At 59.2% G+C, this 55,131-nt stretch carries 60 protein-coding genes and 2 tRNA genes (1 of these 62 running past the window's edge); 33 read left to right on the top strand and 29 right to left on the bottom strand.

Annotated features, from left to right (window positions below; all coding sequences use genetic code 11):
- Positions 1-27 precede the first annotated feature (27 nt).
- On the bottom strand, positions 28-1,371 hold the full coding sequence (chrA, locus tag EDF70_RS07725; RefSeq protein WP_132272785.1) for a chromate efflux transporter: 1,344 nt from the start codon (positions 1,369-1,371) through the stop codon (positions 28-30).
- A gap of 189 nt (positions 1,372-1,560) precedes the next feature.
- On the opposite strand from chrA, the gene EDF70_RS07720 reads away from it, so the two are divergent.
- From EDF70_RS07720 to EDF70_RS07695, 5 genes are all read left to right on the top strand, one after another.
- The gene (locus tag EDF70_RS07720) at positions 1,561-2,085 is read left to right on the top strand and encodes a hypothetical protein (protein ID WP_132272784.1); all 525 of its coding nucleotides are present in this window, start codon (positions 1,561-1,563) and stop codon (positions 2,083-2,085) included.
- Between the two features lie 213 nt (positions 2,086-2,298).
- Positions 2,299-2,595 (top strand): co-chaperone GroES, encoded by a 297-nt coding sequence (gene groES / locus EDF70_RS07715; RefSeq protein WP_132272783.1) that lies wholly within the window; start codon positions 2,299-2,301, stop codon positions 2,593-2,595.
- Between the two features lie 70 nt (positions 2,596-2,665).
- Positions 2,666-4,309, top strand: coding sequence for a chaperonin GroEL (gene groL / locus EDF70_RS07710; protein ID WP_132272782.1), 1,644 nt, complete (start codon positions 2,666-2,668; stop codon positions 4,307-4,309).
- Positions 4,310-4,457: 148 nt separating this feature from the next.
- On the top strand, positions 4,458-5,783 hold the full coding sequence (locus tag EDF70_RS07705; protein ID WP_132272781.1) for a carbohydrate kinase family protein: 1,326 nt from the start codon (positions 4,458-4,460) through the stop codon (positions 5,781-5,783).
- A 725-nt stretch (positions 5,784-6,508) separates the two neighbouring features.
- Positions 6,509-8,047 carry a cation:proton antiporter gene (locus EDF70_RS07695; protein WP_132272780.1) on the top strand — a complete coding sequence of 513 codons (1,539 nt, stop codon included), beginning with the start codon at positions 6,509-6,511 and terminating at the stop codon, positions 8,045-8,047.
- A 60-nt stretch (positions 8,048-8,107) separates the two neighbouring features.
- Here EDF70_RS07695 and EDF70_RS07690 read toward each other — a convergent pair whose 3' ends face one another.
- A complete protein-coding gene (locus EDF70_RS07690; RefSeq protein ID WP_132272779.1) occupies positions 8,108-8,431 on the bottom strand; it encodes a hypothetical protein in 324 nt (107 codons plus the stop codon).
- Positions 8,432-8,690: 259 nt separating this feature from the next.
- Here EDF70_RS07690 and EDF70_RS07685 point away from each other — a divergent pair, with 259 nt between their 5' ends.
- On the top strand, positions 8,691-9,146 hold the full coding sequence (locus tag EDF70_RS07685; RefSeq protein WP_165931962.1) for a DoxX family protein: 456 nt from the start codon (positions 8,691-8,693) through the stop codon (positions 9,144-9,146).
- A gap of 82 nt (positions 9,147-9,228) precedes the next feature.
- On the opposite strand, the gene EDF70_RS07680 is transcribed toward EDF70_RS07685, so the two are convergent.
- The 4 genes from EDF70_RS07680 to hisS all read right to left on the bottom strand — a co-directional run bounded on the left by EDF70_RS07680 (position 9,229) and on the right by hisS (position 13,415).
- On the bottom strand, positions 9,229-9,837 hold the full coding sequence (locus EDF70_RS07680) for a class I SAM-dependent methyltransferase (protein ID WP_132272777.1): 609 nt from the start codon (positions 9,835-9,837) through the stop codon (positions 9,229-9,231).
- Positions 9,838-9,864: 27 nt separating this feature from the next.
- The gene (hisG, locus tag EDF70_RS07675; protein WP_132272776.1) at positions 9,865-10,563 is read right to left on the bottom strand and encodes an ATP phosphoribosyltransferase; all 699 of its coding nucleotides are present in this window, start codon (positions 10,561-10,563) and stop codon (positions 9,865-9,867) included.
- Positions 10,563-11,672: an ATP phosphoribosyltransferase regulatory subunit gene (locus tag EDF70_RS07670; protein ID WP_132272775.1), complete on the bottom strand. Its 1,110-nt coding sequence runs from the start codon at positions 11,670-11,672 to the stop codon at positions 10,563-10,565. Before EDF70_RS07670 ends, hisG begins: the two co-directional genes overlap by 1 nt.
- Before the next feature lie 222 nt (positions 11,673-11,894).
- Positions 11,895-13,415 (bottom strand): histidine--tRNA ligase, encoded by a 1,521-nt coding sequence (gene hisS, locus EDF70_RS07660; protein WP_132272774.1) that lies wholly within the window; start codon positions 13,413-13,415, stop codon positions 11,895-11,897.
- A gap of 387 nt (positions 13,416-13,802) precedes the next feature.
- On the opposite strand from hisS, the gene EDF70_RS29930 reads away from it, so the two are divergent.
- The 5 genes from EDF70_RS29930 (at position 13,803) to EDF70_RS07635 (ending at position 16,504) form a co-directional block, all read left to right on the top strand.
- On the top strand, positions 13,803-14,036 hold the full coding sequence (locus EDF70_RS29930) for a DUF6290 family protein (RefSeq protein ID WP_165931961.1): 234 nt from the start codon (positions 13,803-13,805) through the stop codon (positions 14,034-14,036).
- Positions 14,037-14,069: 33 nt separating this feature from the next.
- Positions 14,070-14,852 carry a hypothetical protein gene (locus tag EDF70_RS07650; protein ID WP_132272772.1) on the top strand — a complete coding sequence of 261 codons (783 nt, stop codon included), beginning with the start codon at positions 14,070-14,072 and terminating at the stop codon, positions 14,850-14,852.
- Between the two features lie 41 nt (positions 14,853-14,893).
- Positions 14,894-15,265, top strand: a complete 372-nt coding sequence (locus EDF70_RS07645) for a hypothetical protein (RefSeq protein WP_132272771.1) — start codon at positions 14,894-14,896, stop codon at positions 15,263-15,265.
- 55 nt (positions 15,266-15,320) lie between these two features.
- Positions 15,321-15,695: a DUF305 domain-containing protein gene (locus EDF70_RS07640; RefSeq protein WP_132272770.1), complete on the top strand. Its 375-nt coding sequence runs from the start codon at positions 15,321-15,323 to the stop codon at positions 15,693-15,695.
- A gap of 98 nt (positions 15,696-15,793) precedes the next feature.
- Complete coding sequence (locus tag EDF70_RS07635) at positions 15,794-16,504, top strand: HAD family hydrolase (RefSeq protein ID WP_132272769.1); 711 nt, start codon at positions 15,794-15,796, stop codon at positions 16,502-16,504.
- On the opposite strand, the gene EDF70_RS07630 is transcribed toward EDF70_RS07635, so the two are convergent.
- Positions 16,491-17,114: a DNA-3-methyladenine glycosylase I gene (locus EDF70_RS07630; RefSeq protein ID WP_132272768.1), complete on the bottom strand. Its 624-nt coding sequence runs from the start codon at positions 17,112-17,114 to the stop codon at positions 16,491-16,493. The genes EDF70_RS07635 and EDF70_RS07630 overlap by 14 nt on opposite strands.
- Before the next feature lie 244 nt (positions 17,115-17,358).
- Between EDF70_RS07630 and EDF70_RS07625 the strand changes: the two genes are divergently transcribed.
- From EDF70_RS07625 to EDF70_RS07595, 7 genes are all read left to right on the top strand, one after another.
- Positions 17,359-18,177 carry a L,D-transpeptidase gene (locus EDF70_RS07625; RefSeq protein ID WP_132273672.1) on the top strand — a complete coding sequence of 273 codons (819 nt, stop codon included), beginning with the start codon at positions 17,359-17,361 and terminating at the stop codon, positions 18,175-18,177.
- 165 nt (positions 18,178-18,342) lie between these two features.
- Positions 18,343-19,032 (top strand): L,D-transpeptidase, encoded by a 690-nt coding sequence (locus EDF70_RS07620; protein ID WP_132272767.1) that lies wholly within the window; start codon positions 18,343-18,345, stop codon positions 19,030-19,032.
- A 312-nt stretch (positions 19,033-19,344) separates the two neighbouring features.
- Positions 19,345-19,872, top strand: coding sequence for an NUDIX hydrolase (locus EDF70_RS07615; RefSeq protein ID WP_132272766.1), 528 nt, complete (start codon positions 19,345-19,347; stop codon positions 19,870-19,872).
- Positions 19,873-19,995: 123 nt separating this feature from the next.
- Positions 19,996-21,501 (top strand): inorganic phosphate transporter, encoded by a 1,506-nt coding sequence (locus tag EDF70_RS07610; protein WP_132272765.1) that lies wholly within the window; start codon positions 19,996-19,998, stop codon positions 21,499-21,501.
- 23 nt (positions 21,502-21,524) lie between these two features.
- A complete protein-coding gene (locus EDF70_RS07605) occupies positions 21,525-22,262 on the top strand; it encodes a 16S rRNA (uracil(1498)-N(3))-methyltransferase (protein ID WP_132272764.1) in 738 nt (245 codons plus the stop codon).
- Positions 22,263-22,399: 137 nt separating this feature from the next.
- A complete protein-coding gene (locus EDF70_RS07600) occupies positions 22,400-23,773 on the top strand; it encodes a glutamate--cysteine ligase (protein WP_132272763.1) in 1,374 nt (457 codons plus the stop codon).
- Between the two features lie 191 nt (positions 23,774-23,964).
- Positions 23,965-24,825 carry a DUF937 domain-containing protein gene (locus tag EDF70_RS07595; RefSeq protein WP_132272762.1) on the top strand — a complete coding sequence of 287 codons (861 nt, stop codon included), beginning with the start codon at positions 23,965-23,967 and terminating at the stop codon, positions 24,823-24,825.
- 78 nt (positions 24,826-24,903) lie between these two features.
- On the opposite strand, the gene EDF70_RS07590 is transcribed toward EDF70_RS07595, so the two are convergent.
- Complete coding sequence (locus EDF70_RS07590) at positions 24,904-25,197, bottom strand: DUF1127 domain-containing protein (protein WP_132272761.1); 294 nt, start codon at positions 25,195-25,197, stop codon at positions 24,904-24,906.
- Between the two features lie 189 nt (positions 25,198-25,386).
- Here EDF70_RS07590 and EDF70_RS07585 point away from each other — a divergent pair, with 189 nt between their 5' ends.
- The 4 genes from EDF70_RS07585 to EDF70_RS07570 all read left to right on the top strand — a co-directional run bounded on the left by EDF70_RS07585 (position 25,387) and on the right by EDF70_RS07570 (position 29,271).
- Positions 25,387-26,337 (top strand): LysR substrate-binding domain-containing protein, encoded by a 951-nt coding sequence (locus EDF70_RS07585; protein WP_132272760.1) that lies wholly within the window; start codon positions 25,387-25,389, stop codon positions 26,335-26,337.
- 65 nt (positions 26,338-26,402) lie between these two features.
- Complete coding sequence (locus EDF70_RS07580; protein WP_245519138.1) at positions 26,403-26,678, top strand: ribbon-helix-helix protein, CopG family; 276 nt, start codon at positions 26,403-26,405, stop codon at positions 26,676-26,678.
- Between the two features lie 100 nt (positions 26,679-26,778).
- A complete protein-coding gene (locus EDF70_RS07575; protein ID WP_132272758.1) occupies positions 26,779-27,669 on the top strand; it encodes a hydrogen peroxide-inducible genes activator in 891 nt (296 codons plus the stop codon).
- A gap of 366 nt (positions 27,670-28,035) precedes the next feature.
- Positions 28,036-29,271, top strand: coding sequence for an MFS transporter (locus EDF70_RS07570; RefSeq protein ID WP_132272757.1), 1,236 nt, complete (start codon positions 28,036-28,038; stop codon positions 29,269-29,271).
- A gap of 2 nt (positions 29,272-29,273) precedes the next feature.
- Here the strand turns inward: EDF70_RS07570 and EDF70_RS07565 are convergent, their stop codons facing one another.
- The 3 genes from EDF70_RS07565 to guaB all read right to left on the bottom strand — a co-directional run bounded on the left by EDF70_RS07565 (position 29,274) and on the right by guaB (position 32,314).
- Positions 29,274-30,152, bottom strand: a complete 879-nt coding sequence (locus EDF70_RS07565; protein WP_132272756.1) for a dienelactone hydrolase family protein — start codon at positions 30,150-30,152, stop codon at positions 29,274-29,276.
- A 120-nt stretch (positions 30,153-30,272) separates the two neighbouring features.
- Positions 30,273-30,710 carry an MAPEG family protein gene (locus EDF70_RS07560; RefSeq protein WP_245519092.1) on the bottom strand — a complete coding sequence of 146 codons (438 nt, stop codon included), beginning with the start codon at positions 30,708-30,710 and terminating at the stop codon, positions 30,273-30,275.
- Positions 30,711-30,820: 110 nt separating this feature from the next.
- Positions 30,821-32,314 (bottom strand): IMP dehydrogenase, encoded by a 1,494-nt coding sequence (gene guaB, locus EDF70_RS07555; RefSeq protein WP_132272755.1) that lies wholly within the window; start codon positions 32,312-32,314, stop codon positions 30,821-30,823.
- A gap of 266 nt (positions 32,315-32,580) precedes the next feature.
- Here guaB and EDF70_RS07550 point away from each other — a divergent pair, with 266 nt between their 5' ends.
- Positions 32,581-33,090, top strand: coding sequence for a type II toxin-antitoxin system PemK/MazF family toxin (locus tag EDF70_RS07550; protein WP_132272754.1), 510 nt, complete (start codon positions 32,581-32,583; stop codon positions 33,088-33,090).
- A gap of 170 nt (positions 33,091-33,260) precedes the next feature.
- On the opposite strand, the gene EDF70_RS07545 is transcribed toward EDF70_RS07550, so the two are convergent.
- Entirely contained in the window at positions 33,261-34,271 is a 1,011-nt protein-coding gene (locus tag EDF70_RS07545; RefSeq protein ID WP_132272753.1) for an MBL fold metallo-hydrolase, read from the bottom strand.
- A 270-nt stretch (positions 34,272-34,541) separates the two neighbouring features.
- Between EDF70_RS07545 and EDF70_RS07540 the strand changes: the two genes are divergently transcribed.
- Positions 34,542-35,948 (top strand): DHA2 family efflux MFS transporter permease subunit, encoded by a 1,407-nt coding sequence (locus EDF70_RS07540; RefSeq protein WP_132272752.1) that lies wholly within the window; start codon positions 34,542-34,544, stop codon positions 35,946-35,948.
- 206 nt (positions 35,949-36,154) lie between these two features.
- Here EDF70_RS07540 and EDF70_RS07535 read toward each other — a convergent pair whose 3' ends face one another.
- Positions 36,155-36,913 carry an RlmE family RNA methyltransferase gene (locus EDF70_RS07535; protein ID WP_132272751.1) on the bottom strand — a complete coding sequence of 253 codons (759 nt, stop codon included), beginning with the start codon at positions 36,911-36,913 and terminating at the stop codon, positions 36,155-36,157.
- Positions 36,910-38,751 carry a Ppx/GppA phosphatase family protein gene (locus EDF70_RS07530; RefSeq protein WP_132272750.1) on the bottom strand — a complete coding sequence of 614 codons (1,842 nt, stop codon included), beginning with the start codon at positions 38,749-38,751 and terminating at the stop codon, positions 36,910-36,912. Before EDF70_RS07530 ends, EDF70_RS07535 begins: the two co-directional genes overlap by 4 nt.
- Before the next feature lie 271 nt (positions 38,752-39,022).
- Here EDF70_RS07530 and EDF70_RS07525 point away from each other — a divergent pair.
- Together EDF70_RS07525 and EDF70_RS07520 are read left to right on the top strand one after the other, a co-directional pair.
- A tRNA-Gln gene (locus tag EDF70_RS07525) sits at positions 39,023-39,096 on the top strand.
- Positions 39,097-39,296: 200 nt separating this feature from the next.
- Positions 39,297-39,701: a hypothetical protein gene (locus tag EDF70_RS07520; protein WP_132272749.1), complete on the top strand. Its 405-nt coding sequence runs from the start codon at positions 39,297-39,299 to the stop codon at positions 39,699-39,701.
- A 123-nt stretch (positions 39,702-39,824) separates the two neighbouring features.
- On the opposite strand, the gene EDF70_RS07515 is transcribed toward EDF70_RS07520, so the two are convergent.
- Together EDF70_RS07515 and EDF70_RS07510 are read right to left on the bottom strand one after the other, a co-directional pair.
- Positions 39,825-39,898: transfer RNA gene (locus tag EDF70_RS07515), tRNA-Arg, on the bottom strand.
- Between the two features lie 72 nt (positions 39,899-39,970).
- Positions 39,971-40,303: a hypothetical protein gene (locus tag EDF70_RS07510; protein WP_132272748.1), complete on the bottom strand. Its 333-nt coding sequence runs from the start codon at positions 40,301-40,303 to the stop codon at positions 39,971-39,973.
- 419 nt (positions 40,304-40,722) lie between these two features.
- Here EDF70_RS07510 and EDF70_RS07505 point away from each other — a divergent pair, with 419 nt between their 5' ends.
- The 4 genes from EDF70_RS07505 to EDF70_RS07490 all read left to right on the top strand — a co-directional run bounded on the left by EDF70_RS07505 (position 40,723) and on the right by EDF70_RS07490 (position 42,830).
- Entirely contained in the window at positions 40,723-41,673 is a 951-nt protein-coding gene (locus EDF70_RS07505; RefSeq protein WP_132272747.1) for a hypothetical protein, read from the top strand.
- Between the two features lie 77 nt (positions 41,674-41,750).
- Positions 41,751-42,002 carry a hypothetical protein gene (locus EDF70_RS07500; RefSeq protein ID WP_132272746.1) on the top strand — a complete coding sequence of 84 codons (252 nt, stop codon included), beginning with the start codon at positions 41,751-41,753 and terminating at the stop codon, positions 42,000-42,002.
- Between the two features lie 101 nt (positions 42,003-42,103).
- Positions 42,104-42,340 (top strand): hypothetical protein, encoded by a 237-nt coding sequence (locus EDF70_RS07495; RefSeq protein WP_132272745.1) that lies wholly within the window; start codon positions 42,104-42,106, stop codon positions 42,338-42,340.
- Between the two features lie 13 nt (positions 42,341-42,353).
- Entirely contained in the window at positions 42,354-42,830 is a 477-nt protein-coding gene (locus tag EDF70_RS07490) for a hypothetical protein (protein WP_132272744.1), read from the top strand.
- A 242-nt stretch (positions 42,831-43,072) separates the two neighbouring features.
- On the opposite strand, the gene dgt is transcribed toward EDF70_RS07490, so the two are convergent.
- The 7 genes from dgt to EDF70_RS07455 form a co-directional block, all read right to left on the bottom strand.
- Positions 43,073-44,530 (bottom strand): dGTP triphosphohydrolase, encoded by a 1,458-nt coding sequence (dgt, locus tag EDF70_RS07485; protein WP_132273670.1) that lies wholly within the window; start codon positions 44,528-44,530, stop codon positions 43,073-43,075.
- Between the two features lie 472 nt (positions 44,531-45,002).
- Positions 45,003-45,299 (bottom strand): hypothetical protein, encoded by a 297-nt coding sequence (locus tag EDF70_RS07480; protein WP_132272743.1) that lies wholly within the window; start codon positions 45,297-45,299, stop codon positions 45,003-45,005.
- Positions 45,300-45,311: 12 nt separating this feature from the next.
- Positions 45,312-47,369 carry a phage tail tape measure protein gene (locus EDF70_RS07475; RefSeq protein WP_132272742.1) on the bottom strand — a complete coding sequence of 686 codons (2,058 nt, stop codon included), beginning with the start codon at positions 47,367-47,369 and terminating at the stop codon, positions 45,312-45,314.
- Positions 47,370-47,594: 225 nt separating this feature from the next.
- Positions 47,595-47,852: a phage tail assembly protein gene (locus EDF70_RS07470; RefSeq protein ID WP_132272741.1), complete on the bottom strand. Its 258-nt coding sequence runs from the start codon at positions 47,850-47,852 to the stop codon at positions 47,595-47,597.
- A gap of 92 nt (positions 47,853-47,944) precedes the next feature.
- The gene (locus EDF70_RS07465) at positions 47,945-49,828 is read right to left on the bottom strand and encodes a prohead protease/major capsid protein fusion protein (protein ID WP_245519091.1); all 1,884 of its coding nucleotides are present in this window, start codon (positions 49,826-49,828) and stop codon (positions 47,945-47,947) included.
- A gap of 9 nt (positions 49,829-49,837) precedes the next feature.
- The gene (locus EDF70_RS07460) at positions 49,838-50,383 is read right to left on the bottom strand and encodes a hypothetical protein (protein ID WP_132272740.1); all 546 of its coding nucleotides are present in this window, start codon (positions 50,381-50,383) and stop codon (positions 49,838-49,840) included.
- 302 nt (positions 50,384-50,685) lie between these two features.
- Positions 50,686-51,027, bottom strand: coding sequence for a hypothetical protein (locus EDF70_RS07455; protein ID WP_132272739.1), 342 nt, complete (start codon positions 51,025-51,027; stop codon positions 50,686-50,688).
- A 552-nt stretch (positions 51,028-51,579) separates the two neighbouring features.
- Between EDF70_RS07455 and EDF70_RS07450 the strand changes: the two genes are divergently transcribed.
- Complete coding sequence (locus tag EDF70_RS07450; protein ID WP_132272738.1) at positions 51,580-51,783, top strand: hypothetical protein; 204 nt, start codon at positions 51,580-51,582, stop codon at positions 51,781-51,783.
- A gap of 9 nt (positions 51,784-51,792) precedes the next feature.
- Here EDF70_RS07450 and EDF70_RS07445 read toward each other — a convergent pair whose 3' ends face one another.
- Positions 51,793-52,248, bottom strand: coding sequence for a hypothetical protein (locus EDF70_RS07445; protein WP_132272737.1), 456 nt, complete (start codon positions 52,246-52,248; stop codon positions 51,793-51,795).
- Between the two features lie 118 nt (positions 52,249-52,366).
- On the opposite strand from EDF70_RS07445, the gene EDF70_RS07440 reads away from it, so the two are divergent.
- Entirely contained in the window at positions 52,367-52,891 is a 525-nt protein-coding gene (locus EDF70_RS07440) for a hypothetical protein (protein ID WP_132272736.1), read from the top strand.
- On the opposite strand, the gene EDF70_RS07435 is transcribed toward EDF70_RS07440, so the two are convergent.
- Positions 52,866-53,153, bottom strand: coding sequence for a hypothetical protein (locus EDF70_RS07435; protein ID WP_132272735.1), 288 nt, complete (start codon positions 53,151-53,153; stop codon positions 52,866-52,868). The two genes, EDF70_RS07440 and EDF70_RS07435, sit on opposite strands and share 26 nt — an antisense overlap.
- A 110-nt stretch (positions 53,154-53,263) precedes the next feature.
- Between EDF70_RS07435 and EDF70_RS07430 the strand changes: the two genes are divergently transcribed.
- Complete coding sequence (locus tag EDF70_RS07430; protein WP_132272734.1) at positions 53,264-53,467, top strand: hypothetical protein; 204 nt, start codon at positions 53,264-53,266, stop codon at positions 53,465-53,467.
- A gap of 24 nt (positions 53,468-53,491) precedes the next feature.
- Here EDF70_RS07430 and EDF70_RS07425 read toward each other — a convergent pair whose 3' ends face one another.
- The 4 genes from EDF70_RS07425 to EDF70_RS07410 form a co-directional block, all read right to left on the bottom strand.
- Positions 53,492-54,304 (bottom strand): hypothetical protein, encoded by an 813-nt coding sequence (locus EDF70_RS07425; RefSeq protein WP_132272733.1) that lies wholly within the window; start codon positions 54,302-54,304, stop codon positions 53,492-53,494.
- Complete coding sequence (locus EDF70_RS07420) at positions 54,294-54,641, bottom strand: hypothetical protein (RefSeq protein ID WP_132272732.1); 348 nt, start codon at positions 54,639-54,641, stop codon at positions 54,294-54,296. The genes EDF70_RS07425 and EDF70_RS07420 overlap by 11 nt, the downstream gene beginning before the upstream one ends.
- Before the next feature lie 89 nt (positions 54,642-54,730).
- Entirely contained in the window at positions 54,731-54,952 is a 222-nt protein-coding gene (locus EDF70_RS07415) for a hypothetical protein (protein WP_132272731.1), read from the bottom strand.
- Positions 54,949-55,131: the 3' portion of a helix-turn-helix domain-containing protein gene (locus EDF70_RS07410; protein WP_132272730.1), read on the bottom strand. 30 nt of this gene lie beyond the right edge of the window; the window shows 183 of its 213 coding nt (coding positions 31-213); its start codon lies beyond the right edge, outside the window — the gene reads right to left on this strand; it ends in the stop codon at positions 54,949-54,951. The genes EDF70_RS07415 and EDF70_RS07410 overlap by 4 nt, the downstream gene beginning before the upstream one ends.

Below are 55,131 nucleotides of genomic sequence, written 5' to 3'. Positions count from 1 at the left end.
AAGCGGGGTCATATGCAGGGTTGCGGGTCAACCAAGCCCCGACAGCCGCAGCGCGAGGCCGGCGACGGCGCAGAAACAGAGCACCGGCACGACACCGAGTTTGAAGCGGAACAACAGCAGCGCCGACACGAGAAAAAGCGCGACAGCGGCGAGATCAATACTCGAAAGAACCGGCACGGACACGGTCAAACCGAGCGACGGCGCGACCGGCAGTTTTATCACCTCTGCAAAAAGGACATGCAGGCCGAACCACAAAGCAAGGTTCAGGATCACCCCGACAACTGCTGCGGTGATGGCCGAAAGTGCCGCCGACAGGACCGCATTGCCGCGCATCCGTTCGATGAAGGGCGCACCGGCAAAGATAAAAATGAAGCTCGGCACAAACGTGGCCCAGGCCACCAGCACGGCACCGAGTGCCCCACCGGCGATGGCGCCAAGTCCCGAGGTTTCGCGAAAGCCAACAAGGAAGCCGACAAAGGAAAGCACCAGAACCAGCGGACCGGGTGTGGTTTCGGCAAGCGCCAGACCATCCACCATTTCACCAGGCCTCAGCCAGCCGTAATCCTCCACCGCTACCTGCGCCACATAGGCCAGAACCGCATAAGCGCCGCCAAAGGTCACCAGCGCCATGCGCGAGAAGAACGAAAACATCGCCGAGAGACTTTCGGGCGCATGCAACGCCCAGAGCAGAAACAGCGGCGCCTGCCAGACGGCGACCCATAACAGCAGCGAGGCAATGGCGCGCAACGGCCGGGGTTTGGCCGTCGGTTCAGCGGATGAAGCGAGCGCACTTGCCGGCTGCAGGCCTGTTTTCACGGCAATGACACCGGCAATGCCCGCAACAAGAACAACGATCGGAAATGGCAGACCAAAGAAGAACAGCGCGATAAAGGCAAGCGCCGCGATGGTCCGCAGAAAACCCGTTTTCAACGTCTTGCGTCCGAGCCGGATCACCGCCTCGACGACGATGACAAGCACCGCCGCCTTCAAGCCAAAAAACAGGCCGTCCAGCCATGTCGTCTCCTGCCAGAGACAGTATGCCGCCGACAGGCCGATCATCACGAACAATCCCGGCAGAATGAACAGCAGGCCGGCAATGATGCCGCCTCTTATGCCGCCGACCAGCCAGCCGATATAGGTGGCCAGCTGCTGCGCTTCCGGCCCCGGCAGAAGCATGCAGTAATTCAGCGCGTGCAGAAAACGCTCTTCCGAGATCCAGCGTTTTTCCTCCACAAGACTACGGTGCATCATGCCGATCTGGCCGGCGGGGCCGCCAAAGCTCAAGCAGCCGATGCGGGCGAAAACGCCCGTCAGTTCGGAAAGCGTCGGCCCCGCGCCGCCCTGTTGTTCCACGCCATCGATTGCCGCCATGTGTCCCCCTCACCCTGCGACAATATGGCCGCAAGGAATTCCCTAAAAACGTCATGTAAAGAACGTATGACGCACATTGCGGGTTGTGATTTTCCTGCGACTACACTTCCTAGCCTCTGTTCAGACACGGGCGTTACGGTCATATAACCAGTATTGTCAGTTTCAAAACCCATTCGGATAAGAACAAATATGCGCAGATCTGTAAAAACAGCTTTGAGTTTTTCACTTTTTCTGGCGCTCGGAGCGTCGCAGGCAAATGCGCAATCCGGCTTCTGCATGGAGAAAATCCATGACCTCAAGCTTGATCCGGCCATTATGGGCGAAGGGTTCAAAGTCGATTACATGGACGACGGTTCGCTTCAGATCATCTGCCCCGACTGCCAGGACACCCGCTTCGTTGCCATCTTTCTGGGCATGAACGATGACAGGGAACAGGGCTTGAGAGACGGCACTATCACCGCCGCCACCCTGACCGCAAAATGCCTGAAAACCGGACCGAATTGCAGCGCCGCCACGTTTGTCGAAGGACCTTCCGTCGGTTACTGGCTGGAAAACAAGTTTCTCGACAAGGCCCAGCGCCGTTACGCTTTGTATAACGGCGGCAAGGTGTTGACTGTGAGAGGGACTGGTCCGCTGGCCGACCAGGAAAAGATTTCGGCAAACACCGAGGCTGTTTTCCGCGCCGTCCTGCCGCAAATGCATTGCGGTGCATAAGCACCGGGTGAGGCGTTAAATTCCTGCCACACAATGCCGTTAACGCTGTTTCGCAAGCCGCGGCACCATGTGCTGAAATTTTGCGAGCCTTCCTTGACTCAGGGTATGGCCGGTCTTATCTCGGTCACGCTGGCACTCACATATGGAGAGTGCTAACACCCATCACGCGGGCCTCACCGGCCCGTCCATGTCATTTGATCGAGGGATTAGACAATGGCAAGCACAACTTTCCGCCCCCTGCATGACCGCGTTGTCGTCAAGCGCGTCGAGTCCGAAGAAAAGACCAAGGGCGGCATCATCATTCCTGACACCGCCAAGGAAAAGCCGGCTGAAGGCGAAATCATCGCTGTTGGCCCGGGCGCACGCGACGACAAGGGCACGCTCGTTGCTCTGGATGTCAAGGTCGGCGACCGCGTTCTGTTCGGCAAGTGGTCGGGCACTGAAGTCAAGCTCGATGGCGTCGACCTTCTGATCATGAAGGAATCCGACATCATGGGCGTTATCGGCTGATTTTTCAGTCGAACCTTCTCCACCGATAATCAGAAATCACCATTGAGCTTAAGCTCTAGGAGTTCTCAAAATGGCAGCTAAAGAAGTAAAATTCGGCCGCTCTGCGCGCGAAAAGATGCTGCGCGGCGTCGACATCCTCGCTGACGCAGTGCAGGTTACCCTCGGCCCGAAGGGTCGTAACGTCGTTATCGACAAGTCCTTCGGCGCTCCGCGCATCACCAAGGACGGTGTATCGGTCGCCAAGGAAATCGAACTTGAAGACAAGTTCGAAAACATGGGCGCCCAGATGGTCCGCGAAGTTGCTTCGAAGACCAACGACATCGCCGGCGACGGCACCACGACTGCAACCGTTCTGGCCCGCGCGATCGTTCGCGAAGGTGCAAAGGCCGTTGCTGCCGGCATGAACCCGATGGACCTGAAGCGCGGCGTTGATCTCGCTGTTGCAGAAGTCGTCAAGGACCTGCAGGCGAAGGCCAAGAAGATCTCCACCTCGGCTGAAGTTGCCCAGGTCGGCACGATCTCGGCCAACGGCGACAAGCAGGTTGGTGCAGACATTGCCGAAGCCATGCAGAAGGTCGGCAACGAAGGTGTTATCACCGTCGAAGAAGCCAAGACCGCTGAAACCGAACTCGAAGTCGTCGAAGGCATGCAGTTCGACCGCGGCTACCTGTCGCCTTACTTCGTGACCAACCCGGAAAAGATGATCGCCGATCTCGACGACGCTTACATTCTCCTTCACGAGAAGAAGCTGTCGAACCTGCAGGCGATGCTTCCGGTTCTGGAAGCCGTCGTTCAGACCGGCAAGCCGCTCGTCATCATCGCTGAAGACGTCGAAGGCGAAGCGCTTGCTACGCTCGTCGTCAACAAGCTGCGTGGCGGCCTGAAGATTGCTGCCGTCAAGGCTCCGGGCTTCGGCGATCGCCGCAAGGCCATGCTGGAAGACATCGCCATCCTCACGGGCGGCACCGTCATTTCCGAAGACCTCGGCATCAAGCTCGAAAACGTCACCCTCGACATGCTCGGCCGTTCCAAGAAGGTTTCGATCTCCAAGGAAAACACCACCATCGTTGATGGTGCTGGCCAGAAGGCTGACATCGAAGGCCGCGTTGCCCAGATCAAGGCGCAGATCGAAGAAACCACTTCGGACTACGACCGCGAAAAGCTGCAGGAACGTCTTGCCAAGCTCGCTGGCGGCGTTGCCGTCATCCGCGTTGGCGGCTCGACCGAAATCGAAGTCAAGGAACGCAAGGACCGCATCGACGACGCTCTGAACGCGACGCGCGCTGCTGTTCAGGAAGGCATCGTACCGGGCGGCGGCGTAGCCCTGCTCCGTTCTGCTTCCAAGATCACCGTCAAGGGCGAGAACGACGACCAGGAAGCTGGCGTCAACATCGTTCGCCGCGCTCTGCAGTCGCTGGTTCGCCAGATCGCAGAAAACGCCGGTGACGAAGCTTCGATCGTGGTCGGCAAGATCCTCGAGAAGAACGAAGACAACTACGGCTACAACGCCCAGACGTCTGAATATGGCGACATGATCGCCATGGGCATCGTCGACCCGGTCAAGGTTGTTCGCACGGCTCTGCAGAACGCAGCTTCGGTTGCTTCGCTGCTGATCACCACCGAAGCCATGATCGCCGAAATCCCGAAGAAGGATTCGGCTGGCGGCGGCATGCCTGGCGGCATGGGCGGCATGGGCGGTATGGACATGATGTAAGACCGAAAGGTCTTATGTCTGAGCCAACCGGTTCAGGATTACGAAAAGGGCGGTCGCAAGGCCGCCCTTTTTTATTGCCTATCAACAAAATACATCTAAGGATTGCACCAACCAAACCGTAATTATTTATGTTTCCGTGAGGCTCGATATGTCGAGACTTAGAAAATTATATATAATTCTCATCTTGATTATTGGTTCGGCCTCTTCCGCCGCCATAATTTATTTTCTATCCAACCCAGCACCATCCCTTGGCGGACTCGGAATTGCAGTATCTGTTGCTATTGCAACACTTCTGCACAAAGAAATAACTGATACATTTAAGAAAAATCAGGACATTGAGTCCACGAACGACGAAATATTCAATATATACAATTCTTTTTACCCGAAAAAAGATAACGAGTTTCTGAACGACGTTCTAGTCATCACCGCCAATAACTATGACTATTTCTTCACCGTCTCACGCCAAATCAAGCCAAACCGTGAAATGGTCGCATTGACTAGAAGCCAGTCGCCAGGTGGTTCGGGAGCAAATACGGCCTATCTACTTGGACGCCTGGACCGGCGCGTATCCTTGTGCGGCGTGCTCGGTACAAAATCGCCAGGTGACGAATTACAAAAGGACCTCGACGAGGCTCGTATAGATACCTCCCTACTTGTCAGAATGGATGAGAAGCCCGGGGAAACCATCGTACTCGTAGACAATACAGGCAGTCGTTTTATCTGCGTATCTCCCGGCGCAAATCTTCGGGCTGCGGGGGAGTTATCAAAAGCGATGCCGCAGATTCTTGAACGTGCAAATAATAGCGCCTTTGTACATATATCTTCGTTCGTCCAAGAGGCCGATGCTCGGGAGGGCAGCAGGCCTGATCATGATATGTTACCCGTCATGAGACAATTAGTGGCGGGGCTTACACCAGATGTCATCTGCTCATTTGTTCCCGGGGACCTTCATTCCGTCGTTGGAGCGCAGAATGATTACAACGAGTTGATGATATCGCGCGCTGATATAATATTTTTATACGAGCACCAACTAATGTATTTGTTGGACGGTGTCGCGGAAGGGGACTGTACCACCGAGCGATTGCTGACGCTCGTGGATCGCTTCCTGACATTCCGTAGCAGACTGAGCCAGAGGCCACAGGTTCTGCTTTGCATCAAACGGCCAGAACGGCAGGAAACACGACCTACACACCCAATGCACCTCACCGTCGTGCTGGGTACGGACAAGATCGTCAAACACTGGGACAGATCGATACCTGCGCCGCAAGGATTGATATATCGTGACGGAACCGGCGCAGGTGATGCCGCAGCAGCCGGCATTATTGATGCCCTGCTTAGTGGCAAAGAGCTTTCCAAAGCAGTAGACCACGCAGCAGAGCTATCCTATTTCATAGCTAGTGAAATAGGCACGCGGACAGGCATTACTAGCTATCTTACCCGCGCGTCGATCTCCAATCGCCCATTCATAGACTGACAAAGATCGTGTAAGGCGTTGATCCGCAGCGCGCTTTCAGATTGGGAATCTAATGCCTTTTCGGCGGCACCGATAGCACTGCATCATTCTGTAGAGCCTTAATTGCGACCTACCGCTGATCAGATAGACTGATATCGCGAGTGATTGCGGCGCACATACAGGAACCTCGCCCGCCTGTTTCCACATTATCCCGAGAATGGGGTCGACGTGCTCGGCGATGCGATTTTCACGTCGGATAGTTCGGCAAGGCTGACCATAAGCACCATACTGCTAGAGCGTGTCGCAGCTAATCTGCGCCATTCTGTTGGCTTAGACGGAGTCGGATATTCGTTCGGCCGGCGCGCGTCGTAGCCACAGCATACGGCCAAGCCGGCCGAACGAATAGGCGGCCCGTATCAGCCAACCCCGAAGGGGCCGGGCATCTTTGCGTAAGGATCAGAGGCGATCGGCTCGAACGTACCTTCGGGTATGCCCTTCGCCAATCGCCTCTGCCCTGACGAAAACCTGCTCAGGCAGAATGACGCAGATTAGCTGCGACACGCTGTAGGTGTATGGAACATCCGATGTCATTTATGTTTTTGTAACTGCAGCCACCATCTACGAGAGGCCATAGTGCTGTTCGATTGAGCCCTTCCGCTGGCCAAGCGGCCGGTTCTGCCTATCTAACATCAAAACCACTGTGGCCCGCCCCGCCGCATTGCCCTCTCTGCCATCAGGATCCCCGCATGAGCTTCTTCGAAAGCCTGCTCGTCCTTCTGCTTGTCGCGGTTGTGCTCCTGCAATTCTCGCGGCGTTTGCGCGTGCCCTATCCTTCCATGCTGGCCATGGCGGGGGCCGCTGTCGCGCTGGTGCCGGGCATGCCGTATATTTCGCTCGATCCGCATGTGGCGCTCGCCCTCTTCATCGCCCCTGCGCTGATGGATGCGGCCTTCGATTTTCCGGTCGGCACCGCCAAACGCTTCTGGCTGCCGTTGCTGGTGTTTGCAATCGGTGGCGTCATCCTGACGGCCGCAAGCGTTGCCTGGCTCGGTTGGGCTTTTGCCGGCCTGCCCTTTGCCGCAGCCCTCGTGCTCGGCGCCATCGTGGCACCGCCGGATGCGGCAGCAGCCACCGCCGTGCTCTCTTCCATGACCATTCCGCGTGATACGGACACGATCCTGCGCGGCGAAAGCCTGTTCAACGATGCCGCCGCGCTGCTGATCTTCGATGCCGCGCTCGCCATTCAGTCGGCCGGTGGGGTCGATCGTGAGGTGGCGATGCATCTTGGCCTTGCCGTGCCCGGTGGCATTGCGCTCGGGCTCGCGGCGGCATGGACATCACAACGTCTGCGGCGGTTCGTGGCCGGCACGCTCGGCGGCATCGTACTGCAGTTCGTGCAGACCCTTCTGCTCTGGGTCATCGCCGAACGGCTGGAGCTTTCCGCGGTGCTCGCCATCGTCACTTTTGCGATGGCGATGGCGCGCAGCCCGACACAATCCTCCACTCGCATGCGGGTGCAATCCTACGCGGTGTGGACCGTCGTCGTGTTCGTGCTCAACGTCATGGCCTTCCTGCTGATGGGCATGCAGGTGCGTGATATCGTGCAGCAAATGGAGGCAGGCCATCTGGGGCAGGCAATCGCCTTTTCGCTGGCGGTGATTGCCGTCGTGGTGGTGGTGCGCCTTGCCATCTGCGTCGGCTTCAACCGCATCCATGCGTGGTTCGTGATGCGGCGCGGCGAGCCGGAACCGGCCACTGTGACACAATCGCTGCTGGCCGGCTGGTGCGGCATGCGCGGACTGGTGACGCTGGCCACCGCCTTCGCCCTGCCCGCCGATTTTCCGCAGCGCGACATCGTGGTGCTGACCGCCTTTGCGGTGGTACTGGCAACGCTTGTGGTCCAGGGGCTGACGCTGACGCCGATCATCCGCTGGCTGAAACTCGACCGGCGGGAAGCGGGACACGGCGAGATGATCCATCTGCGCGGAAAAATCGCTCAGGCGGGGCTTTCGCGTCTGGAAGATATTGCCGGACCGGAAGCCGAGCTTCTGCGCAGCAAATTTTCCATCGAACGCACCGCCGCATCCAACGAGGCGGCGGAACAGTCGCTCGACATCTATCGAAAACTGGCTTTGAAAGCGGTTGCCGCCCAGCGTGAAAAGCTCGAATACCTGCGCTCAAGGCAGTTGATCAATGTCGAGGAATACAATTTCCTGCTGGAGGAAATCGACTGGCGGGAGCTTTCGGTGCTGCCGGAACATGCACGACGGATCGAGGAAAGCTGACAACAAAAAACCGCCCGGCTCATTTCCAGAACCGGGCGGCGAACTGTGGCTGAACGTGGCTTAGTAATAGCCGCGGCCGTTATTGCTCTTGCGATAAATGTTTTTCGAAGCGCGGTTCTGCATGCGCTCGACCTGGCGGCGTTCGCGTGGCGATACGTAACCGTCGCGGGCGGCATGGCGCTTGGCGCGATCGATGCGGTGCTGCTGGCGCTGCAGCTGGCGATATTCGCGCGGGGTCAGTTCGCCACGGCGGGCATTGCGATGAATGCGGTATTCCTGGCGGGATTCACGCGCCTCGCTGCGGTGGCTCTGCGCCTGTGCCATCGGTGCTGCGGCAAAGGTGATGGTCAGCAGGGCGAGCGCGCTGATGATGATCTTTTTCATGGGTATCCTCCTTGTCGGCGCAGTTTTGCTTTGGGCAGTTTTGGTTTCGCCGATGTTTCTATTGGCGCAAACTGGCGCTTCAACCCTGAACCCCGGATGAAGGTTCCATTCAGGAAGCGCCTCCTCACGGCGACGTGATGTTCACCAAACGGCGACAATCCGTCAACGATCGTTCATCTATCGAAGACGCCCCAGATGGCGCACATAGGGTGCCAGAGAAACACACGCCGCCACGATGGCCGCGATCTGGAGACCAAAAATGTCCGCAAACACGCAGACCGGCAACATCATCATTCTGGTTGCCCGCATCCTTCTGTCCTTCATGTTCATCTATGCCGGCTTCGGCAAGCTGACTGACCCGTCCGGCACTGCCGGCATGATTTCCGGTGCCGGCCTGCCGGGCGCCACCGCCCTTGCCTATCTGGCCGGCCTGTTCGAATTCGTCACCGGCCTTGCCGTTCTCGTCGGCTTCCAGACGCGTATCATCGGCTGGGCGCTTGCCCTGTTCTGCATCTTCACCGGCGCGGTTTTCCACTCCGGCACGGTTGCCATTCCCGGCTGGCCTGATGGTGCACTCGGCTGGATCAACGCCCTCAACGGCATCATGCTGATGAAGAACTTTACGCTGGCCGGCGCCTATATCCTGCTCGCCACGTTTGGTCCGGGCCTCTATTCGATCGACGCCCGCCGCGGTTCTGTCGCAATCGCCGCGTAAGTTACAGGCATTCCCTGCCCGAACAGATAAGCCCGCCGGATCGTCATCCGGCGGGCATTTGTTTGTGAAGAAGCTTTGATTTTCAGGCGTCGCGACGACGTGCAAGCCAGATGGTGGCACCGCCGCATTGCGGATCCTGCGCTTTGTGGGCCACCAGATCGAACCGGTTTTTGCCGAGCAACTCGGCATATTCACGCGCCGACAGCGAGGCGTGGTAGAGCGGTTCGCCGCCAAACTCACCCATCGCCACGCCTTCGAAATGGCCTGACGTGAACATCAGCGCCGCGCCCGGCGCGGTCATCACCGCAAACCGCCGGAACATTTCCCGCTGGTCATCCGGGTTCAGGTGGAAAAAACTGTGCCAGGCGATGATGCCGTCGAACTTGGTCGGGATGTAAAACTGCCGCATATCGGCGTGATACCAGCCGACGCCGGGAAAACGTTCGCGCGCCAGACCGATCAGCGTCTGCGAGCTATCCACCCCCGTCAGACGGTAACCTTCGCGGATAAGGGTGCCGGCAATCGGCTCGGCCGCGCCGCAGCCGAGATCGAGCACATGGCCGCGTGGCGGCATCATGGCCCGGAACCGATCCAGCCATGGCTTTTCGAACAGCGTGCGGCCGCGCAGCGCGTCGAAGCCGAGCGCATGGCGCTCGTAGAGATCGATGATATCGGCGTCTTCGCCCGCCATCACAAAGGTACCATTACAAAGACACCATCAGAGAACGGAACGCACCGCGTCGACGATCTTTTTCACCCGCGCATCCGTCTCGTGCTCGGCCTTGCGGGCGCGCACCAGGCAGGCTTCCGATTTCAGGATCACGCCATCCGACAGGATTTTCAGGTGGTTGGCCTTCAGCGTCGAACCGGTGGAGGTGATATCGACAATGATATCCGCCTGCCCCGCTGCAGGGGCCCCTTCGGTAGCGCCAAGGCTTTCGACGATGCGGTAAAGCTGGATGCCGTGTTGCGCGGAAAAATGCTGCTGCGTCAGCCGCCAGTATTTTGTGGCGATCTGCAGACGGCGGCCGTGGCGCGACCGAAAATCAGCGGCGACATCCCCCAAATCTGCCATGGTCTCGACATCAAGCCAGATTTCCGGCACGGCGACGACGACATCCGCATGGCCGAAACCGAGGCGGGCGGCAATTTCCATTTTTCGGTCAGCATCGATCAGGCCTTCGCGGATCAGGTCTTCGCCGGTGACCCCGAAATCGACCGTACCAGCCCCGATCTCGCGGGCAATTTCGGAGGCCGACAGGAAGGCGATCTCGATATCGTCATGGCCTTCGACCTTGCCGCGATAGGATCGCTCATTGCCGACGGCAACGATGGGCAGGCCGGCGCGCTCGAAGATGGCGGATGCATCTTCCTTCATGCGGCCCTTGGAGGGCAGTGCGATTGTAATGATGGACATCAGCGCGCCCTCGCCTGTTCGATCCGGTCGAGCCAGAGCGAAAAGCCCACGGCCGGAATGTCTTCATTGGCGCCAAGCAGCGTCATCAGCCGGTCGAAACGGCCACCACCGGCAAGCACCGCATTGTCGCGGCTCACCTCGAACACGAGGCCGGTGTAATAATCGAGCGGACGCCCGAAGGCGGCGCGGTAGGTGACCTTGTCGAGATCGACGCCGAGATCCGCCAGGGCGGCGGCGCGCGCCTCGAAGGTGACGATTGCGGCACCAAGCGCAAGGCCTGCCGCATCGGCAAAACCGGCAAGTGCTGCCGGCGCCTGCGACAGCGGCAATTCCAGCGACAGGAATTCGGTCAGAAGCACCAGCGCCGAACCATCCAGCCGTGTTTCGGCCAGCGACTGCTTTTCCTTCAGCCGCGCGGCGATTTCTGCGGGCGAACGGCTGGCATTGGTGGAATAACCGGTTTCCTGCATGGTGCGATCGATATGGGCAATCAGCGCCGCATCATCCTGGCTCAGCAGATCGGTCAGCTGCGGCGAAAGGCCGGAGGGCGTTTGCGGGCTTGCCAGCGTCATCAGCAACTGGCGCAGATGCGCATTGTTGCCAAACGACTGGATCAGCCGCTTCTGCCAGCCGCCGGGCAGGCCCAGCGCCTTGACCACGGCCTCGAACACCGCCTGATCGCCCAGCGTGACCGTCAGCTTGCGGCCGGGAATGAGGCTTTCGAGGATCTGCACGGCATCATTGACGGCGCGGGCATCGGCGGAGGCGACATTGGTCTCGCCAAGGTCTTCGATGCCGGCTTGATAAAACTCGTTATCGCCTTCGCGGCGCTGACGAAACACCTCGCCAAGATACCCGTAACGGCGCGGCGTGCCGGTGGCGCTTTCGATATGGCGCAGGCAGACGGGAATGGTGAATTCCGGCCGCAGGCAGAGGCTCTCGCCGGTTTCGCTTTCGGTGAGAAAGATACGACGGCGCAGATCTTCGCCCGCCATGTCGAGAAACGGCGCGGCCGGCTGAATGACCGGCGTATCGATACGCGCCGTGCCGCGGGCGGCAAATTCATCGAGCAGACGACCGGAAAATTCGGGCATGTTGATCAGAGGCATGGGAGCGCTCCCGGAGTGCGAAGATACCCCCCTCTGCCCTGCCGGGCATCTCCCCCACATGGGGGGAGATCGAAGGAGGCGAACTGACCACCCCAATGGTAAGGCTGCGATACAGGCAGAGTTGGGTCCGAAGCGAGGTGTTGGCGCCCAGCCGATCTCCCCCCTTGTGGGGGAGATGTCCGGCAGGACAGAGGGGGGTAGCCCCCCGCTGAAACGGCCAAATCAAACATCCTTCGCCCGCCTGCGATCTTCCGCCTGGGCAGCCAGAATGTCCTTCACCTTGGCAACCAGATCGGCTTCGGCAACGGTTTCCTGCGCCACGCGGGCTTCACGCCACGAGGCATTGTCCTCGATCTCGCCGGACAGGCGCTTGCCTTCGATCAGGTCCTTGATCTGCACGACGCCGGTTTCGCGCTCGTCACCACCCTGAATGATGGCGATCGGGCAGCCGCGGCGGTCGGCATATTTCAGCTGGTTGCCAAACTTCTTCCAGTTGCCCTGGTACATTTCGGCGCGGATGCCCTCAGTCCGCAGCGCCTGCGTAAAGCGCTGGTAACGCCCCATGCTCTCGACATCGCCATCCATGACGGTGACGAGAACGGGAGCGACAACGTCATCCTGCCCCAGCTTGCCGAGGTTTTTCAGCGCCGTCATCAGACGCGACACGCCGATGGAGAAGCCCGTGGCCGGAACCGGCTGGCCCATAAAACGCGACACCAGACCATCATAACGGCCACCGCCGCCGACCGAGCCGAAGACGACCTTTTCGCCCTTCTCGTTGGTGACATCGAAGGTGAGTTCGGCTTCGAAAACCGGGCCGGTGTAATATTCGAGGCCGCGCACGACGGAAGGATCGATCTTGATGCGATCCGGGCCGTAACCGGCGCTGGTTGCCAGCGCACCGATCGTGTTCAGCTCATCGACACCTTCGCCGCCATTGGCGGTGCCGGCGACGAGTTCAGCCAGTTGCGCGGCACTTTCCGCGTAATCCTTGATGCCGACGAAGAACAGAACCTTTTCGATCTGCTCGGCATCCAATCCCGCACCCTTGGTGAAGTCGCCGCTTTCATCCTTGCGGCCTTCGCCGAGCAGAAGCGTCACGCCTTCCGGGCCAAACTTGTCGAGCTTGTCGATGGCGCGCAGCACGTTCAGGCGCTGGCCGGCCTTGTCGTCACCGCCCAGACCGATGGCTTCCATGACGCCATCCAGAACCTTGCGGTTGTTGACGCGGATCACGTAATCGCCGCGCTTGATGCCGAGCGCTTCCATCGTGTCGGCCATCATCATGCACATTTCGGCATCGGCCTGAACGCCCGGCGCGCCGACCGTATCGGCATCGAACTGCATGAACTGGCGGAAACGGCCCGGACCCGGCTTTTCGTTGCGGAACACATAACCGGCGCGGTAGGTGCGGAACGGCAGCTGGATCTCGTTGAAGTTTTCCGCGACATGGCGAGCGAGCGGCGCGGTCAGGTCATAACGCAGCGACATCCACTGGTCGTCATCGTCCTGCAGCGAGAAGACGCCTTCGTTGGGGCGGTCGCTGTCGGGCAGGAATTTGCCGAGCGCATCGGTATATTCGAACAGCGGCGTTTCGACCGGGTCGAAACCGTAACGCTCGTATACTTCGCGGATCTTGGCGGTCATCTCGTTGGTGGCATGGATATCGGCAGCCGAGCGATCGACAAAACCGCGCGGCAGGCGGGCTTTGAGTTTCTGGGGCTTCTTCTGCTTGTCGCTCATGATCGGATATCCATTGCCTGCGGGCCTCTAAGGAAAGGCCGGATTATTGTGCGGTTTCTTAGAGGATCGAGACTTGTGCGGCAAGGGCGAGCGCTGGCGCATATGGAATTGTGACGGCGTCGCGACCTCTCTTCGATCTTCCCCCATGTGGGGGAGATGTCACGATAGTGACAGAGGGGGGTGAGCAACGGTGCGGCAAAGATTGGGAAAACGGCTTTGCGCCAGTATCACCCCCCTCTGCCCTGCCGGGCATCTCCCCCACAAGGAGGGAGATCGGCTGAACGGCAGCCTCCCAATTCCATATGCAAAAACCTTGGCGGCAAGGGCGGCGCTGGCGAAGTGTGCCGCACAATGGTATGTAAAATGCACGTTGAGGGGATCATCACGATGGAAAAGCGTGTCGCCGTTGAAATCCCGCAAGCCATGTATCGGCTGCTCATGCGATATGCCGACATACACGGCTTCGATACCGACGCTTATGTTGCACAAGTCCTCCACAAGCATATTGAGGATTTACATGATATTGCTGCCGTTGAGGCCCACCTGGAAGAGATTCGAAACGGCAATTCGAAAACCTACACGATGGAGCAGTTGGAGCGAGAGCTTGGCCTCGACGATTGACAACAATATCGCCGGGAAACCTACCGCTAACCCATGATCCTCGAAGCCATTCAATACGCCGCCACCTTCCCCGTCACGCCCGCACAATTCCGCCCCTCCATCCGCTCCTCCGTCAACCTGTGGGCACGCGCCGGGCGTTGTGCCAGGGACTGGTCGGCGCATGAGGCGCAGTGCCAGGCTTTTATCCGCGAAACGGTTGCCGGCATGAGAGAGCGACGCACCGCCGTGGTGCTCGGGTCCGGCCTGTTGCGCGATGTGCCGGTAAAATTTCTCGCGCAAAAATTCGATACGGTCGTGCTGGTCGATCTCGTGCATCTGGCCAGCGTGCGGACGTGGCTGAAGGCAACACGCCTGCACAACACACGGCTGATTTCCCGCGATCTTTCCGGTTTCGACGATGTGCTGGCGGGCAGATCTGCCGAACCACTCGGGTTTCTGCGGCAGGTGCCCTATCTCGATCTGGTCATCTCCGCCAACATCCTCTCGCAGATCGGGGTCGGCGCGGAGCGGCGGCTGGAGACGGAAAAAAATGGTGACGTGACGGTCGTGCCAAAGCTGATTGCGGCGCATCTCGATGGGCTGGCCGGCCTGCCCTGCACAGTGGCGCTTCTGACCGATACCGGTTTTCGTGTCAGCGACCGCAGCGGCAAGGCTCTGGAAGAGGCAGACCTTCTGGGCGGCATCGCGCCACCGGCTGCGGCGGCACAGTGGCCGTGGACCGTCGTGCCATTCGGTGAGGAAAGTCGCGATTATCAGGTGGTGCACGATGTCATCGCCACATCCGCGTTCGGGCGATTTTCTGCCGATCGCGGCTGAGGCGGATTGCTTTGCCACATTGTTGGGCTAGGTTGCCCGCCATGAACCGTTTTGCTGCAACATTGATGGCGCTTGCCTGCCTGCTTTATGCGGCCATGCCGCTGGCCGCGGCACCGGTGGCTGCCGTTGCGGAACCGGCAATGGTGATGACGCATGATCATGCCGGTCATGATGCGGCCATGAAAAACATGGCGGCCATGGATCATTCCAGCCATTCCGGCAAAAGTTCAAAACCCTGCCCGCATGGCGGCAAAGGGTGTGTGACCCCGTTCTGCGCCGCCTGTCTGGTGCTGTTGCCCGATCTCGCGTTTCAGCCCTTAAGCCGCTTCGTCTCTTCCTACCCGCCCCCTTCGCCTGCACCGGAAATGGTGCCGCATGCGCCGGGCCTCGACCTTCCGCCTCCCCGAGCCTGAGTTTCGCTGTCACACTCGAACTCAAAACCCATTCTCGGACACGGAAGGACATACCATGTCTCCGAAGACTATCGCCGCTTGCCTGACCATCATGCTGCTCGGCGCAAGCCCGCTTGCCGCACAGGATCACAGCGCTCATCACGGCACGGCCGCAACGGACACGGCAGCCGCAAAAGCCCCCTCCTCGCTTGCCTTTGCCGCAGCCAACAATGCCATGCACAAAGACATGGCGATCGAATTCACCGGCGATGCCGATGTGGATTTCGTGGCCGGCATGATCCCGCATCATGAAGGCGCCATCGCCATGGCCAGGGTGCAGTTGCAATATGGCAAGGACCCGGAAATCCGCAAACTGGCGGAAGCGGTGATTGCTGCGCAGACGGCCGAGATTGCCGACATGAAGGCATGGCTGAAGGCGCATGCCAAGTAAGCCATCCAAGTAAACTCTGATCGTCAGGCAGGGCGGAAAACTTTCCGCCTTGCCTGATATCCGCACGCTGTCCATATTCCGGCTGGAGGATTTTTGTCATGACCATGCGTCCCATCACGGCGATCGGCTTCGATGCCGACGACACGCTCTGGCAGAACGAACAGTTCTTTCGCTCGACCGAAAGCCACTTTTCCGGCCTGCTCAAGGAATTTGCCGAGCACGACATCGTTTCGGAAAAGCTGCTGGAAGCGGAAAAGCGCAATCTCGATTTCTACGGATACGGCATCAAGGGTTTTGTGCTGTCGATGATCGAAACCGCCATCGAGGTGACCGACGGCAAAGTCGAGGCGCGCACGATCGGCGAGATTTTGGATGTCGGCCGGGAGATGCTGCGGCATCCGGTGGAAACCCTGCCGCATGTGCGCGAAACATTGGAGGCGCTGTCAGGTCATTACATGCTGGTGCTGATCACCAAGGGCGACCTGTTCGATCAGGAGCGCAAACTGGCGCAATCGGGGCTTGGCGATTTTTTCGATGCGGTGGAGATCGTTTCGGAAAAGAGCGCGACCACCTATCGCCGGGTGTTTTCACGCGTGGCGGATGGGCCGGAGCGGGCGATGATGATCGGCAATTCGCTGAAATCCGACATCGTGCCGGCGATTGCCGCGGGTGCCTACGGCGTGTTCGTGCCGCATGAGCTGACCTGGATTCTCGAGCATGTGGAACCGCCGACCGATGCGCCGCGGTTTCGCCAGATCGCCCATCTCGGCGAACTGCCTGATATCCTCGACAGGATCATGGGCGCTTGAACGCCGCCCTCAGCCGGTCGTTTTCCGGCTGGCAGAAACAGCCGTCGAGATGGTCGTTCACCATCCCCATGGCCTGCATGAAGGCATAGACGGTGGTCGGGCCGACAAAGGTCCAGCCGCGCTTTTTCAGGTCCTTCGAAAGCCGCGTGGAGACCGGCGTGGTCGGGTTGGCGCGCAGAGTTTCGTGATCCATGACCAGCGGACGCTCATGGGCCTGCGGCTCGTAGGACCAGAAGAATTTGGCAAGCGAGCCGAATTCGTCGCGCAAAACGATGGCGCGGCGGGCGTTGTTGATGGTCGAGACGATCTTGCCGCGGTGGCGGATGATGCCGGCGTCTGCCACACAACGGGCGATATCCTCCTCGCCGAACAGCGCCACCTTGTCGAAATCGAACCCTGCAAAAGCTGACCGAAAATTCTCGCGCTTGCGCAGGATCGTCAGCCAGGAAAGGCCGGACTGAAACCCTTCCAGGCAGATCTTTTCGAACAGCCGGATATCATCGGTGACGGGGCGGCCCCATTCCTCGTCATGGTAACGGCGGTAATCTTCCAGCCCGCCATGCCAGGCGCAGCGGAATTTGCCGTCATCGCCTTCGATAATGCCTGCCATCGCTCAACCATCCCGCCCGTTAACGCCATCTCGACGGCCTTCATAACACGTCAACCATGTCTTCCAACCACCCGGTAACCCTGCCGAAAGGTTTATGCAAAGCCCGGCATTCGGCGGACACCACATTTACCATTCGCTTGTGAATTGCCCCCAAGGTTTGCGCAGGATCAAAGCCGCAAGCGGATGAGACATTCCCGCAATCGGACAAGTAAACGCGTTGGAGCCGATGACGATGAAGAAGAACATGCCTTGCGCCAAATTGCTGGGGTTTCTTGCCCTCGGGCTTGCCACCACAGTCTCCTTCACACCGGCCAACGCACAGGATCGCTACCGCGAACGTCCGCCGGTCGTCGTCAGCCCCGACCTGACCGCACCCTGGCTGATGCAGCTGGGTGCAGCACCATCGCAGGCCGCGCCGCGTTACCGCACCGCGGCTCCGCAGCCGCAATATTACCAGCCGCAGGCGCAGCCGCGCCGTAGCCAGCAGGCCCGCCAGTATCTGTTCCCGCCGGCCCCTTCGCGTGCCGCCCGCCCGGCGCGCCCGCAGCAGGGGGCCCAGCAGGTGGCGATGCGCCGCCCCAACCTGCCGGTCATCCAGGGCAAGATCGAGCCGCAATTCCTGCCGCAGACAGTGTCCTACGAGACGCAGTATCCGGCCGGCACGATCGTCATCGATACCAATAACCGCTTTCTCTATCTCGTGCAGGCCGGCGGCCAGGCGATGCGCTACGGCGTCGGCGTCGGCAAGCCGGGTTTCGAATGGGCCGGCGAACACAAGGTGACCCGCAAGGCCGAATGGCCGACCTGGATCCCGCCGCAGGAAATGATTACCAGAGAAGCCGCCAAGGGCCATTACCTGCCCGCGCGCATGGACGGCGGCCCGGAAAACCCGCTTGGTGCCCGCGCCATGTATCTCGGCTCGACGCTTTACCGCATCCACGGCACCAATGCGCCCTGGACGATCGGCAGCGCCGTGTCTTCCGGCTGCATCCGCATGCGCAACGAGGATGTGACCGACCTTTACGAGCGCGTGAATGTCGGCACCCGCGTCATCGTCATCTGATCAGGCTTATGTAACTCCGTATTTTGCCCGGAAAATGTGACAAGATAGACACGATGGCAGACGTATAACGCTGCCCGTTTGTTCACATTCGTCATTCCTGATCTTGCCGTAACCATCAGGCCGGGACATTTTGTCCCGGCTTTTTTGTTATTGAAGGGGAACCTGATGAAGTCGGGTAAAATGTTGTTCGCTATTGCGGCAATGGGTTTGAGCATGTCGCTGGCGCTGCCGGTCAGCCAGGCAAGCGCGCAGTCGCGCCAGCCGCAGACGACGGCAAGCGATGTCGCGCCTTCGGTGCGCAACAAGCCGGTTCCGGAAAAATTCCAGCGCCGCATGGTGCGCTTCGCCACCAATGAAGCCCCCGGCACGATCATCGTCGATACCAACAACAAGTTCCTCTACCTCGTCGAAGGCAAAAACCGCGCGACGCGTTACGGTATCGGTGTCGGCCGCGAAGGTTTTGGCTGGTCGGGTGAAGTTTCGATCGGTCGCAAGGCCGAATGGCCGACATGGACGCCGCCGGCCGAGATGCGCGCCCGCGAAGCCCGCCGCGGCATCAAGCTGCCTGTCGTCATGCAGGGCGGCCCGGAAAATCCGCTCGGCGCCCGCGCCATGTATCTCTACAAGGGCGGCCGTGACACCATCTTCCGCATTCACGGCACCAACCAGCCGTGGTCGATCGGCCTCAACCTGTCGTCGGGCTGCATCCGCCTGATGAACAAGGATGTCGAACATCTTTATGCCCGCGCAGCCGTCGGCGCCAAGGTTGTCGTCATCGGTCCCGGCTCCAAGCCCGGCGACGTTGCTTTCAAGGATCGCGGCGTCGATATTTTCCGAACCATTTTTGGTGGTTAAAATGCCCGCTCCGGCAGCGTGATCGCGCTGCCGGAGCGTCGGACTTCAGACAATCGCCCGGTAAAATCCGGCAATTGTCACAGGACAGAGCAAAATCCGACATTTCTGTCGCATTGAGAACAGATTTTGCCGTATTATCTGGATAAATGAACAGCTGTGCAAAGCACCGCTTGACGGAAAATTATCCGCAATCACAATCTGTTCGGACGCACGCGCTCGCGGGTGATTCTCCTTTACGCAAGGGGTTTATACTCTCGATTGTGACAGCGAATACATATATTAGCATTGAATCATCTAGGAGATTCACAGAAATTGGGCTTTATCGACCGCGTCACCACCAATGTTCGTCTGATGTTGCAGCGACCACCGCGGCAGCAATATGCGGCTTTGTGCTATCGCGTTCGCAAGAAGCAGGCGGGTCAACTCGAAGTGCTTGTCATGACCAGCCGTGACACCGGTCGCTGGGTGATCCCCAAGGGCTGGCCGATGGAAGGCAAGAAGGCGCATGCCGTCGCCGAACGCGAAGCCTATGAAGAGGCCGGCGTGAAGGGCAAGGTGTCGAAGGATCCGCTCGGTCATTTCCACTACCGCAAGACGCTGTCCAACGGCGTGAAAGTGCCGGTTCTTGTGCAGGTACATGCGCTCGAGGTGGAGGAAATGCTGAAAACCTTCCCCGAAAAGGGCAGTCGCAAATACGAATGGGTAAGCTGCGAAGTGGCAGCCAGCCGCGTCAATGAGCCTGAACTGAAGATCCTGTTCATGCAGTTCGGCGGACGGATGTATTCCAACGCCACCGAGCCAGCCGCTCCGCCCTTCTCCGCCAAGACTGCCGGTGCCTGAGCACGTTTTTTCCGCCAATATTCTCCGCACAAGCCAAATCTGGAACGTTGCCGGCATCGGCTGCGTTCGGCGATCATCGGCCAAGCGACCGACGCTCTCACGATGCCATCAGGATAGACTGGAATGCCGCCCAACAGACCCCGTTTGGCCAAGCCGACGCTGGACAAGGATCTCGAAAAGATATCGCGCCTTGAAGAAGCAACGCGTTATCTCGGGCGCGGCGTGGCGATACACGGCACGGCACTGATATTTCTGATCCTGATGGCCGTGCTGGCCGGCAGTTTCGTCACCGGCCGGGCGGATGTCTTTCTGGTCGTCTGCGCGGCAGCGATTGCCGGTTACATGGCGATGAACATCGGCGCCAATGACGTCACCAACAATATCGGTGCGGCGGTCGGCGCGCGCGCCATGACCATGGGTTTCGGCCTTGCGCTGGCCGCCGTGTTCGAAATCGCCGGTGCCGTGATCGGCGGCGGCGGCGTCGCCGATACGATCGCCAACGGCATCATGCGGCAGGGCGTGATCACCGGCCCCGACGTGATGATCTGGGCGATGATGGCCGCCCTTCTCTCCGCCGCGATCTTCATCAACATCGCCACATGGCTCGGCTGGCCGATCTCCACCACCCATTCGATCGTCGGCAGTGTGATGGGGTCCGGCATCGCCGCCGCCGGCATTTCCGCCGTCGACTGGGCGACGGTCAGCGGCATTACCGCCAGCTGGGTGGTCTCGCCGCTTCTGGGCGCCGTCTTCGCCGCCGGTTTCCTGTTCCTCATCAAGGAAACCATCATCTACCGCGAGGACAAGATCGCCGGTGCAAAACGCTGGGTGCCGGTGCTGATCGGCATCATGACCGGTGCGTTTGCCGGTTATCTGTCGCTGGTCGGCCTTGGCCAGCTGACCGATGTCTCGGCGCTGACGGCCACCATCATCACCATCGTCAGCGGCCTGCTGTCATGGCGGCTGCTGATCCCCGTCATCGCAAGGCAGGCGGAAGGGCTGGAGAACCGCAACCAGTCGCTGCGCAAGCTTTTCCGTATTCCGCTGGTATTTGCCGCAGCCCTGATGTCCTTCGCGCATGGTGCCAATGACGTCTCCAACGCCATCGGGCCGCTGGCCGCCATCGTCTCGGCCTCGCGCCATGGCGCGATCGGTTATGTCGAGGTGCCGATGTGGGCGCTGGTCATCGGTGGGCTTGGCATCTCGCTCGGTCTTTTGCTCTACGGTCCAAAGCTGGTCAAACTGGTCGGCTCGGAAATCACCAAGCTCAACCCCATGCGCGCCTATTGCGTATCACTGTCGACGGCGTTGACGGTCATCACCGCATCCTGGATCGGCCTGCCGGTATCATCCACCCATATCGCCGTGGGCGCGGTTTTCGGGGTCGGCTTTTTTCGCGAATGGTACACCCGCCATTCCCGCCGCCGTTACGAATATGTTCGCGTGCGCGCCGGCGAAGAGATCGACACGGTGGAGCCGTTCGAACGCAACGATTATGAATTCCGGCACCGTTATCTGGTGCGACGTTCGCATTTTCTGAGCATCATTGCCGCCTGGATGATCACCCTTCCTTGCGCTGCCGCCCTTTCGGTCGTTATGAGCCTGATCATGTTCGCGATCTTTCTGTGATCGCCAAGACGGGATTTTAGATCATGCGCGCCAATTTTCGGATGCAGCGGCTTTATGTGGAAGCCGGGATCGCCATGGGCACGCCGCTCGAGGCGACGACCGAACAGTTCAACTATCTCGTCAACGTGCTGCGCATGACGGCGGATGCCGAAGTGCTGATCTTCGATGGCCGCAACGGCGAATGGCGGGCACGCCTGACCTTCCCCAGCCGCAAGAAACTGCTGCTGGAGCCGGTCGAGCAGACACGGCCGCAGCCGGACGCGTCCGACCTGCATTACCTGTTTGCGCCGCTGAAAACCGGACGGCTGGATTATCTGGTACAGAAGGCGGTGGAAATGGGCGCCGGCCTGCTGCAGCCCGTGATGACCCAGCATGTGCAGGGCAAGATCACCAATATCGATCGTCTGCAGGCCAATGTCATCGAGGCCGCCGAACAGTGCGGCATATTGTCGATCCCTGAAGTGACGGCACCGAAAAAACTGACCGATCTTCTCGAAACTTGGCCGGCGGAGCGACGTATCATCTTCTGTGACGAAGGCGACGAGGGCCAGAACCCGCTGCCGATCCTCTCCGCCATCACGGAGAAAAAACTGGCACTGCTGGTCGGGCCGGAAGGCGGGTTTTCGGAAGAGGAAAGGCAGCTTTTGCGCAGCCTCCCCTTCGTGACCGCCATCCCTCTCGGCCCGCGAATTCTCAGGGCCGATACGGCGGCGGTGGCGGCTCTCACCGTCATTCAGGCGGCAATCGGCGACTGGCGATAAACAAGCGCGGCAGATTTGACACACAATCGCCTCATTTTCTGAAGGCTTGTTGAAACAAATTCACTTGCACCGCACATGAAAGCGGTTCAAGCAGCCGGACGTTCGTCAAAAATACGGCACTCCAAAAGGTACTCTTCATGGCACGTGATACCACCGATCACACTCCCCTCACTTCGGTGTCCGAACTCTCGGCCTATCTGGCCGGTGGCGCCAAGCCCAAGGAGAACTTTCGGCTGGGCACGGAGCATGAAAAGTTCGGCTTTTTCACCGATAGTCTTGGCCCTGTTCCCTATGAAGGCGAAGCCAGCATTTCCGCGCTTCTCAAGGGCATGCAGGACAAGCTCGGCTGGGAGCCGATCATCGATGCCGGCAAAGTCATCGGCCTTGGCGAAAAGGACGGCATGGGCGCGATCTCGATCGAGCCGGGTGGCCAGTTCGAGCTTTCCGGCGCGCCGCTGAAGACGCTGCACGAGACGCAGGCCGAAACGGAACACCATCTGGCCGTTCTGAAGGAAGTGGCCGACCCGATGGGCATCCGTTTCCTCGGCATCGGCGGCAGCCCGAAATGGTCGCTTTCCGAAACGCCGCGCATGCCAAAATCGCGTTACGACATCATGACCCGCTACATGCCGAAGGTCGGCAGCAAGGGTCTCGACATGATGTACCGCACCTGCACGATCCAGGTGAATGTCGATTTCGGCTCGGAACTCGACATGGCGCGAAAACTGTCGCTGTCGATGAAGCTGCAGCCGCTGGCAACCGCGCTGTTTGCTGCCTCTCCCTTTACCGAAAACCGCCCGAACGGCTTCCTCTCCTGGCGCGGCGATATCTGGGGCGATACCGACAACCAGCGCTCCGGCCTGTTGCGCGCCGCCTTCGAGCCGGGTTTCTGTTTCGACAGTTACGTGGAATGGGCGCTCGACGTGCCTATGTATTTCATCGTTCGCGATGGCCGTTATCGCGACTGTACCGAGATCACCTTCCGCCAGTTCATGGATGGCGCGCTGAAGGGCAAGATCGAAGACTGGGAGCCGACGCTCGGCGACTGGACCAACCACCTTTCCACGCTGTTCCCCGACGTGCGCCTGAAGCGTTACCTCGAAATGCGCGGCGCCGATGGCGGCCCGCTGTCGCATATCTCGGCGCTGCCGGCCTTCTGGGTGGGTCTTCTCTATGACGACGCGGCATTCGAGGCCGCCGAGGCGATGACCGCCAACTGGACCTTCGAGGATGTGCAGTCGCTGCGCGACGCCGTGCCGACCGTCGGCCTTTCGTCGGAACTGCGCGGCACGCCGCTGTTCGATGTCGCCCGCGATATTCTCGACATCTCTTCGGCCGGCCTGAAAGCCCGCGATTACCGCAATGCCGAAGGCGCCGACGAAAGCATCTATCTGGCGCCGCTTGATCGCATCCTGAAGAACAAGGCGACATTGGCGCAGGAACTGCTGACGCTTTACAACGGCAGCTGGCTGAACAGTGTCGATCCGGTTTTCGAACACTACCAGTACTAAATCCGTCGACACCCTTTGCGCGAATAAGGAACCAAGTTTCGCGCAAAGACTTTCCCGGTATAGTGTTGCGCATCGCTTTGTAGAATTTCATCGATTTTCGACAGCTCGGTGCGCGACATCAAAGCGCTGCATGGCCTTGAGCGAGATAATCGCCGGGCCATAGGCGATTTGTTTCCGGAAAGGTTGGGCAGATGCTGCCGTTGTTCGAGATGATGCTGAAAGCCCAGAACGGCGCTGTCACCGAGGCGCTGGCGAAACAGTTCGGGCTGGCGCAGGAACAGGCGGCGGAAGCGATTGCGGCGCTGGTGCCGGCTTTCTCATCCGGCCTCAAACGCACCACCGCCAACCCCTACGACGTCGGCCCGCTGATGGCGGCGATGTTTTCCGGCGCTTACGGCAAATATTTCGAGGATGTCGGCAAGGCCTTCACCGATCAGGGCAAGGCGGATGGCAATATCGTGCTGGAGCGCCTGTTCGGCTCCAAGGACGTGTCCCGCGCCATCGCGGCGCAGGCGGAACAGTTTACCGGCATCGGTCAGGACGTGTTCAAGCGGATGATGCCGGCCATGGCCGGCGCTATGATGGGCGGGCTGTTCAAGCAGGCGACCGGGCAGCTGGGCGATACGGACATCTATCCGATGGCGGCGATCGGCCAGCACTGGATGAAGATGATGGGGTTTGGCAAGGCTGCCTCGAAAACCGCCGCCCACGACAATGACACATTCCCATCCGCCTTCGACAACCCTTATGCCAAGACAATGCGCGCCATGTGGGGGCTGGAAAAGGCCGAACAGCCACAGGCAACAGCCTTCAACCCGTTTGCCGACAATCCCTTCGCCAAAAGCTTTCAGGAGATGATGGCCGGCAGTTTTGGCGCCCAGCCGATGGGCCGGCCAACCGCCCCTTCCCCGAGCGCGGAGACCGCTTCCACCAACCCGCTGATGGATGCGATGAACAGCATGTTCGACAGCGGGCTGGACGTGCACAAGAGCTACCAGAAAAACATGGAAGCGATCTTCGACCGCTATCTCGGCCCGATGGAAAAACACTGAGCATAAAAAAGCCCGGCGCGGAAAACCGGGCCGGGCAAAGGCAGGGCTATTGGCATGACCCTGCGGGGAAAAACCGTTTCATCTCTCCAGCGACAGCATGTAGGCGCGGCGACCGCGCTGCCGGGCGGAGGAGAGATGGTGATAGGGATCGTCCAGCACGCCGGAATGGGTGAGTGCCTGCTCGACATCGCGACGGGTGAGGCCGATGTCATCCAGTTGCTGGTCATCGAGATCGAGCAGCGGATTGAGCGCCACGCGATTTTTCAAGGCACGCCACAGGGCCACAATTCGCGCGTTCAAACGGGCCGAAAACGTCGTGCCGCGCGGGGCTCCAAGCATTCCGTGTTGTGTCATCCGTTCGTTCATGCGCATGGCCTTGTCCTCTCTAAGGCACGGGAAAGACCGCTCCGGCGCTGCAAATGGCCGGCAGGCGGTCAGGGGAACTTCGCTCTTTCGAAGCGTTGTTGCTCTGGAATTGCGTTTCGTTATGTAAGATCACTATTGATCAGTCCAACGAATGTTTCTAATGGTTAGCATCAAACACCCTGATGGATCATCGCCATGGCCGCACCCCTCGATATCGACCAGCTGCACACCTTTGTCGCCATTGTCGACACCGGCAGTTTCACCAAGGCGGCCGACCGGGTGTTCAAGACGCAATCGGCGGTTTCCATGCAGATGCGCCGGCTTGAGGAACGGGTCGGCAAGCAGCTGTTCATGAAGGACGGGCGCGGCAACAAGCTGACCGCCGAGGGCGACAAGCTGCTGAATTACGCACGCCGCATCATCCGCCTCAACAACGAGGCAATGGCCGCCTTCGACGACAACCGTCTGGAAGGCACGCTGCGGATCGGCACGCCGGACGATTATGCCGACCGCTACATGCCGGAAATCATCGGGCGGTTCGCCAAGACACATCCGAATGTCGAGCTTTACATCGTCTGCGAACCTTCGCCGAGCCTGGCCGAAAAGATGGCGCGCGGCGAGCTGGATATCGCGCTCGTCACCCACAATCCGCGCCTGCGGGTTTCCGACGTGGTGCGCACCGAGCCTTTGTGCTGGGTGGGCTCCGCCAACCACCCGCTGAAGGACGATGCGCCGGTGCCGCTCGCCGTCGGTCGGCGTGATTGCCTGTGGCGGCAACTGGCCTGTTCGGCGCTCGATGCCGATGGCCGCGATTACCAGGTGTTGTTCACCAGCTGGTCGGCGACCGTTGTTGCCGCCGCCGTTTTGACCGGGCTTGCGGTTTCCGTTCTGCCGGAATCGGCGCTGCGCACCGGCATGAAGGTGCTGACCTCGGCCGACGGTTTTCCGCCGTTGCCGCCGGTGCAGATCGGCCTGATGAAACGCCCCGGCCTGTCGCCATCGCTGCTCAACGCCATCACCGACCACATCACCGCCTGCCTCGACAACATCTCGCCCGCCCCGGTTTCCGACGATATCGACGGCGACATGAAGACGGTGACGCGGCTGGTACGACCACGGATGGCGCAGGTGATGCCGGGCTGGTGAGGCGATCGTTGACTTCGCGTCACATCGGATGCAGCGTGGCCACGTAACGGCTGAGGATTTTGCCGATGGCAACGAAAGAACTTCAGATCGAGCTGGATTTGCCCGAAGACCTGATTGAGGTCCTCGACCGTGTTGCTGCGGCCGTGAAGGAAGATCGCGCAACGGTGATGCGTCGGGCGCTGGAACATTATGCCGAGCAGGAAGGCGCGATTATTCTGGATGAAGCGGCGGGGCTGGCTGAGCTGGATGCGGGATTGTCCGTCGATTTTGATGATGTGCTGAAGGAATCCTATGCGATCATCGAAGCCGCCGAAGCCAGACGGGCGAAACGAGCGGGCTGACTAAACTCCCCCGCGGCCTTGATAAGGACGTTGCCTGCCCCGACTTCATCCGATAACTTCCGCCGCATACTAGGCATCGTTGCGATCGGAAAACCCTATCATGTTGACATTGCGCCAGATGCGCTATTTCGAAGCGCTGGCCGCTGCACGCCATTTCGGAAAGGCGGCCGCCATGGTGAATGTCAGCCAGCCGGCGCTGTCGGCGCAGATCATGGAGATGGAAGAGCATCTCGGCACGTTGCTGGTGGAGCGCCACCGCTCCGGCGTGTTGCTGACCCCCAAGGGCGAAGCCGTGTTGCAGCGGGTGCGGCGCATTCTTGAGGATGTCGCCGGGCTGGAAGAGTTTTCACGCGATGGCGGCGGTGTTTTGCAGGGCCTGACGCGGATCGGCATCATTCCGACCGTCGCCCCCTATCTGGTGCCGGCGCTGGTGCCGCACTTGCGCGAAAACCATCCCGATGTGGAAATCGAGTTGCGCGAGGCAGTGACCGACCGGCTGATCGCCGACCTCAGCGAAGGCCGTATCGATGCGGTGATTGCGGCGCTGCCGATCGATGGCGATGGGCTGGAGAGCCGGCCGCTGTTTGCCGACCGGTTTTTCATGGCGATGGCCAATAATGACAGCGATGTGCTGACCTCGCCCTTGACCGAAACGCAGGTGGATGCCGAACGGCTGCTGCTGCTGGAGGAAGGCCATTGCCTGCGCGATCAGGCGCTGGCCGTGTGCGGCACGGCCGGAAAACGCAGCCTCGTCAACTTTGGCGCCACCTCGATGACCACGTTGTTGCAGATGGTCTCGCATGACATGGGCATGACGCTGATCCCGGAAATGGCGATCGCCACCGAAGCGGCTCGCAACGACCTGCGCATCGTGCCTTTTGCCGAGCCGGTCCCATCGCGGCAGATCGGGTTGATCTGGCGGCGCTCAAGCGGGAGGACCAAGGATATGGAGGCGCTGGGGGCGGCGATTTTGGCGTGTAGTCGGGGTTGAGGGTTGGCGGTATCCCTTGTCCGGATTTGGCAAAACACCCCTCACCAAGCGCGTCCAGCGATCGGCCTTGCCTCTCGCGGACTTGCTATCCTCTCCCGCAAGGGGAGAGGAAAAAACGCTGCGGCCCTTATCTCTCCCCTTGAGGGAGAGAAAGCGATTTCAACATCTTAGCCAAAGGCTAAGTGTTAGAAATCGCAAGTGAGGGGCTCACTACCCGGCCATCAGCCTTCTCGTGGATCGATGGTTCCGCAATGCATTGCCTCAACACAAACGCCAGTATCCCGTACCGCCCCTGCCCCATCCCGGCTTGGCGCATTGCCCCCTTGCGCCTAAACTCCAAGGCCCCGCCACACCTCCCGAGCCCCCATGACAGACGCCACCACCAGCCCCGCCGCCGGCTCCATTCACTGGAAACGCAATCTGTTCGTCTGCCTCACCGGCTCGTTCACCACCATCGTGGCGATGACGCTGCTCCTGCCCTTCCTGCCGCTTTACGTCGAGGAACTCGGCCTCACCGACCATGCCGCCATCGTGCAATGGTCCGGCATCGCCTATGGCGCGACCTTCCTTGCCGCAGCGCTCGTCGCCCCCATCTGGGGACGCCTCGGCGATATCTATGGACGGAAACTGATGCTGGTGCGTGCCGCGATCGGCATGACCATTGCCATCTCGCTGATGGGCATGGCGACCACCGTGTGGCAACTGGTAGCATTGCGGCTGGTGGTGGGACTTGCCGGCGGTTACGCATCCGGCTCGATGGTTCTTGTGGCGGCGCAGACGCCAAAGGACCGTTCCGCCTGGGCACTCGGCACGCTGTCGGCCGGCATCATGGCCGGCAATCTCGTCGGGCCGCTGATCGGCGGAGTTCTGCCGCAGCTGATCGGCATCCGTGCGACGTTCCTATGTGCCGGGGCCGCCATCTTTTTCGCCTTTCTCGCCACGCTGTTTCTGATCCGCGAGGAAAAATCGTCGACACGCAAACAGGCGGCGAAAAGCAGCGGCGGGTTTCGCTCGCTGCCGCACAAGGGGCCGGTTGTCGCCATGCTGTTTACCGGCATGCTGCTGATGTTCGCCAATATGTCGATCGAGCCGATCATCACCGTTTATGTGGCACAACTGGTGACTGACCCGGCGCAGGTGACGATCACCGCCGGTTTCGTCATGTCGGCGGCAGCGCTGGGCAGCGTACTGTCCGCCTCGCGGCTGGGCAAGCTGGCCGACCGCATCGGCACTTGGCGCGTCATCACCATGACGCTGGCGGTGGCGGCCGTGCTTTTGATCCCGCAGGCTTTTGTCACCGAAAGCTGGCAGCTGATATTTTTACGCTTCCTGATGGGGCTGGCGCTCGGCGGGCTGTTGCCCTGCATCACCGCCGTCATCCGCCACAATGTGCCCGACAGCGCAACCGGCGCCATTCTCGGCCTGTCGATTTCGGCGCAATATGTCGGTCAGGTCGCGGGGCCGGTTTCGGGCGGGTTTGTCGGTGGGCATATCGGCATGCCGGCCGTATTCATCGGCACCGCCGTGCTTTTGGCGGGCGGTGCCTTGTTCTGCCATCTGGTGCGGCCGGCGGAGACGCATTCCGCTTCCCCCGCCAGATAGGCTCAACCGAGATTGGCCTTGAAGAAACCGATCGTGCGGCTCCAGGCGAGATCGGCGGCCGCCTTGTCATAACGGGCAGAGGACGTATCGTTGTTGAAGGCGTGGTTGACGCCCTCATAAACGAAGATCTCGAACGTTTTGCCGTTCTTTTCCAGCGCCTCGCGATAGGCCGGAATGCCCGCATTGATACGCTCGTCGAGGCCGCCGTAATGCAGCATCAGCGGCGCCTTGATCTTTGGCACATCGGCGGCCGGCGCCTGCTGGCCGTAATAGGCCACGCCGGCATTCAGATCCGGCGAGTTCACCGCCATGCGGTTGACCAGACCACCGCCCCAGCAGAAGCCGATCGCACCGACCTTGCCGTTTGCGCCCTCGTGGCCGGCAAGCCAGCCGCGCGCCGCTTCTCCATCGGCCGCCGTCTTTGCCGGATCGAGGGTGGAAAACAGTTCGCGCGCCTTGTCTTCATCCGGCGGAGTGCCGCCGACAGGAGAGAGGAAATCGACGGCGAGCGCATTGAAGCCCTCGAGTGCGGCGCGGCGGGCGACATCGCGGATATGCTCGTTGAGGCCACGGTTCTCATGGATGACGATGATCGAGCCAAGCGGGCCGCTGGCCGATTTCGGGCGTGCCCAATAGGCTTTCATCTCGCCGGTCGCGCCGGGAAAAACGACGCTTTTGGTGGTGAGGCGATCATCATCGACAGCGACAACGGCGGCTTGTGCACCACTGGCGGCCAGCATGGGGGCGATGGCGGCAGCGGCCGCACCGGAACCGGCCAGCACCGTCAGCCGCTCCATGAATTTTCTGCGGTCGAGATGGAGATGGGTGTATTCGTCATAGGCGGAAATCATCGCCTGCGTGACTTTGGGCTTCTTGTCCATGATGCCTGCTCCTCTCGTGAAACGATGAAGCGAAGGTAGAGCAGAGTTCTGGACATGGCGACGCAGCGCCGTGGCGCCCACCCTACACGAATGCGTGAGGCAGGCGCCGCTTCAGCACAATCAGGAGGTCGCCAGCCAGATGGCCAGCCAGCCCCACATCAGCACGGTCGCCAGAAAACCGACCATGAACAGGGGGCGGCGCAGAAGCAGCCGGTTGCTGGTGATGTGCACATAGGAATGCGCATACCGCGACAGCACAAAGATCCAGGCAAGCGCAATGGTGATGATATTGTCGGCATTGCTGACGAAGATGGCCAGGACGCCGGCATGGAACAACATCGGCAGCTCGAACTGGTTCTTCAGATTGTTGTGCACCAGCAGGCTTTCCGGCGGTTCCGACAGGTTTTCCTTGAACTGCCGTGCATCGAATGTGCCGGACTTCACGGCGGCGACACGGCGCTTCGACAGCATGTAATACAGAATGAAAACGAGGAACGCATGCGCGATCATCGGCCAGAACATGGCGGTTGTGTCAGTCAGCAACAGGTCTGATGTCATCGGCTTGGTCCTCCAGCTTTTAGCCGGTGTTCTGACACGAAAACGGGCCGGGCAACATGCCCGGCCCGCCCGAAATCGGTGGAGAGTTTCTCGCGAATGCGCCTGGGCGCTTACGAGCTGACGCCCGGATAGTTCGGGCTTTCGCGGGTGATGGTCACGCCATGCGGATGGCTTTCGCGAAGACCGGCGCCGGAAATGCGCACGAAAGTCGCCTTTTCCTGAAAGTCCTTGATGTCCTTGCCGCCGACATAACCCATGGCAGCCTTGAGGCCACCGGCCAGCTGGTGCAGCACGGCCGAGACCGGGCCCTTGTATGGAACCTGGCCCTCGATGCCTTCCGGCACAAGCTTCAGCGTGTCGCGCACTTCCGCCTGGAAATAACGGTCTGCCGAGCCGCGCGCCATGGCGCCGACGGAACCCATGCCGCGATAGGCTTTGAACGAACGGCCCTGGTAGAGGTAAACTTCGCCCGGGCTTTCATCGGTACCGGCCAGAAGCGAACCGACCATGACGGCCGATGCACCGGCGGCGATTGCCTTGGCGACGTCGCCCGAAAACTTCAGGCCGCCATCGGCGATGACCGGAATGCCGTGCTTGTTGCCTTCCTCGACGGCCGCCATGACGGCTGCGAGCTGCGGCACGCCGACGCCGGCGACGATGCGGGTGGTGCAGATCGAGCCCGGACCGATACCGACCTTGATGCAATCGGCACCGGCATCGATCAGCGCCTTGGTGCCTTCCGCTGTGGCGACATTGCCGGCAATGATGCGGATGGCGTTCGACATCTTCTTGACGTGGGCGACCGCATCCAGAACCTTCTGGGAATGGCCGTGAGCCGTATCGACGACGATGACATCGACGCCGGCATCGATCAGGCGTTCGGCGCGCTCGACGCCATCGTCACCGGTGGAGATGGCGGCGGCAACGCGCAGGCGGCCCTGCGCATCCTTGGCGGCATTCGGGTTGAGCTGCGACTTCTCGATGTCCTTGACGGTGATGAGACCGACGCAACGGCCTTCATTATCGACAACCAGCAGCTTTTCGATGCGGTTGGTGTGCAGCAGGCGCTTGGCTTCAGCCTGCTCGACACCGTCCCTGACCGTGATCAGGTTGTCGCGCGTCATCAGTTCAAAAATTTTCTGGGACGGATCGGAGGCGAAACGGACGTCGCGGTTGGTGAGGATACCGACCAGACGGCCCGGACGGCCGCCGTTTTCAACGACCGGAATACCGGAAATGCCATGCGCCTTCATCAACGCGTGGGCGTCGGCAAGCGTGGCATCCGGGCCGATCGTCACCGGGTTGACGACCATGCCGCTTTCGAACTTCTTGACCTGGCGAACTTCCTCGGCCTGTTCGATCGGGGTCAGGTTGCGGTGGATGACGCCCATGCCGCCCGACTGCGCCATGGCAATCGCCAGACGGCTTTCGGTGACCGTGTCCATGGCCGACGACAGGATCGGCAGCGACAGGTCGATATCCTTGGCGATACGGGTGGAAATGTTGGTCTGGCCCGGCATGATTTCCGAGTGCCCCGGCTGCAGGAGCACATCGTCGAAGGTAAGCGCTTCCGCGCCGGTTGCCGAGATTACGATGCGTGCCATTGCCAATTCCTTCAGTTGGATAGGCAGAATCCTCCGGAAAAGGGAAAATCCCCGTCCGGCTTCTTCTGCATGAAATACATGGAAGTTGGCGAGGGCTGGTAACACGTTCATGACAGATTGGGAACAGAAAAATCCCGGAGGGGAGACCCGCCGGGATTGCATAGCTTGACTTGCCCCAGCAAAGATGCGAGCAATAATTTTATAATTCTACCCTTGGTTTAACCGCAAAACTTTCACTCAAACGATCTCCGGCCCATTCGGCGCTCATGGCAACGAGATACCCCGTCAAGATTAAAGCCGCTCCGAAGGTTGGCAGCCTTTACTGGTGTGCTCTGCACCCAGAGAACATGATCCACATTCCTGAGTTCTGGAAAAAACGACCCGTCGTGGTCATTTCTCGAAAGAACATGTTGCATGGGAAGGTCATCGTTCTACCCATAACTACCGATGATGATAACCAGAGCTACGAGAACAGCGTAGAGTTATCAAAGGCAACAAGCGACAAGATCAACGGGCGACGATGCTGGGTTGTCTGCGACCACCCCATGACCGTAGCAACCTCGCGGCTGGATTTCGTCAACAGGAACCCGCCCAGAATCGCTATGGATGAACTCTCTCCGATACTTGAGAAGTGTCATGCCAGCATGGCTGGGTGGGCGCAAAAGCCAAATCCAGAGATTTTGATAAAGGAAACAAGCACGTTCACGGACACTTCCGGACGGACCATCATTACCGATGAGGTCGTCATAGAGATTGATCTACCCACTCAGAAGTGAGGCGGCTGGCGGCGTGGCATCGCTGGACAACACACCATTGACGCGCATCCCGATAAGAACTAAATATACTTTATCTGCGGGGCATGGAAACACGCCACCGTCTCCCGAAAGGGACATATAAGCCAAAGCCACCCTTCGGGGTGGCTTTGGTCGTTTAAAGCGCCGCGCGATCAGAGATCGAACTGGTAGCTTTTTGGCACGAAGCGATAACCGTCCTCGAATTTTTCGGCATAACCGACCGCCGGGAACGGCATGTGGTAACCGAGGAAGGGCACCTTGTCGGTTGCGATCATGTCAAACACCTTGCGGCGGCTTGCCGCTGCCTTGGCCTTGTCCATGTCGAAACGCACCTGCCAGTCGGGCTTCTGCAACGAGAGTACATAGTGGTTGGCGGTATCGGCCGTCAGCACGAGGCGTTTGCCGGCGGATTCGACGTTGAACACCATGTGGCCCGGCGAATGGCCGAAGGCGGCCATGCTGGTGATGCCGGTGACGACATCCGTGCCGTCTCCGATGAAAGTGGTCTTTTCGGCCAGCGGTTTGACATTGGCGAGCACGCCCTTGTGGCCACCTTCGGCCGGCGTGCCGACGCGGGCCGTATCGGTCCAGAAATCATATTCGACCTGGCCGGCGACATAACGGGCATTCGGGAAGGCAGGTGCGCCCTTTTCCATCAGGCCGCCGATATGGTCGCCATGCATGTGGGTGAGGACGACGATGGTGACATCCTCGCGTTTGTAACCGGCAGCGGCGAGGCCTTCGATCAGCCGGCCATTGCCCTTAGGCCGACCGCCCTCACCGAAGCCGGTATCGAACAGGATCAGATCGCTACCAGTGTTGATGGCGACAGGCGCATAGCTGTTGACGAATTGGTCGGCGGGGAGAAAGTTCTTTTCAAGCAGGGCGGCCACTGCATCCGGCGCTTGATCTGTGCCAAAGGTTTCGTTCGGCTTCGGCAGCGCGCCAAAACCATCACGAATGGCAAGGATTTCGAAATCACCGAGTTTGAAGCGGCTCACTTCCGGTGGCATGGCATGATCCATGGGCAATCCCTTGTTGGCTTCGGCGCCGGCTTGCGCGGTCTGCGCTGCAGCCTGGCCCGACAAAATGGCCGGTGCGGCCAGCACACCGAGACCGGCAGTTCCAAGCATCGTCCTGCGATCGATCGTAAAGCGTGTCATGATGTTCTCCATCGTTTTTCCACCGGCCGAGCGAAGCAGGACCGTCCCGAGGGAAAAGATAGAAATGCAGGCGAACGAGCAAGCGGGCGTCACGCAGACGTGATGCGAAATGACAAAAGTTAGCCGGACATGATTGGCATGTCATCAAATGAGGAATACAGACGTCACCAACCCAGTCTTTACAGCGACGCATCGTAGTTTCCGAAAACCGGCACCGGCTTCCGGGTCGATGCGCCAAGGCCGCAGCATCCTTTCCGTGAAGCGTATCCGATGAACCGCGCAGTGCCCCTCATTCTTGCCGTCGCTCTTTTCATGGAGCAGATGGATTCGACCGTCATCGCCACCGCCCTGCCGACGATCGCAGCCGATCTCAATGTCGGGCCGATCACCCTGAAACTGGCGCTGACATCCTACATGGTGGCGCTTGCCGTGTTCATTCCGATCAGCGGCTGGATGGCCGACAAGTTCGGCGCCAAGAAGGTTTTTCGCTCAGCCATTCTCGTCTTCATCATCGGCTCGATCCTGTGCGCCGTTTCGTCCAACCTGATCGAATTCGTGATGGCGCGGTTTCTGCAGGGCATGGGCGGCGCGATGATGACGCCGGTCGGGCGTCTGGTTCTGCTGCGCACCACCAAGCGCAGCGACCTCGTCTCCGCCATGGCGCTTCTGACCATTCCGGCCCTTGTCGGACCTCTCACCGGCCCGCCGATCGGCGGTTTCATCACCACCTATTTCTCCTGGCACTGGATTTTCATCATCAATGTGCCGGTCGGCATTCTCGGCCTGATCATGACCGGCATCTACCTGCCGGAGATCGAGAAGCGGGAATCGCCGCGCATCGATTTCCTCGGTTTCCTGCTGACGGCGTTTTCGGCGGCCGGCGTGGTGTTTGGCCTTTCCGTCATCGGCCTGCCGGCCCTGCCACCGGCTGTGGGCATTTCCGCGACGCTGATCGGCATCGCATGCCTTGTGGCCTACGTGTTTCACGCGCGCCGCCATCCGTTCCCGATCCTCGATCTGCAGATCTTTCAGAACAACGCGTTTCGCGCAGCGATGATCGGCGGCACGATATTTCGGGTTTCGACGGGCGCCATTCCCTTCCTGATGCCGCTGATGCTGCAGCTCGCCTTCGGGCTGAACCCGTTCCAGTCTGGCCTGATCACCTTTGCCGGTGCCGGCGGCGCGCTGACCGTCAAGTTCATCGCCAAGCGGGTCTACAAGGCCATCGGCTTCAAGACGACGCTGATCTGCGCCGGTGTCGTCGGCGCCATCACCACGGTCGTCAACGGCTTCTTCACGCCGCAGACCCCGCATATGGCGATCATTCTTTTCCTGTTCGTTTCCGGGCTGGCGCGCTCGTTCTTCTTCACCGGCGCCAATGCGCTGAGCTATTCGGAAATCGAGGATTCGCAGGCAAGCCAGGCAACCTCGATGTCATCCGTGCTGCAGCAGGTGAGCATGGCGCTGGGCGTCGCTTTCGCCGCCTCGGTGCTCGAGGCATCGGCGGCCCTATCCGGCACGCATCTGCAACTGGCGGATTTCCATATCGCCTTCTACGCCGTCTCGGTGATGTCGCTGCTGGCGATCATTCCGCTTCTGCCGCTCGACAAATATGCGGGATCGGTAGCGTCCGGCCATGGCCCCGGCCTGCAGGCAAAACCGGCTCCGGGGGAGTGAGGCAAAGGTCTGGGTAACCGGACTATCTTCTCCCCTCGTGGGAGAATGTGGCCCGAAGGGTCGGATGAGGGGGAGCAAAGCCATATCGCAAGCTCTTGCCGTGTCGCCCCCTCATCGCCTCGCTTTCGCTCCGGCACTTCTCCCCACCGGGGAGACGATATTCGTGGCATCGTCGCTGCCTCATGGACAACTTGCCGATGGCAAAATCACCGACCCTGATCTTCGGTCCAGCTTTCACGCTCGTCGACATATTCGGCAGGTTCGTCCTGCACTTCCGACACGCCGGTCTGACGGCCTTTGAAACCCTTTGCGAGCAGGAACATTTCCACCGATTCCTGACGCGATGCACCCGGCTTGACGTGGATGACCTGCTTAAAATTCCGTTTCAGCATGTCGAGCAGCTCCTTCTCGGTGCCGCCCTGGAATGTCTTGGCCAGAAAATGGCCGCCGGGCCCCAAAACCTCGACGGCAAAATAGGCCGCGACCTCGCACAGATGCATGGTGCGCAGGTGGTCGGTCCGGTGGTGTCCGGTGGTGGGGGCCGCCATGTCGGACAGAACGAGATCCGGTGTGCCGCCGATCGCCTCGATCAGCTGGCGCGGTGCATCATCATCGAGAAAGTCGAGCTGCAGGATTTTCACACCCGGCAGAGGCGCCATTTCGAGAAAGTCGATGGCGGCAACGCGGATGTCCTCATCGGTCGAATTGGTGACCTTGGCGGCGATCTGCGACCAGCTGCCCGGTGCGGCACCCAGATCGATGATGCGGCGCGCGCCCTTCAGTACCTGGTGTTTTTCGTCGATCTCCAGCAGCTTGAAGGCCGCGCGGGCGCGATACCCTTCCAGCTTGGCACGCTGTACGTAAGGGTCGTTGATATGGCGCTCCAGCCAACGTCTGGACGATGCCTTCAGCTTGCCACTCTTGACTTTTTGGCCGAGCTTGCGGCCGATGGGCGGTTTCGTCATCGCCTTGCTCCTGAAGATTGTGGGCCTGATGCGGGTGGTCGTGGCGGGCGCTGCTGCGCATCGCCATCCCGGCCACCATCCCGACGCACGCGATGCCTGCGCCAGACGCCGTCATCGGCCATCATTTCGGTCAAAATGCCTTCGCGCAGGCCACGGTCGGCAACACGCATGCGCGTACTCGGCCAGCGACGGCGAATGGCTTCGAGAATGGCGCAACCGGCCAGAACCAGATCGGCACGATCCGGCCCGATGCAAGGGTTGGCGGCGCGGCCGGCAAAATCCCAAGACAGCAGCTTGTGCTGCATGGCATCGACTTCGCTGTTCGACAGCCAGACGCCATCGACGCGGCGGCGATCATAACGCGGCAGATCGAGATGCACGCCGGCAAGCGTGGTAACGGTGCCCGACGTGCCGATCAGATAAAAATCCTCAGGCCCCGCGCCGACATAATCCATGTCGATCGGCGGGCACTGGAACTTTTGGAGCATGCCCTCGACTTCGGTGACCATCGCCGAAAACACATCCGGCGTGACATCACGGCCACCATGACGTTCCGACAGCGTCACCACGCCAACCGGCAGCGAGGTCCAGTCGGTGATATGGCTGGCAAGGCGGCTGGAGCGCTGGTCACCGATGCGGATCACGGCGATTTCCGACGAACCGCCGCCGATATCGAACAACACGACGGAGCGCGCCTCACGCCCGACCAAAGACGAGCAGCCGGACACGGCAAGCCGTGCCTCGGTCTCGCGATCGATGATTTCGAGGTCCAGCCCGGTTTCGGCGATGACCCGCGACAAGAACAGTTCGCCGTTTTCGGCAGCGCGGCAGGCTTCCGTTGCAATCAGCCGCATGCGCTTGATCGGCCGGTTGGCCAGTTTCGAGGCGCAGACGCGCAAGGCATCCACCGCACGGTCCATGGCATCCTGCGACAGCCGGCCGGTGGCACCCAAACCCTCGCCCAGACGCACGATGCGCGAAAACGCATCGACCACGCGAAAATGGCCGGGACGCGTCGGCTGGGCGATCAGAAGACGGCAATTGTTGGTGCCGAGATCGAGGGCCGCATAAAGATCATCGGGTTGGGAGAGGTTTTCACGGCCACGGTCGTATCCACGCTCCGGGCCGCGATCATGGCCCTTGTCCTGCCCACGATCATGACGCGCGCCACGCGGCTCGAAAGCCGGATGCTGGCCATGGCGAAGCTTTGCTTCACGCGCCATATCCGGCAACGCTGCTACAGTTTCGCGCGAATCACCCTTGCCGCTGCGATTGTCGCGCTGCTGTTTATCCGCCTGCTGGCCGGCCGGCGCCAAAGGACGCACCTGCGGGCTGCGGCCATTTCGATTTTTGTTGCGCCGGCGATTGCGGCCCTTGCCGGGGGCTTGGCCGGGGTTCTGGTTCGAATTCTGCCTGGAATTCTGGCCGCCCGCCGCCCCATTTGCCGCCGCACCATGGTTTTCACCCACGTGACTGGTGCCCGCGTGACTTGCACCGCCCTGCCCTGCGCCATGGGCAGCATGATCGCCGCCATGATGCTGGCCGCGCGAAGAGGCGTCGCCATGGTCATTCCTGGGAGAATTGTCACCATGCGCCTTTTGAGAAGGCGCACCACCACGCGACCGGCGGCGCTTGCGCTTGCGCACAGGCATGCCGTCATCATTCGTTTCCGGACGTCGGGCTTCACCGGTCACGCCGGTTTCGCCGCCACGCGCAGGTAGGGCAGCGGAACGGGGCTTACCGTTCTGCTTTGCCTTGCGGCGCCTGCGGTTTTTGCCGCTGCGCCCTGCCGTCGACGCCCCGCCATCTGGCGGCGCATTGCCGCTGTCGGGGTCCATCACTGATCTTTTCCGTCTCGCCGCGCAAGAACCCCGTGAAATGGGACTGCCGCAGGCATCTGGTGTTTCGTTGGCGTTAGGATAACAGCGACGGGGGCATTCGCCAATGCCTTTTTGGCAAAGCGCCGGAGCGGCTTGCCGCAGGCGGATCAGGCATCATCCACAGGGATGGAAAAACACATGAAAGTTTTTTGAAAACGGTATTTGCATTCGCGAAAACTTTGGTTATAAGCGCCGCACACCGATGAGCCGGCCACACGCCGCTCCCTGCTGGGGAATAGTTCAACGGTAGAACGACGGACTCTGACTCCGTTAATCTTGGTTCGAATCCAGGTTCCCCAGCCAATCTTTTCCAAACGAAAACAATCACTTGCCCGCTGGGGTGCCTCAGAAGCCATGTCGCATGATCATTTCGAGCTAATGCGACATGGTACAAAGCAATTCAATGGGTTGCATTGAATCGCACAACGATTCCAAACTGCTACGAGGCAGTTCACCGCAACATAGATTGCGACATATGAAGTGGGTCCAAACAGGGAGAGAGCATGAGCAAGGTGTCCGAGGCCGAAGAGAAAACAAGCTTCCTGCAGCTATTTGAGTTCAGGGAATATTGGCGGCATAGTAGTGAATACCCTGAACGCAACTACGGTAACGACGTTGTCGAATATCCTGTGATCGTGCGGTATAGCTGCGTTGATCCAAAGCGCGACAGGACGTTCACGACTGACTTTCGTGCCTACGTCGGCAGCGGCCCCCATGACGGTGTCATCGACTTAGATGAAGCCGCAGGCGTGTCGATCGACTACTATCACCTTCGCTTCAACCCCGCATTTCAGAGATACACTTTCGATGGCTCGTCAGGAGCACTGATTGTGACCGGGTCATCCTCGAAAATGGGCGGTGACTATAAGGTTTCAATAACGCCGGCAATCGAGCGGCCTTCCAGCTGAACCAGAGACGCGCGACCATGAAAAAGCCGCCCTGCGGTGACAGGACGGCCAATCGCCGGTGGTGACGGCATTGACGCTGCTCGGGCCGAATTGCCCGGTGGTGCCGCAGCGATTGAAATTTGTTGACCACGGCAGGATTCGAACCTACGGCATCCGGCTTAGAATGTCGGCGCTCTAGCCAACTGAGCTACGCGGCCAGTGGATCGCCCTTACACAATGGCAAGGACGGCCCTCTCTCTGCCGATGGCGAGCACCGGCATCTGCGAAGCTTACGCGGCTGTCACTAGGTCTTCATGCGGCAGGATGCCAAGCACGCGCAGCATCGTCTCAGCGCGCGTTGAGGGCGGCGGCACGTCGGTCCATTCGCGATGGTCACGCGGGAAGTGGAAATCACCGCCTATGGTGCCGGTCGGAGAATATAGGCCGATGCGCGCATCGTACCCCATTTCGCGGTTCAACAGCTTGAGCTCATTCCAGAGCCACTCGGCGTAAGCGTTATTCGGGCAAAATCTGTGCTGGATTTCTTCCGCGCTCATCGGCGGATCGACAGCGTGAATCTCAGAATCAGCGACATTCGTCGCAGGAATTGTCGTGAAAAACATATTTGGTGCTCGCGGTAGTCCCAGCACGGCGCTTCTGAAGGCAGGCGTGCATGGCAAACCAGTGGGCGGCACTGGCGCCGGGAAGTTCAGAACACGCCCGCGAAGACGTGCGCCACGACCTTCAGCCTTTCGGCTTTATGCAAGGTCAAGTTTGCACTTGACGACCGTGGCCTTCCCGACAATAGTGTGCCGGTCGCGACAACGGTGTTGTCTCGTCAAATTTCAGCGTCACCTGGCCGGCAAGCCAAGGCACACGCCTATCGCGGTCTGCATCGCAATCCCCGGCAAGGGACCGATGCGGGAGTTCTGAAGCTCCGCGAACAACCTACCCCATTAACGACGACACGCGCAAGCACTCCCCGCCGGGGGGAGCCAATTAGCACGCCCTAATTATCACCGGTGATTTTTGAGGCAAGGCGATGCCGGCACCACCTCCGCCGGCTTTTGGCCGTCCCGCTGCTCTGCCGCGCGGGGCTGTTTTTTTGTTGTTCGAGATGCTTTCGCACCCATCGACCGCAATACGAGAATCCGGCAATCTCGGGCTGCGCATTCATGTTGGTCAAATGCTCGGAGAAACTACGGAAATGGCAAAGCCGCAAGGAAAGTGCATTTTTTGCGGTGGCCACGGCCTCACTAAAGAGCACGTAATGCCGAAATGGATTCGTCCACTGTTGGCGCGGTTCGGCGAAACACCGAACCATTTTCGATTCCGGACTGGTCAGGCCCAGATCCCTTTCACCAACATCACGTCGATCACTCCAAACATCATTCCGAAGCAGGGGTATTTCTTAAACCAAAGACTACGGGTCGTTTGCGCAAAGTGTAACGGTGGATGGATGAGCGGGCAAGAATCCGAAGCTAAGCCAATTTTGTCCGCCCTCATCGATGCGAATGCTCGTCCACTCAATGAGAGCGACCAGTTGACCATCGCTTTGTGGGCCTGCCTCCGTGCTGGAATTTTCGAAAGGGACCATCCTGAGACTGCAGCGATGAAACAATTTGAATACGCGCATATGCACGCAACAAAGACGCCACCTGAAAACTGGCGCGTGTTCCTCGCCAGACATGATTCCGAGGATTGGCGTATTAGGTTATTCCACTACCCGTTTTATGTTTTCCGCCCGGGGCAGCTGAGGCCAGCCAATCCGAACTCTCACAAGACGATGATAGGGTTGGGTTCTGCGGTGTTGCTCGTTGCTGGGTCCAGTGCCGACAATGCTGCGAAAGCCATCGAAGCACTATCACCGACTAACATGGCACAAGTCTGGCCCTTCGTCTCGTCGATAGAATGGCCGCTTACCAGCAGCCTGGGGAATGAACAACTCCTCGCGCTCTCTTACGGCAGTCAGATAAGATCCTACAGTCCCTGAGATTCCACCTAGCAGAATTCTGCAGTTGAGCCCCTCACCCGGCGCGGTTACGCTGCGTTCAAATCAAGGAGCCCACCATGAAACTCATGCACGAAGACCAGATCCCCGGATTCGTTGAGCGCGTCGCTGCAGCTTGCTGCGACATCACAGCAGTGGGCGGCGGCTACCTTATAGGCGACTCGGACCTCTCGGACGAAGACTACGAAGTAGCGGCGCCGAAGCTTGAGCAAATCAAAGCCGACCTTGGCCGGCGTGATCACCTGCTGCAACAAATCGTCGATTATCTCGTGTCGATAGGTCGGGTGTATCCGCCGCGGGTGGTGCATTGAGAGCTAAACAAGACCAAATTTGGTTCTGGGTTGCGCCGAGCTCACACTGGACAACCAGTCAAGCGACATGAGATTTTTGGTGCACATGACGGAGGTCTGGATTGTCTTCAGCGCGTTACATCTTCAACTACAAATCCCACAAGCCTGAGCTATGCCAGATTGATGCAAACACCTACCGCATCGGCGGGAATACGCCCATCCATTGGATGGACAAGGCCTACGGCTATAGGTGCGACACTCAGGAAGCATGTTTTTGGGTGGACGGAAAATTCATATACCCCATCAATCCTGACGGAACGCCGACCGGCAGCGATCCCGTCCTCTATTACGGCGACTAATTTCGGAGAAATTATGGACGACAGGATGAGGGAGCGTCTTCAAAAGGCGCTGGAAAACAACCGCACCAAGGACTCGGAATTCGCGCAACGGCGCGCCGATGAGAAGGCGGCCGCTGATCTCGAACTGAGAAGAAGGCAGGACGCTAAGACAATCTGGCCGGAGTTCGTCGATAAGGTTCGTGGTGCCGCCTCAGCGGTGAACAACCAGATTGCAGAGGGTGGATTCCTCTTGGAAGTGGAGGATCACGATACGACTACTACACGTCGCGCGCGTGTCAGTCTTCTCCATGAGAGTGCGGCGGTCGGAATGAGGGCAGTATTCCTGTTCAAGGAAAGTGGAGCCATTGCAACAACATTCGCTGGGCTCCAGGATTCCAAGCTTACGGACATAGACATATTTACAGTCGAGCAGCAGAAAATCGAGATGATCCTCGTTTCACTGTTCGAGCAATATGTTCGCCATCGTCCGTTTCCGAAAGAACACGTGTGACTGGGGCATCGATGAAAAAAGCCGAATGCGAGAAGGCGATCCGGTCTCTGAGCACAAAATGGTTCGCTACACTGCCCGAGGACGAGAAAGAGCACCCGGGCTTCGGATCATTTTGCAGATGGCTGCACGAAAATGGATATGGAAGCTATCTCGACTTTAGGTCGACCATGGGGCCGTCGTACGATGCAGAATCATGGTTCGATGATGAACTTGGGCAATCGTGGCGGCGGTAGAAGCGTTGACTACAGCGGTTTGTGCATAGTCATTCCGTTGGCGCCGAAAAGTCGGCTATAGAACTCCACTGCGTACCGATCCGTCATTCCCGCTATGAAATCGCATACTGTTCGTGTTTTAGCCAGCGCATCGCCGCGGTTATATATGTCTCTGTAGTCGGGGGGCATCAACCGATCACCCTTGTCTTCATGGATGGCGTCGAATATTCGCTTGATGACATCCTTACCGCGATACTCGACTACCTGCAGCATAGGTGAGCGTATTACTGCCTCAAACGTGATGTTTTTCAACACCTCAACCTGAACAAATGTTTTAATATCCAGTCGCGCCTTATGTAGTTGAGGGTATTTATCGTGAGGAACGACTTCGACACCGGACAGAAATTGCTGCACCAACTTTGAGGTGAAGCCCGTCCTATGATATCCATTTTCAGCATAAAGCGACGAGAGTTTCTTAGAAGCCATAGAGAAATACATCTTCTTACGGCCCATATCGATTCTTTTATTACTTAAAATCTGTATCTCGTCCGTCCCCACACTGAAAATATCGGCAAACACCTCGTAAAGCACATCTTGCACATCAGCAACAGTAACGGCGGAAACTGCTTCGCCCTTATACTGTTTTCCTATGCGGTCATTGATAGTTGTCGCGACGGCGGCATATATGTGGTCTGGAAAGCTAAAGAGGTCTAAAGGACCATGTATTCCGCTTTTGAATACATCCTCAAGATCATACGTCGAATACGCTATATCGTCTGCAATATCCATAATTGAGCATTCGATTGTCTTAAAGTCTGCTGTGTCAGCCTCGCCGACAACATTCTTTCTTATCAGCCTGACTAAGTCATCATCTGATTTATAATATCCCTTTACAGGCGACGCCTCTTTTCCTGGCGGCCGCTCTTTGCTTCCGATTGGTATTATTCGGTCATACTTAAGCACCGCACCAAGTGAGCGGTATGTTAGGTTGAGCCCGCGTCGTAAATCAGCGCCGTCTTCGCCGAAAAGATCTGCCCCCTCTCCCGAGGTCTGCTTTTTTTCTAGAGTCGACAATATCCGGAGGGTCTGCGCATTGCCTTCGAAGCCACCAAAATCACGCATGCACTCATCGAGCGCCTCTTCACCATTATGACCGAATGGAGGATGCCCGAGATCGTGCGCTAGACCGGCGAATTCAACGATATCGAGATTTATTTTGCTCTCATCGTCAGCAAAAAATTCTGACGTGCTGTTGAGCTTAATCGCGATGGATTTGGCAATCTGGGCCACTTCCAGAGAGTGCGTTAGTCGATTGCGAAAGAAATCGCCTTCATGACCTGGGAACACTTGCGTCTTCCCTTGCAGTCGCCTGAAGCTGGCGCTGTGAATGAGGCGCGCATAGTCACGTCGCGCCTCGTCTCTATAAACCTCGGGATTATCCTGTTGTACAGCTCTGTAGTAGTCCGAGGCAGAATAAAGAAGCGGCATGTTCAACCATAATTATTTCGTCTTATGGTTGACCGTATTTACCGACTTCTCCTTGGTCAAGCTCCACTTGCCAGTAGACTGCTCTATAGTTGTGCGCAAAGTTCTAAGGTCATTTACCGCTTCCCGATAAACCGGATTGCGGTCCGTAGCGGCAGCCGACTTTCTAATCGACGACGATGCAGAGTTTGCCATTTACGCTCTCCCTTTTATGCCAACGCCTGAGCCCGTGCGCGACGTCACGCACACAGCATATGCTATAGGTTTTTCCATTGCATATCCGTTAAAGTGGTGTGGCACGAGCACAACGATACGACATGGCTTGTGTTCCGCTGAATGTTTGTCTCAGTGCATTACACTGTACGGACCTTGCGGCAAACGTACGTTAGCGAATCATCTTGCGCAAGTGCGTAACGCTGTCGCGCTACCACGTCGCCCGAAGCGGCGCGCATGGAAAGTAGTTTGGCGTACAATCCTACCCTTTCGCCAAATACCCCCTGACGACATCAACCAGTGCAGCACCGTGTTCGAACGTCTTGATACCGATGTCCGATGCGATGACTGCATCACGCTCGGATGCTGCTGGATCGATACTGCCAAACGACGTCATCGACTGCTGGAGCTTGTCTAGCATCTCGCCCCACTCCGCATGGGGCACACCCACGCGGAACAGGTTGGCGGTGAGGAAGGCCAGCACGTGCCGATGCACTGTTGCATGGGCACACAGATCGATCACGCTCTGCTCGTCGACGAGAATTTTGTTCTGATTCATTTTGACCTCCTTTTAGTCGGTGTCAGCGCTTTCAATGGCAGCCCTTACAGACTCGCCCAGCTGCGACGCGGCGGAGCTTGCCGCTGCCTGCGGATCCGCGACGCCGGTGATGTGCTGCGTGACCTGCACCGTGACGTTAGGCGGCTGCGGGTTCGTGACGCGAACGTCCTGCGTTCCCGTCTTCTGGAGAAGTGCCGAGATCGACGAGGAGTCGATGCGAGTGGTCCTGACAATGCTGAGATCGTCTGCTGTCTTGCCGGGCAGCTGGTCCGTTGTGCGACCGCCGGGTCCGAAGGCGCGCGCGTGGTCCACTGCCTGTTGAGCGCCGACGCCGGGAAGTGTGGTCTGTCCGAAGTTCCGCTGCCAGCCTTCAGTGATTGACTGGCGGTTGAGGCCGGTGATTCGTTCGAGGTCTTCGCGGTGCTGCTTTTGCAGCCGCACCTGATCTTCGAAAGTATCGCCGGGGGTCGCAGACAACATGTCCGCCATAAAGCCGGGCGCGCCGGCGACCGCGAACCCCTTGATCCACTGCCACCACGTGGGTGGAATTGGCGCTGGAGGCAGGTCAGAATCTAATCCCTTACTACCGGCCTTAGGCGGATTTTTCCCGCCGGGCGTCGTGCCCCCAGACAGTACGTCCGCCAGTGTCCCGGCAGCCTTGATGGCCGCGACGATCGTAGACGCCCCACTGAGGAACATCATGGCGGCTGCAAGCTTACGGACAGTCCCCGCTAGAACGCCGATTGCGAGGCCCCACGCCATGATCTGGAAACCATAGGGCGCCAGATCTGCAAAGAACTGAGCGATTGGGTTTTCCTTGATCGCTGCACTAAGCTCGCGGATCGTGGCGCCCCACTCCTTCGCCTGCATGAACAGGCGGCCGAGTTGGTCACCGGCAGTGCCGTCGACTTTGCCGAATAGCAGGTCGCCGAGATCGGCGATGACATCCTTGACGCCGTTGTAGCCAAGACCCTGTGCGAATCCCATGATGCTGGTTTCCATCTTGTCGAAGATGGAGACGCGGGAATCGAGAGTGTCGATCACCTCGCTGATGGCGGCGATGCCCTCCTTGATGGTGGGAAGCATCCGGTCGCCCATTTCCCAGAACCGATTGGAAATCTTGTTTCCAAGCAGCTGGGCGGCGTTCGCGGCCGTGCTCGACCGTTCGAGGAATTCCTTGAATGCCGACCCGGAATATTTCGCCTTGTCGGCGACGCTATCAAGCGCCTGGTCCAGCAGACCGACATTGCCGATCAGCGGCGCGAATGCCTTAGCCTCGTCGCCAAAGAACTGCGACAGGATCGCGATGTGCTGATCCTTCGGCGCCTTGGCGATTGCCTTCAGGACAGTTTTCAGCGCTTTGGGCGCGTCCTTCTGCATCTGCTTGGCAATCTGCGGCAAGTCCAGCCCGAGCGCCTTGGCGGCCTCACGCTGGTCCTTCTTCGCGAAGTTTCCTCGTGTCAGCGCCTTCACGACGTTCTGCATTGCGGTGCCGGCGACCTCGGAAGGCGCGCCCGCAGCGATCATCGCGGAGCCAATGCCGGCAATCTGTTCCGCGGTGAAACCACCCATCTTGCCGAGCGCCGAAACACGCAGCATGAAATCGGTGATGTCGCTGGCCTTGGAGGCCATATTGTTCGAGAGATGGTTGATCGCATCGGCCAGAGAGCCGACGTCAGCAACAGACATGCCCAGCTGTGTCTTGAGCTTGGCGAGCGTTTCGCCCGCCTCGCCTGCGCCGATATTGAAGGCGATACCCACGCGGGCCGCCATCTCGGAGAATTCTTTGAGTTCGGTCGTCGCGATGCCGGATTCGCCAGCGGCTGCGAACAGCGCGGCGATGTCGTTGGCGGTCATCGGTATTTCAGTCGACATCTGCCGGATGGTCCGGCGCATATTGTCGAACTGTTCGTCGGACGCCTCGACAACCTTGCGGACGTCGGCGAATGCGGATTCGAAGGTGATGGCCGAGCCGATTGTGGCCTTCAGACCTTCGGTGATTCCGACGTAGGCTCCGCCGAATGCAGCGAGTTGCCCAATGGCACCGCGGAGCGGATTGGTAAACGCCATCGTCTGACGCTGGAAAGCGGAAAGAACGCCGCTAACGCGCCTGACCGGGGCTGTCACCTGGTCGATAAGTGACAGCCTCAGGGTTGAGTTCAAATTAGCCAAGGCCGGTTCCAATCAATTTATGGATTTCGGTGGCCGTATCGAAGTAGGCCAACGCCTTTTCAGGCGGCCACCGCTCGATCACGTCGAGCGGTGTGTGGAGCACGCTGGCGACGAAGCCCGCGACTATTCGCCAGTCGTGGGCTCCGGCTCGTTTCCCAGATCAATCGCCTTCGAGAACTTGGCGAACTCCTTGGCCTTGATCTTCTTGAGCGCGGGAATCGGCACGCCGGACATGCTGGAAAGGACGGCGAGCATCTGGTGAGTTTCGCCCTTCACGAGATCCGCAGCGGCGAGATCGCCGACCGTCGGGTCATCGAAAGAGATTTCGGAATAGGTGACGCCGGAATGCTCGACGGGCGTGGAAAGCTTAATGGTGGTCATGAGGGCTCCATGGAAAAAAGCCGCTAGTGAGGCGGCTGAAAAGGTGTGGTGCTGGGCTGGATGTCGGGCGGCGCGAAGCCGCCCTTTGAAGATTAGGCGCCGGCGTTCTTGGCGAGGCCGCGGTGGTCCATGGCCTTGGCGCCAACATCGAGGCGAGCCTTGACTTCGAGACCATCGACGTCAAAGCCCTGACGGGTTTCGATATAGACGCCGCGATTGCCTTCGAGGTAGGCGAGCTCAACCGTGTCGACCTGTGCGGGCGATGCGGCCAGATACCAGGCAGTTGTCGAGCCGGCGATCGCTGTGGAAACAACAGCCGGGTTGCTGATACCGTTGTCGAGGCGTGCCTCGGCGATGATCTGCAGCTTGCGCATCGATCCGGTCGCAGCGCCTGCCGAATCCGTCGGGTGATAAACGGCGTTCAGCAGCTGGTCGGCAGTCGTTTCGAGCTCAACAGGCACGATCAAAAACTGGGGCACGATGTTGAGAACCGTCTTGCCGTCGAGGCCGGTCTGCTTCGCCATAGAGGCGCGCATTTTGCCGATCGCGGGGACATTGAGAGCGGCAGCGGTCATCAAGTTCTTGTGCGGCACCGAGAACAGCGTTTGGCCATCGCCCATGGTCGGATTGCCGAGGATCTGAGCCCAGACGAGATCGCTTTCCAGCTGAGCAGCGGCGCCACCCATCAGCTGCGGGATGCGGCTGAATGCGTTCATATCATCGTTGATGATGACCTGACGGGTAATTCCGATGACCTTACCGAAGGTCGCAATCTTGTAGGATTCCTTGCCTTCAGTGACGGAACCTCGTTTGTATTCGCCATTTTCTGGAACGCGATCGAAGGCCGGGCCTTCACCAAGCTGGGCACGGTTGATGGCCTTGAAATTCGCCGCCGTTGCTTCGCGAACCAGTGGACGGAAGGTCTGGCCGGCAGCCTCATAGCCAGCGCGCAGCGTGGTATTAACCACATTGCCGAGGATTATCGGAAAGTCGGATGTCGCATGGTATCCGCCAGACCTCTGAGCAAGAGCCTCGCGGGCAATCTCTTCGCGGCCCATGCCGCGCGTCTTGACGTTGCGAAGCTCGAGTGACTCGCGAGCCATATCCAGCAGCGAGAAACCACGATATTCGCGGCCGGCGGGATTGAGTTCTCGCGTGGGGTCAGCACGGTGGATGAGGGCTTCGCGCATGGCAACAGCGCGTTTCTCCGTATGATCCTCACCGGCATAAGATGGAGTACGATTATCGATGGTCAAAGCATCGTCCTTTTCCGAAAAATGTCTGATTAGGGCGGTGCGGAAAGCGTCGACGGTCTGCCCGTCTTCAATCGCTCGCAGCCCCATGTCGACGAGCTTTGCCTCACGGGCCAGCTCTGCGATTGTGGTGGTTCGTGTACGTTCGGCTCGGTCGCTTCGGCCGTCCTCATCAGGGTGCGAGCGGATCTGAGAGCCGGCGTCCGCTGGAACTGGAACAGCGCTGATCTCCAGCGGCTCCCAGTCAACGACGCGCCATTCTTCATCGGTGCCGTCGCCATCCGCGTCGGTTTTGACGACCTTGTGGATGGCGTAGCCGACGCTGATATTGCGGATGATGCCGTCCTTAATCTTCTCGACGATGGCAGCGTCTTCCGCAGCCCGCGAAAGCTTGACGCGGGCAAAGCCTTTGCCGCCAGAAACGCGAGCTGTACCAGGTACCACAGACCCAATCACGGAGCTGAGCGCCGAGTCGTCATGAGTGTTCAAGAATGGTGCGCCTGCATTCAGCCGCTCCAGTCGGATCGCCTGCGGCGTAACCTCCAGAACTTCCGAATAGTAGCGCTCCGATCGCCAAGACCACCTGCGCACAGCGGCGCCAGTAGTCCATATGACTTCAATCGTGTTATCCGCTTCGTCGAAACTGGAGGCACCGATCTGCGCTGACCGACGCATCTTGTCGTCGGCCGGATCCGCCCGGACGGCGGTCGTTGTGTCTGTCATTTATGAGACCTATTGAAAAACAGGGACAGGTGGTGGCTGGCCTACGCCACCGAGTGCGAATGCAGCCTCCATCGTCACCTCGCGAGACGCAGCGCCGTGGGCTGGGTTGCCGTCGGTTTCGGGCAGCGAAAGCCGTTCGCGAAACGTAAGCGGCCGCAGATACTTGCGCCCCCAGACGCGCGAAGAAGGAGTTGGGATATCAGGCAGGTCAAGGCCGGCCGAAATGGCTTCATCCATAACGGCGGCGATAGCCTCGTCCGCGCGGCGCTCCCTGTCTGCAAGATCAATAATCCGGATTGCAAAATTCGGATATTCGACCTCAATAGCCTTGGTGGTTTCGTCAGCAAGGCGCGCCGCTTGTTCATGCCGCTGTCGGATGCCGTCATGCGCGTCGGCCGAGATTGCCTCGACGAGTTGCGCCTCAAGCTGGGCAGTACGAGCGATGGCGCGATCGCGGTCGATGCGGGCCTTGGTGATCTCGGTTTCGGCCGCAATCACGTCGTGATACTCGCCGACCAAAAGGACGCCTTCGCGGCGGGATTCAGCATCGAGCAACGCTTGCTCTGCCGCTGGAATGTCGATGGCCGCGAGCGCAGCACGTATGTCTTGGAGTGGCGACACTAGGAAAGTACCTTTTGTGACGGGTTGCGCACCTGGACCTCTAAGAGGCCGGACACGGCTGCGCACAAATGCAAGCAAACCCATATACTTAGATCCATTGATGAAAGCGGCCAGTTGCGGCCGGGGTAGACAAGTAGGAAAGCGGTTCTGGAAATTTTCGGACCTAGTTCAAGTCCGGGCCTTCCCGCCCGCATAGGCCCGGCAGAGGGTCAGAGGGACCCAATGGAGGGGGTGGGTCAGAGCCGTGCATCGAGCGCGCTGAGTGGCATCGCCACGGCAGGCACATCCGGCTGCCATTCGGAGAACGTGAGCTTGCCGTCCTTTCGGTAGAGCCATACGGTTCGGCCTGGAGAGCCGCCGGCAATCAGCGCCGCAATGGGCAACACTTCGCTCGGCGTGCCCAGCTGCCTGCTCAGCGTTTCCCCTGTGATGACGAGAGCGAGCGCTTCGACCCGGTCGAACTGACGTGCGCCGTTTTCCAATGTGCCAACCTGAAAGCCTGGCGATCGTGACAGCCAGCTGCGAACGGTGGCGCGATCAACGCCGCACGCGGCGGCGATGTCTGATGTTTTGAACATCGAACCTCCCAATGCGCGTATCGCGCAACGTTGATGGGTATAAAAAAAGCCACGCCGGATTGGCGCAGCTGGGTGACGATCCGAAGATCGGGAATGGTTGCCGGTCCCGCGTCAAGGAATAACCGCGGACCGGCTGATCCGGCGCCTGGAAATCGCCGAATAGGTGCCGGGCGCAAGGCTACCATGCCTACGCGTTGCTCCCGGCGGGGTCACAGAGGAGATCTGGACCATGAACTTTGCTCGGCTGCCGCGAACGGCGCCACTTCGAAATGGGAAAAGGGGTCTCACCTGTTGGTGATTTGAATGCGCGTGGTGCGACGGCGGTTACGCAGCAACGCTGTCGAAAAGGCACATGTTCGGCCGATAAATTTCGTACCCCTTCATATATATACTCTCCGAAATGGCAAAAATTACCCTTTTGGCAGGTTTTCATGAACGCTATTTCGAAAAGATCAATGTTTTCAATGCGGGAATCTGAGTAGTAAATATCGCTTGCCCGTGCCTTCAGGTTGCGGTCATCTGCCCAATTAGTTGGATATGAGGACAAGAAACATGGCGCGTAATTTTGTGGCAACGGTTAAGGAGCGGGGAGCGAATGAGCCCTGCTTTGTTCAATTGGAGTTACACGAGGACATAGGGCTAAAGACTGAACTTTTGATAACCTTGAACCTGACTGAGGGAACCAGCATCTCGGATGCCAAGGCGGTAGCCAACTTGATCAATGAAAAAGTCGCCACCCTTTCACTTGGAAAGTGAAGTCAGCAGCTACGCCGCCTCACTCCAGTCAATCGACCGCGCTCGCTTCTCACGAAACGGTACCACGACCTCGTCGTAACGCCTCGCTGCACGAATTTCAGCAGCGGCATGCGACATGCGACGCTCAAGTTCGGAGATCTTCGCCATATCGGCTCGCTGACGCGCGAGAAGCTTTACCGCGAGCACTATTGCATGGGCGGCAGCCGACAGCTTCCCTGCCGCCCATGCGCGCCGCTGTGCAGTGCTTCCATATGGTCCGCTCATCCCAATCTCTTCGAGCGTCTCCCCAGCCATCAGTGCGCGCTGCGCTACATCAAGCAGATCGAGCTCGTCGAGAATGCCGTCGATCGCAATATTGGCGGTGCTGGCCCATTTCGCTGCGGCCTTGGCAGCGAGATTGTCAGGAGAGCCGTGCCCGGCGTCCGGTAGTGCTTGGCGCAGATTCTTGGCGGCTTGTACGTTCATGTGGTCTCCTGTGAATCTTTCAGATTTTTGTGGGATGTGGCGCCTACTCCAACTCGCCAATATCCATTGGTGTCGCCCTGTGAGATCGTGACAAAGATCAGAATCAAAGGGCCGGGCGATGAGCGAAACAGCACCTCCGAAACAATTCATGAAACAGCGGCAGGAAGTCGCCGAGATTGTTTTCAAAGACTACAAAGAGATGCAGCGCGCCACGTTCGATATTGCAGCGCAGTGGGGCCGCTGGCTTACGGCAAGCTTATTGCTCATTCACGGCGGTGGCCTATTTGGACTTTTCACGTTTTTGAGTGGCCTAGCCGACAAGCCTCAAGCGTTGGCTCATTATCAGCTTACCGTCTGGTGGTTTGTTGCAGGCCTGCTTTTTACACTTCTCGCTGGCTTCTGCACATGGATCAACTGGACCATGAATTCTGACAACTATGACGCATGGGCGAACAAAGCTATGTTGTGGGATCCGGAAGAATGGGTTGGAGAGGCGCAGCACACTTGGGGGGTGGCCGCAACATTCTGGGCTTCCATAGCCTTCGGCCTAGCCTCAGCCGGGTGCATAGTCGGGGGCGCATTCTCTATTCTTCACGGTAGGTTGGTGCCCAACTTCATCATGCCCATGACCAGTTCGTTTTGAGCTGCCCTGGCCATGCCTCCCGCCGCCAAGCTTCAACGATATCGGAATGGAATTGGTCGGCCTCGATCGGCATGCCGTAGATGCGGATGAATTCCGACATCAGGTGGCGCCAAGCCTTCTCGGCTAGCTCCAGCTTCTGCCGATTATGTCGCTGGCGAGCAGCGGCCTGCGCATCGTAAAATTTGCCATGCACGAGCCGAGCCAACCAGGCGCGATGCTCGGCGGTGCCGGGAACGATCTGCCGGCCTTCAGTTGCTGTCATGGGATCCTCCTTCGAGGGTGGTTGTCGTTGATGGCCGCGGCGACTGGAAGCAGTTGCATTCGACCAAGAGTTGTTTCAATTTCGGCTTAGTCCCGCCGGAGATCCCTCACATGCCGAAGCGCATTCGCAAGCCCAGCCTGAAGAAAAGCCTTGCTGCTCGTACCTCGACGAAGCGGATCGTCAAGAATGCTGTGGGGCTCAAAGCTCCGAAGGGCTGGGGATGGCTCACCAATCCGAAGAAGGCAGCCTATAATCGTTCATACAATCGCGGGTCCGTCAGCCTGTGGTCAATCATCCGTAAGCTGTTTCGGTGATCCGGTGGCCGATGGCGATTAGCGTCATGCTACCTCGATCGGCCGGAAGCTATCGTCGGCGGTCAGAATGAATGGAATGCCGATAATGTCTTCCGGATCCTCGGCAATGTCTATGTCGAGGGCTGTCAGCAGCCTTTGGTATCGCGCCTGTCCTCGCTCCTGAACGTCCTGCTCGTCGCTCTGCATGCAAATGGCGAACTCTTCTCTTTGGCCATCCACGAACTCCAAGCCCATGCATAGCCAGATCTCACGACCGTCCTCCTCAACCTCACTGCGCACGACACGCGCCACGCGATCTATATACGCCCGGGTGCCGGCGGCCGAAGGGCCCGCCCGGCTGCCCGGTGCGGATGTATCTCTTACTTGTCCCCGGCTTGTAAGCGGGGAAAGTAAGAGGGATTCGGTATCGTGGACAATACCGCTAGGCGTCTTAGAGGTACCGCCTGCGAGACCACTAGAGGTATCGTCAGCGATACTGCTCGCTTTTGTAGCGGTATCGTGGGCAGTACCGCTAGTAGAGGTATCGTCAGCGATACCGCTAGAAAAATTGAAGTTGGGTGCATATTCGGTAGGACGTGTTCCTGCCCCCTCGCGCAGGACCGTAAACGCGCCCTGCTCTACCAGCCGACGAAGGGACGCGACGATATTTGTTCGGGTGGCGCCTGTTGCGCGCTCGAGGTACCGCAAACTAACTCGGGCGTTACTGAAGTCAGATTTATAACGCTCGAGAATTTCGGCAGTGATTTTGTGGTCGAGTTTGCTTGCCCAATCGGTCCGCAACACCTGGATAAGTAGCCGGTGCTTCACCAGCAGGCTGTCCGGCTTATTACTCGACATAGGCGGACAGCCTCTCGTCGCGGGCCGCGCGCCACTCATCGCCACGTTCCAGCACCGGCACGAACATAGCCTTACCTTCTGGTGTCCGACCGATCTCTTTTATGAAGCCCGCATCTATGACGCCGGCGATGGTGTTCCACATCGTCCTGCGACCGACGCCATAGGTTCGGGCCAGCGTCGCAGTATAGAGGATGGCGAAACCTCGCTCGCGCCATTGCTCAATAACCAGCGCGGGGATCCGGAAGCCGTTGCGGCTGCGCAGTGCATACGCACCGGCATTGATATAGTCGGTATAGCGCTGGACGGTTTCTTCCGTCAGCGGAGCGGTATGATCCATCTCGATCCTTTCGTGGAGAGAGCGCACGAAGGCGCAGCCCGCCGGCGCGGTGCCGGCAGGTGGTGGAGTTCTGCGGGACGTGTGGTTGATTAGGCGGCGCGCCTTGCGCGGAGGGTCGACTTCCCCATCGCCTCTAAATGCTGTTTATCGACGTAGATCATCGCGATAACCATACCGAAAATATAGGCAACCGCCTCGAGTTGTTCTTTTGTCATCTGCAAAACATCGAGGTCGGGGTCCAACCCTGCTTCAACAGCCGCGCCCTGAAAAGTTCGGATGATATCTGCCGCATGTTGGTTTACGCTGCTCATGCCGCCGACCTCGCGCCGGCTTCCTGTGCGGCAATCCATGCCATGAGGCTGGATTTGCGGGCGCGGATATTCTGACCAACTCGATAGTGCGGCAGCTTACCGTTTGAGATCTGGTAAAACACTGCCCTCCTATCTTCGCCAAGGAAGGCCGCGATTGAGTTAGCGCCCTTCAGGACGTC

This window comes from Neorhizobium sp. JUb45, assembly GCF_004343585.1.
GTDB lineage: Bacteria > Pseudomonadota > Alphaproteobacteria > Rhizobiales > Rhizobiaceae > Neorhizobium.
The sequence above is the reverse complement of the archived record's forward strand: the minus strand, read 5'-3'. Positions and strand labels throughout refer to the sequence as shown.

Bases quoted from the DNA above. Each gene is read 5' to 3' on its own strand.
- EDF70_RS07705 (WP_132272781.1), top strand. From the start codon at position 4,458: ATGTCGAGACTTAGAAAATTATATATAATTCTCATCTTGATTATTGGT.
- EDF70_RS07565 (WP_132272756.1), bottom strand. From the start codon at position 30,152: ATGGACAAGAAGCCCAAAGTCACGCAGGCGATGATTTCCGCCTATGAC.
- EDF70_RS07695 (WP_132272780.1), top strand. From the start codon at position 6,509: ATGAGCTTCTTCGAAAGCCTGCTCGTCCTTCTGCTTGTCGCGGTTGTG.
- EDF70_RS07650 (WP_132272772.1), top strand. From the start codon at position 14,070: ATGATCCTCGAAGCCATTCAATACGCCGCCACCTTCCCCGTCACGCCC.
- groL (WP_132272782.1), top strand. From the start codon at position 2,666: ATGGCAGCTAAAGAAGTAAAATTCGGCCGCTCTGCGCGCGAAAAGATG.
- hisG (WP_132272776.1), bottom strand. From the start codon at position 10,563: ATGTCCATCATTACAATCGCACTGCCCTCCAAGGGCCGCATGAAGGAA.
- EDF70_RS07585 (WP_132272760.1), top strand. From the start codon at position 25,387: ATGGCCGCACCCCTCGATATCGACCAGCTGCACACCTTTGTCGCCATT.
- EDF70_RS07465 (WP_245519091.1), bottom strand. From the start codon at position 49,828: ATGACAGACACAACGACCGCCGTCCGGGCGGATCCGGCCGACGACAAG.
- EDF70_RS07420 (WP_132272732.1), bottom strand. From the start codon at position 54,641: ATGGATCATACCGCTCCGCTGACGGAAGAAACCGTCCAGCGCTATACC.
- EDF70_RS07445 (WP_132272737.1), bottom strand. From the start codon at position 52,248: ATGAACGTACAAGCCGCCAAGAATCTGCGCCAAGCACTACCGGACGCC.
- EDF70_RS07575 (WP_132272758.1), top strand. From the start codon at position 26,779: ATGTTGACATTGCGCCAGATGCGCTATTTCGAAGCGCTGGCCGCTGCA.
- EDF70_RS07540 (WP_132272752.1), top strand. From the start codon at position 34,542: ATGAACCGCGCAGTGCCCCTCATTCTTGCCGTCGCTCTTTTCATGGAG.
- chrA (WP_132272785.1), bottom strand. From the start codon at position 1,371: ATGGCGGCAATCGATGGCGTGGAACAACAGGGCGGCGCGGGGCCGACG.
- EDF70_RS07605 (WP_132272764.1), top strand. From the start codon at position 21,525: ATGCGCGCCAATTTTCGGATGCAGCGGCTTTATGTGGAAGCCGGGATC.
- EDF70_RS07425 (WP_132272733.1), bottom strand. From the start codon at position 54,304: ATGTCGAGTAATAAGCCGGACAGCCTGCTGGTGAAGCACCGGCTACTT.
- EDF70_RS07570 (WP_132272757.1), top strand. From the start codon at position 28,036: ATGACAGACGCCACCACCAGCCCCGCCGCCGGCTCCATTCACTGGAAA.
- EDF70_RS07500 (WP_132272746.1), top strand. From the start codon at position 41,751: ATGAAACTCATGCACGAAGACCAGATCCCCGGATTCGTTGAGCGCGTC.
- EDF70_RS07645 (WP_132272771.1), top strand. From the start codon at position 14,894: ATGAACCGTTTTGCTGCAACATTGATGGCGCTTGCCTGCCTGCTTTAT.
- EDF70_RS07685 (WP_165931962.1), top strand. From the start codon at position 8,691: ATGTCCGCAAACACGCAGACCGGCAACATCATCATTCTGGTTGCCCGC.
- EDF70_RS07690 (WP_132272779.1), bottom strand. From the start codon at position 8,431: ATGAAAAAGATCATCATCAGCGCGCTCGCCCTGCTGACCATCACCTTT.
- groES (WP_132272783.1), top strand. From the start codon at position 2,299: ATGGCAAGCACAACTTTCCGCCCCCTGCATGACCGCGTTGTCGTCAAG.
- EDF70_RS07595 (WP_132272762.1), top strand. From the start codon at position 23,965: ATGCTGCCGTTGTTCGAGATGATGCTGAAAGCCCAGAACGGCGCTGTC.
- EDF70_RS07510 (WP_132272748.1), bottom strand. From the start codon at position 40,303: ATGTTTTTCACGACAATTCCTGCGACGAATGTCGCTGATTCTGAGATT.
- EDF70_RS07640 (WP_132272770.1), top strand. From the start codon at position 15,321: ATGTCTCCGAAGACTATCGCCGCTTGCCTGACCATCATGCTGCTCGGC.
- EDF70_RS07415 (WP_132272731.1), bottom strand. From the start codon at position 54,952: ATGAGCAGCGTAAACCAACATGCGGCAGATATCATCCGAACTTTTCAG.
- guaB (WP_132272755.1), bottom strand. From the start codon at position 32,314: ATGGCACGCATCGTAATCTCGGCAACCGGCGCGGAAGCGCTTACCTTC.
- EDF70_RS07440 (WP_132272736.1), top strand. From the start codon at position 52,367: ATGAGCGAAACAGCACCTCCGAAACAATTCATGAAACAGCGGCAGGAA.
- hisS (WP_132272774.1), bottom strand. From the start codon at position 13,415: ATGAGCGACAAGCAGAAGAAGCCCCAGAAACTCAAAGCCCGCCTGCCG.
- EDF70_RS07680 (WP_132272777.1), bottom strand. From the start codon at position 9,837: ATGGCGGGCGAAGACGCCGATATCATCGATCTCTACGAGCGCCATGCG.
- EDF70_RS07455 (WP_132272739.1), bottom strand. From the start codon at position 51,027: ATGTTCAAAACATCAGACATCGCCGCCGCGTGCGGCGTTGATCGCGCC.
- EDF70_RS07590 (WP_132272761.1), bottom strand. From the start codon at position 25,197: ATGCGCATGAACGAACGGATGACACAACACGGAATGCTTGGAGCCCCG.
- EDF70_RS07545 (WP_132272753.1), bottom strand. From the start codon at position 34,271: ATGACACGCTTTACGATCGATCGCAGGACGATGCTTGGAACTGCCGGT.
- EDF70_RS07530 (WP_132272750.1), bottom strand. From the start codon at position 38,751: ATGGACCCCGACAGCGGCAATGCGCCGCCAGATGGCGGGGCGTCGACG.
- EDF70_RS07475 (WP_132272742.1), bottom strand. From the start codon at position 47,369: ATGGCGTTTACCAATCCGCTCCGCGGTGCCATTGGGCAACTCGCTGCA.
- EDF70_RS07470 (WP_132272741.1), bottom strand. From the start codon at position 47,852: ATGACCACCATTAAGCTTTCCACGCCCGTCGAGCATTCCGGCGTCACC.
- EDF70_RS07550 (WP_132272754.1), top strand. From the start codon at position 32,581: ATGGCAACGAGATACCCCGTCAAGATTAAAGCCGCTCCGAAGGTTGGC.
- EDF70_RS07490 (WP_132272744.1), top strand. From the start codon at position 42,354: ATGGACGACAGGATGAGGGAGCGTCTTCAAAAGGCGCTGGAAAACAAC.
- EDF70_RS07610 (WP_132272765.1), top strand. From the start codon at position 19,996: ATGCCGCCCAACAGACCCCGTTTGGCCAAGCCGACGCTGGACAAGGAT.
- EDF70_RS07450 (WP_132272738.1), top strand. From the start codon at position 51,580: ATGGCGCGTAATTTTGTGGCAACGGTTAAGGAGCGGGGAGCGAATGAG.
- EDF70_RS07520 (WP_132272749.1), top strand. From the start codon at position 39,297: ATGAGCAAGGTGTCCGAGGCCGAAGAGAAAACAAGCTTCCTGCAGCTA.
- EDF70_RS07435 (WP_132272735.1), bottom strand. From the start codon at position 53,153: ATGACAGCAACTGAAGGCCGGCAGATCGTTCCCGGCACCGCCGAGCAT.
- EDF70_RS07670 (WP_132272775.1), bottom strand. From the start codon at position 11,672: ATGCCTCTGATCAACATGCCCGAATTTTCCGGTCGTCTGCTCGATGAA.
- EDF70_RS07560 (WP_245519092.1), bottom strand. From the start codon at position 30,710: ATGACATCAGACCTGTTGCTGACTGACACAACCGCCATGTTCTGGCCG.
- EDF70_RS07535 (WP_132272751.1), bottom strand. From the start codon at position 36,913: ATGACGAAACCGCCCATCGGCCGCAAGCTCGGCCAAAAAGTCAAGAGT.
- EDF70_RS07505 (WP_132272747.1), top strand. From the start codon at position 40,723: ATGCCGGCACCACCTCCGCCGGCTTTTGGCCGTCCCGCTGCTCTGCCG.
- EDF70_RS07430 (WP_132272734.1), top strand. From the start codon at position 53,264: ATGCCGAAGCGCATTCGCAAGCCCAGCCTGAAGAAAAGCCTTGCTGCT.
- EDF70_RS07480 (WP_132272743.1), bottom strand. From the start codon at position 45,299: ATGAATCAGAACAAAATTCTCGTCGACGAGCAGAGCGTGATCGATCTG.
- EDF70_RS07630 (WP_132272768.1), bottom strand. From the start codon at position 17,114: ATGGCAGGCATTATCGAAGGCGATGACGGCAAATTCCGCTGCGCCTGG.
- EDF70_RS07635 (WP_132272769.1), top strand. From the start codon at position 15,794: ATGACCATGCGTCCCATCACGGCGATCGGCTTCGATGCCGACGACACG.
- EDF70_RS07620 (WP_132272767.1), top strand. From the start codon at position 18,343: ATGAAGTCGGGTAAAATGTTGTTCGCTATTGCGGCAATGGGTTTGAGC.
- EDF70_RS07600 (WP_132272763.1), top strand. From the start codon at position 22,400: ATGGCACGTGATACCACCGATCACACTCCCCTCACTTCGGTGTCCGAA.
- EDF70_RS29930 (WP_165931961.1), top strand. From the start codon at position 13,803: ATGGAAAAGCGTGTCGCCGTTGAAATCCCGCAAGCCATGTATCGGCTG.
- EDF70_RS07625 (WP_132273672.1), top strand. From the start codon at position 17,359: ATGCCTTGCGCCAAATTGCTGGGGTTTCTTGCCCTCGGGCTTGCCACC.
- EDF70_RS07580 (WP_245519138.1), top strand. From the start codon at position 26,403: ATGGCAACGAAAGAACTTCAGATCGAGCTGGATTTGCCCGAAGACCTG.
- EDF70_RS07720 (WP_132272784.1), top strand. From the start codon at position 1,561: ATGCGCAGATCTGTAAAAACAGCTTTGAGTTTTTCACTTTTTCTGGCG.
- dgt (WP_132273670.1), bottom strand. From the start codon at position 44,530: ATGCCGCTTCTTTATTCTGCCTCGGACTACTACAGAGCTGTACAACAG.